General features: G+C 47.9%; 50 protein-coding genes and 2 pseudogenes (2 of these 52 running past the window's edge). 12 read left to right on the top strand and 40 right to left on the bottom strand.

Annotation, left to right across the window (positions count from 1 at the left end):
* Positions 1-991 carry the 3' portion of a Gfo/Idh/MocA family protein gene (locus tag HII30_RS04455; protein ID WP_169503807.1) on the top strand. The gene continues 59 nt to the left of window position 1, outside the view, so the window shows 991 of its 1,050 coding nt (coding positions 60-1,050); the start codon falls outside the window, past its left edge; the stop codon is at positions 989-991.
* An 83-nt stretch (positions 992-1,074) separates the two neighbouring features.
* Here the strand turns inward: HII30_RS04455 and HII30_RS04450 are convergent, their stop codons facing one another.
* The 15 genes from HII30_RS04450 to HII30_RS04380 form a co-directional block, all read right to left on the bottom strand.
* Positions 1,075-4,305: a pectinesterase gene (locus HII30_RS04450; protein WP_211184432.1), complete on the bottom strand. Its 3,231-nt coding sequence runs from the start codon at positions 4,303-4,305 to the stop codon at positions 1,075-1,077.
* A 349-nt stretch (positions 4,306-4,654) separates the two neighbouring features.
* Positions 4,655-6,361, bottom strand: a complete 1,707-nt coding sequence (locus HII30_RS04445) for a hypothetical protein (protein ID WP_169503806.1) — start codon at positions 6,359-6,361, stop codon at positions 4,655-4,657.
* Positions 6,362-6,603: 242 nt separating this feature from the next.
* Positions 6,604-9,090 (bottom strand): glycosyl hydrolase family 95 catalytic domain-containing protein, encoded by a 2,487-nt coding sequence (locus HII30_RS04440; RefSeq protein WP_169504084.1) that lies wholly within the window; start codon positions 9,088-9,090, stop codon positions 6,604-6,606.
* Between the two features lie 2 nt (positions 9,091-9,092).
* The gene (locus HII30_RS04435) at positions 9,093-10,250 is read right to left on the bottom strand and encodes a glycoside hydrolase family 88/105 protein (protein WP_169504083.1); all 1,158 of its coding nucleotides are present in this window, start codon (positions 10,248-10,250) and stop codon (positions 9,093-9,095) included.
* A 53-nt stretch (positions 10,251-10,303) separates the two neighbouring features.
* Entirely contained in the window at positions 10,304-11,512 is a 1,209-nt protein-coding gene (locus tag HII30_RS04430; RefSeq protein ID WP_169503805.1) for an oligogalacturonate lyase family protein, read from the bottom strand.
* 24 nt (positions 11,513-11,536) lie between these two features.
* Entirely contained in the window at positions 11,537-13,594 is a 2,058-nt protein-coding gene (locus HII30_RS04425) for a glycoside hydrolase family 65 (protein ID WP_169503804.1), read from the bottom strand.
* On the bottom strand, positions 13,557-15,980 hold the full coding sequence (locus HII30_RS04420; protein WP_169503803.1) for an AraC family transcriptional regulator: 2,424 nt from the start codon (positions 15,978-15,980) through the stop codon (positions 13,557-13,559). The genes HII30_RS04425 and HII30_RS04420 overlap by 38 nt, the downstream gene beginning before the upstream one ends.
* 116 nt (positions 15,981-16,096) lie before the next feature.
* Positions 16,097-18,421 (bottom strand): glycoside hydrolase family 88/105 protein, encoded by a 2,325-nt coding sequence (locus HII30_RS04415; RefSeq protein WP_343045064.1) that lies wholly within the window; start codon positions 18,419-18,421, stop codon positions 16,097-16,099.
* Positions 18,322-19,653: a Gfo/Idh/MocA family protein gene (locus HII30_RS04410; protein WP_169503802.1), complete on the bottom strand. Its 1,332-nt coding sequence runs from the start codon at positions 19,651-19,653 to the stop codon at positions 18,322-18,324. Before HII30_RS04410 ends, HII30_RS04415 begins: the two co-directional genes overlap by 100 nt.
* A 35-nt stretch (positions 19,654-19,688) precedes the next feature.
* The gene (locus HII30_RS04405; protein WP_169503801.1) at positions 19,689-21,245 is read right to left on the bottom strand and encodes an extracellular solute-binding protein; all 1,557 of its coding nucleotides are present in this window, start codon (positions 21,243-21,245) and stop codon (positions 19,689-19,691) included.
* Positions 21,246-21,517: 272 nt separating this feature from the next.
* On the bottom strand, positions 21,518-22,387 hold the full coding sequence (locus tag HII30_RS04400; RefSeq protein ID WP_169504081.1) for a carbohydrate ABC transporter permease: 870 nt from the start codon (positions 22,385-22,387) through the stop codon (positions 21,518-21,520).
* Between the two features lie 2 nt (positions 22,388-22,389).
* Positions 22,390-23,253 carry an ABC transporter permease gene (locus HII30_RS04395; protein ID WP_246246132.1) on the bottom strand — a complete coding sequence of 288 codons (864 nt, stop codon included), beginning with the start codon at positions 23,251-23,253 and terminating at the stop codon, positions 22,390-22,392.
* A 362-nt stretch (positions 23,254-23,615) separates the two neighbouring features.
* Positions 23,616-24,413 (bottom strand): AAA family ATPase, encoded by a 798-nt coding sequence (locus HII30_RS04390; protein WP_169503799.1) that lies wholly within the window; start codon positions 24,411-24,413, stop codon positions 23,616-23,618.
* Positions 24,410-25,594 (bottom strand): GTP-binding protein, encoded by a 1,185-nt coding sequence (locus HII30_RS04385; RefSeq protein WP_169503798.1) that lies wholly within the window; start codon positions 25,592-25,594, stop codon positions 24,410-24,412. Before HII30_RS04385 ends, HII30_RS04390 begins: the two co-directional genes overlap by 4 nt.
* Before the next feature lie 198 nt (positions 25,595-25,792).
* The gene (locus HII30_RS04380) at positions 25,793-26,374 is read right to left on the bottom strand and encodes a hypothetical protein (RefSeq protein ID WP_246246101.1); all 582 of its coding nucleotides are present in this window, start codon (positions 26,372-26,374) and stop codon (positions 25,793-25,795) included.
* A 371-nt stretch (positions 26,375-26,745) separates the two neighbouring features.
* On the opposite strand from HII30_RS04380, the gene HII30_RS04375 reads away from it, so the two are divergent.
* Together HII30_RS04375 and HII30_RS04370 are read left to right on the top strand one after the other, a co-directional pair.
* A complete protein-coding gene (locus tag HII30_RS04375; protein ID WP_281363426.1) occupies positions 26,746-27,630 on the top strand; it encodes a glycine betaine ABC transporter substrate-binding protein in 885 nt (294 codons plus the stop codon).
* Positions 27,631-27,853: 223 nt separating this feature from the next.
* Positions 27,854-28,033 carry a hypothetical protein gene (locus tag HII30_RS04370; protein ID WP_169503796.1) on the top strand — a complete coding sequence of 60 codons (180 nt, stop codon included), beginning with the start codon at positions 27,854-27,856 and terminating at the stop codon, positions 28,031-28,033.
* Here the strand turns inward: HII30_RS04370 and HII30_RS04365 are convergent.
* The 3 genes from HII30_RS04365 to HII30_RS04355 all read right to left on the bottom strand — a co-directional run bounded on the left by HII30_RS04365 (position 28,017) and on the right by HII30_RS04355 (position 31,359).
* On the bottom strand, positions 28,017-29,627 hold the full coding sequence (locus HII30_RS04365) for a copper amine oxidase N-terminal domain-containing protein (RefSeq protein ID WP_169503795.1): 1,611 nt from the start codon (positions 29,625-29,627) through the stop codon (positions 28,017-28,019). The two genes, HII30_RS04370 and HII30_RS04365, sit on opposite strands and share 17 nt — an antisense overlap.
* 197 nt (positions 29,628-29,824) lie before the next feature.
* Positions 29,825-30,340 (bottom strand): DUF4241 domain-containing protein, encoded by a 516-nt coding sequence (locus tag HII30_RS04360; protein ID WP_169503794.1) that lies wholly within the window; start codon positions 30,338-30,340, stop codon positions 29,825-29,827.
* A 128-nt stretch (positions 30,341-30,468) separates the two neighbouring features.
* The gene (locus HII30_RS04355) at positions 30,469-31,359 is read right to left on the bottom strand and encodes a pectinesterase family protein (RefSeq protein WP_169503793.1); all 891 of its coding nucleotides are present in this window, start codon (positions 31,357-31,359) and stop codon (positions 30,469-30,471) included.
* Positions 31,360-31,620: 261 nt separating this feature from the next.
* On the opposite strand from HII30_RS04355, the gene HII30_RS04350 reads away from it, so the two are divergent.
* The 4 genes from HII30_RS04350 to HII30_RS04335 all read left to right on the top strand — a co-directional run bounded on the left by HII30_RS04350 (position 31,621) and on the right by HII30_RS04335 (position 37,665).
* Positions 31,621-33,837: an AraC family transcriptional regulator gene (locus tag HII30_RS04350; protein WP_169503792.1), complete on the top strand. Its 2,217-nt coding sequence runs from the start codon at positions 31,621-31,623 to the stop codon at positions 33,835-33,837.
* A 319-nt stretch (positions 33,838-34,156) separates the two neighbouring features.
* A complete protein-coding gene (locus tag HII30_RS04345; protein WP_169503791.1) occupies positions 34,157-35,131 on the top strand; it encodes an ABC transporter permease in 975 nt (324 codons plus the stop codon).
* Positions 35,132-35,142: 11 nt separating this feature from the next.
* Positions 35,143-36,027 carry a carbohydrate ABC transporter permease gene (locus HII30_RS04340; protein WP_169503790.1) on the top strand — a complete coding sequence of 295 codons (885 nt, stop codon included), beginning with the start codon at positions 35,143-35,145 and terminating at the stop codon, positions 36,025-36,027.
* Between the two features lie 123 nt (positions 36,028-36,150).
* A complete protein-coding gene (locus HII30_RS04335) occupies positions 36,151-37,665 on the top strand; it encodes an ABC transporter substrate-binding protein (protein WP_169503789.1) in 1,515 nt (504 codons plus the stop codon).
* Positions 37,666-37,871: 206 nt separating this feature from the next.
* Here HII30_RS04335 and HII30_RS04330 read toward each other — a convergent pair whose 3' ends face one another.
* Both HII30_RS04330 and HII30_RS04325 read right to left on the bottom strand, forming a co-directional pair.
* Positions 37,872-39,320 carry a methyl-accepting chemotaxis protein gene (locus HII30_RS04330; protein WP_169503788.1) on the bottom strand — a complete coding sequence of 483 codons (1,449 nt, stop codon included), beginning with the start codon at positions 39,318-39,320 and terminating at the stop codon, positions 37,872-37,874.
* Between the two features lie 78 nt (positions 39,321-39,398).
* Positions 39,399-39,704 carry a hypothetical protein gene (locus tag HII30_RS04325; RefSeq protein WP_169503787.1) on the bottom strand — a complete coding sequence of 102 codons (306 nt, stop codon included), beginning with the start codon at positions 39,702-39,704 and terminating at the stop codon, positions 39,399-39,401.
* 195 nt (positions 39,705-39,899) lie between these two features.
* Between HII30_RS04325 and HII30_RS04320 the strand changes: the two are divergent.
* From HII30_RS04320 to HII30_RS21430, 4 genes and pseudogenes are all read left to right on the top strand, one after another.
* A pseudogene (locus HII30_RS04320) lies at positions 39,900-41,254 on the top strand (transposase).
* A gap of 400 nt (positions 41,255-41,654) precedes the next feature.
* Positions 41,655-41,945 (top strand): transposase, encoded by a 291-nt coding sequence (locus HII30_RS04315; protein ID WP_169503786.1) that lies wholly within the window; start codon positions 41,655-41,657, stop codon positions 41,943-41,945.
* Between the two features lie 68 nt (positions 41,946-42,013).
* Positions 42,014-42,406 (top strand): IS3 family transposase, encoded by a 393-nt coding sequence (locus HII30_RS21435; RefSeq protein WP_211184431.1) that lies wholly within the window; start codon positions 42,014-42,016, stop codon positions 42,404-42,406.
* On the top strand, positions 42,351-42,821 hold the full coding sequence (locus HII30_RS21430) for a DDE-type integrase/transposase/recombinase (protein ID WP_343045069.1): 471 nt from the start codon (positions 42,351-42,353) through the stop codon (positions 42,819-42,821). Before HII30_RS21435 ends, HII30_RS21430 begins: the two co-directional genes overlap by 56 nt.
* Here HII30_RS21430 and HII30_RS21550 read toward each other — a convergent pair.
* The 3 genes from HII30_RS21550 to HII30_RS04295 all read right to left on the bottom strand — a co-directional run bounded on the left by HII30_RS21550 (position 42,818) and on the right by HII30_RS04295 (position 44,928).
* Positions 42,818-43,471 (bottom strand): hypothetical protein, encoded by a 654-nt coding sequence (locus HII30_RS21550; protein ID WP_246246099.1) that lies wholly within the window; start codon positions 43,469-43,471, stop codon positions 42,818-42,820. The genes HII30_RS21430 and HII30_RS21550 overlap by 4 nt on opposite strands.
* A gap of 216 nt (positions 43,472-43,687) precedes the next feature.
* On the bottom strand, positions 43,688-43,915 hold the full coding sequence (locus HII30_RS04300; protein ID WP_211184430.1) for a hypothetical protein: 228 nt from the start codon (positions 43,913-43,915) through the stop codon (positions 43,688-43,690).
* Positions 43,916-43,923: 8 nt separating this feature from the next.
* Positions 43,924-44,928, bottom strand: coding sequence for a WXG100 family type VII secretion target (locus HII30_RS04295; RefSeq protein ID WP_169503784.1), 1,005 nt, complete (start codon positions 44,926-44,928; stop codon positions 43,924-43,926).
* 211 nt (positions 44,929-45,139) lie between these two features.
* Here HII30_RS04295 and HII30_RS04290 point away from each other — a divergent pair, with 211 nt between their 5' ends.
* Entirely contained in the window at positions 45,140-45,808 is a 669-nt protein-coding gene (locus tag HII30_RS04290) for a helix-turn-helix domain-containing protein (RefSeq protein WP_169503783.1), read from the top strand.
* 42 nt (positions 45,809-45,850) lie between these two features.
* On the opposite strand, the gene HII30_RS04285 is transcribed toward HII30_RS04290, so the two are convergent.
* The 17 genes and pseudogenes from HII30_RS04285 to HII30_RS04200 form a co-directional block, all read right to left on the bottom strand.
* On the bottom strand, positions 45,851-46,375 hold the full coding sequence (locus HII30_RS04285; protein ID WP_169503782.1) for an SMI1/KNR4 family protein: 525 nt from the start codon (positions 46,373-46,375) through the stop codon (positions 45,851-45,853).
* A 259-nt stretch (positions 46,376-46,634) separates the two neighbouring features.
* Entirely contained in the window at positions 46,635-46,925 is a 291-nt protein-coding gene (locus HII30_RS04275) for a hypothetical protein (RefSeq protein WP_169503780.1), read from the bottom strand.
* 318 nt (positions 46,926-47,243) lie between these two features.
* Positions 47,244-47,495 carry a hypothetical protein gene (locus tag HII30_RS04270; protein WP_169503779.1) on the bottom strand — a complete coding sequence of 84 codons (252 nt, stop codon included), beginning with the start codon at positions 47,493-47,495 and terminating at the stop codon, positions 47,244-47,246.
* A 62-nt stretch (positions 47,496-47,557) separates the two neighbouring features.
* Positions 47,558-47,677: pseudogene (locus HII30_RS04265) on the bottom strand (transposase); the annotation flags it as partial.
* Between the two features lie 89 nt (positions 47,678-47,766).
* Entirely contained in the window at positions 47,767-47,982 is a 216-nt protein-coding gene (locus tag HII30_RS04260; RefSeq protein WP_169503778.1) for a hypothetical protein, read from the bottom strand.
* Positions 47,983-48,197: 215 nt separating this feature from the next.
* The gene (locus HII30_RS04255) at positions 48,198-48,722 is read right to left on the bottom strand and encodes a hypothetical protein (RefSeq protein ID WP_343045063.1); all 525 of its coding nucleotides are present in this window, start codon (positions 48,720-48,722) and stop codon (positions 48,198-48,200) included.
* A 3-nt stretch (positions 48,723-48,725) separates the two neighbouring features.
* Positions 48,726-49,577 (bottom strand): EndoU domain-containing protein, encoded by an 852-nt coding sequence (locus HII30_RS21540; RefSeq protein WP_246246098.1) that lies wholly within the window; start codon positions 49,575-49,577, stop codon positions 48,726-48,728.
* 37 nt (positions 49,578-49,614) lie between these two features.
* Positions 49,615-49,779, bottom strand: a complete 165-nt coding sequence (locus HII30_RS04245) for a hypothetical protein (RefSeq protein ID WP_169503777.1) — start codon at positions 49,777-49,779, stop codon at positions 49,615-49,617.
* A 410-nt stretch (positions 49,780-50,189) separates the two neighbouring features.
* Entirely contained in the window at positions 50,190-50,789 is a 600-nt protein-coding gene (locus tag HII30_RS04240; protein ID WP_169503776.1) for a pentapeptide repeat-containing protein, read from the bottom strand.
* Positions 50,790-50,800: 11 nt separating this feature from the next.
* Positions 50,801-51,928: a hypothetical protein gene (locus HII30_RS04235; RefSeq protein WP_169503775.1), complete on the bottom strand. Its 1,128-nt coding sequence runs from the start codon at positions 51,926-51,928 to the stop codon at positions 50,801-50,803.
* 812 nt (positions 51,929-52,740) lie between these two features.
* Positions 52,741-53,283 carry an IS3 family transposase gene (locus HII30_RS04230; protein WP_169504078.1) on the bottom strand — a complete coding sequence of 181 codons (543 nt, stop codon included), beginning with the start codon at positions 53,281-53,283 and terminating at the stop codon, positions 52,741-52,743.
* A gap of 24 nt (positions 53,284-53,307) precedes the next feature.
* On the bottom strand, positions 53,308-53,694 hold the full coding sequence (locus HII30_RS04225) for an immunity 22 family protein (RefSeq protein WP_169503774.1): 387 nt from the start codon (positions 53,692-53,694) through the stop codon (positions 53,308-53,310).
* Between the two features lie 12 nt (positions 53,695-53,706).
* Entirely contained in the window at positions 53,707-54,834 is a 1,128-nt protein-coding gene (locus HII30_RS04220; RefSeq protein WP_169503773.1) for a WXG100 family type VII secretion target, read from the bottom strand.
* 377 nt (positions 54,835-55,211) lie between these two features.
* The gene (locus HII30_RS04215) at positions 55,212-55,562 is read right to left on the bottom strand and encodes a hypothetical protein (RefSeq protein WP_169503772.1); all 351 of its coding nucleotides are present in this window, start codon (positions 55,560-55,562) and stop codon (positions 55,212-55,214) included.
* 385 nt (positions 55,563-55,947) lie between these two features.
* Positions 55,948-56,223: a hypothetical protein gene (locus HII30_RS04210; protein WP_169503771.1), complete on the bottom strand. Its 276-nt coding sequence runs from the start codon at positions 56,221-56,223 to the stop codon at positions 55,948-55,950.
* Between the two features lie 11 nt (positions 56,224-56,234).
* On the bottom strand, positions 56,235-57,338 hold the full coding sequence (locus HII30_RS04205) for a WXG100 family type VII secretion target (protein ID WP_169503770.1): 1,104 nt from the start codon (positions 57,336-57,338) through the stop codon (positions 56,235-56,237).
* A gap of 143 nt (positions 57,339-57,481) precedes the next feature.
* Positions 57,482-57,671 (bottom strand): IS5 family transposase gene (locus HII30_RS04200; RefSeq protein ID WP_211184429.1) (it continues 571 nt past the right edge of the window). Within the gene, positions 57,482-57,671 belong to an annotated coding region that runs on past the window's edge; the region does not span the whole gene.

Here is a 57,671-nt window from a genome sequence, read left to right as displayed (position 1 = left end):
GGAGTACGCCCTCCAAAGACCGGACACGGCCATTGTCGGATTGGTGGATCTGCAGCCTCAGCAGGCAGCCAATCTCGCTGCCCGCCACGGGCTCGACTGCCCTGCTTTCACCGATATCAATGAAGCGATTGCTGACACAGGAGCCAATATCGTATTTGACGTGACCATTCCCGCTAGCCATTACGGGATAGCGATGGCAGGTCTTAAGCAGGGCTGCCATGTTTTTGGGGAGAAGCCTCTGGCCGAAACCTTCTCTGATTGCCGGGACATTGTCGCTCTCTCCCAAGAGACAGGGCGTATCCAGGCTGTCATGCAGAACCGCCGCTTTGATCCGCGTATTCGCGCCTTCCGCCAACTAATCGCGGACGACACGATCGGCAGAGTCGGATATGCTGGAGCAGACTTTTTCCTCGGGCCGCACTTTGGCGGCTTCCGTGAAATTATGGACAGTCCGCTGCTGCTGGATATGGCCATTCATACCTTCGATCAGGCCCGGTTCATTCTTGGTGCGGATCCCGTATCGGTCTACTGCCATGAATTCAACCCGCCCGGATCCTGGTTTAACGGCAATGCCATGGCACTATGCATCTTCGAAATGTCCGATGGATCGGTGTTCAGCTACCGCGGCTCCTGGTGTGCCGAAGGTGTACCCACATCCTGGGAAGCGTCCTGGCGCGTTACAGGAGAGCGTGGCACCGCCATCTGGGATGGACACAATGAAATTTACGCTGAAGCGGTCAACAAACCAAGCCTGGATGAGAGCGGTAAACCCAGCTTTATTCAACAGCAGAACCGCATTGAAGCTGAACTGCCTGTCATGGACAAAACAGGACATCACGGCTGCCTGGAGGATATGTTCTCCGCCCTGAAATCCGGCACGCTGCCGGAAACGTACTGCGGTGATAATCAGTACAGCATGGCGATGGTGCTCGCCTCTCTGGAAAGCGCCCGTACCGGGCAGAAGGTACTCATTGCAGATTTGATGGGATAGCAATACACGCAATACACAACATGTGCCCGTCCCCAAAAAATCAGGCCCGCTCAGCAGATCAAACTGCTGAGCGGGCCTGATTTTTATAACCCTTTTAAATAGCGGATCGCGGATAGAAACTCCTCTGCAAACCGGGCATCAATATGTTTGCCCGACTGGGCAGACAGCTGATTCTCCAAAGCATGTAAAGCTTGAACCCGCTGTTCTCCTTCTTCCTGCTGAGCACGCTCCACTTTGACGAGCAGACTGTGATAAATCCCTTCATTTCTAATCCTTCCCTTATCCTTCGCGCGAGCCATCGCTTCATCCAAATGCTCAAGCTTTATATGGACCACAACTTGATTAGAAGCGGCGGACTCCCCACTGGCGTTTCTTGCCGTAACATAATAGGTGTACACGACCCCTGGCTCAATCGATCGGTCATAGAAGGTATCCACCTTGGCGGTTCCCGCAAGCACCACAGGTTCACCGTCTCCTTCACGGTAAATGTCATACTGGACGGCGCTTCCATGAGAGGTCCAGATCAGCCCTACAAAACCGTCCCCCTTCAGTCCGGTAACCAATTCAGATGGCGGCTGAGGCACCGGCATAGCGATCGTAAGCGATGAAGAACGTGATGATTCACCTGCCTCATTGACGGCAGTGACCTCGTAGGTATATCCGTTCTGATTCGGGCTGACGCTCCGGTCTGTAAAGGCCGGTTCTGCCGCAGTTCCGATCCTCGAGTATCCCTGTTCTCCATCGGCTTTGCGGTAGATGGCATACTCTTCTGCATGAGCCGCGGGTTCCCAGCGAATCGAGAAGGAGGACGGTGTCACATCAGCTGATGAAAGCCCATCAGGTGTCCCCGGTTGACTTACCGGAGCTTTCGTCGTCAACGTGACAGCCGGAGACAGATCAGATTCACCGCCAGCACCCAAGGCGGATACTCTGTAAGTATATTCAATAGAAGGCTGGACAGCAGTGTCGGTAAAATTGTTCTTGAGTGTGGCTGCAATCCGCTTAGCCTCTCCTTCTCCTTCGCTCCGGTAAACGGCATAAAGGGAAGCCTCTTCCACAGCGGACCATGCCAGCGTGACGCTCCTGCTTCCAGCTTTACTTACATTCAGCTCAGCCGGGGATCCAGGCGGTGGCTGACTTTCATCATATAATGCTGCTTCTGCGATTTGGGAGTAGCCAGATTCCCCACCAGCATGGACAGCACTGACCCGATAGCGGTAGGTCATGCCCGGTTCCGCATCTTCATCCTTAAAGTGAAGAGACTGCGTCGTGCCAATCACATTAAACTCACTTTCTGTTTCAGCTTGTCGGTAAACCAGATAAACGCCGGCATCTTCAACCGCCTGCCACTGGAGATCCACCAAGCGCCCCTCTGCCGCAGCAGCTGTCAATCCGGACGGCTCTTGTACTGGCGGTTCAAGGTCAGGCCTTGATGGCTTTATGATGACGAAATAGTTCATACGCGACGTGCTCCCGTTCGGTCCCATCACCACAGACGATCCGGCAGGGTAATGCTTCTTATACAGCCGGAACGACACCGGCTGGCTGTCTTCGATGGTTAGTCCTGTATCTTCATAGGCAGATGCCAGCCATGACGGTTTAGGCGATATCCGCTGGTCGTGTGCAACATATACGTCCGCTTCAGCCGTCAAATAAAATGAGAGCAGCCGGTCGCTTGTCGCACTGCGGGAACCTACCGCCGTACGGATCCATTCCATTCCCTGAACTTCTTCCGGAATAGTCACGAATGTATACGGACTGCTTCCCGTCATTCGGTCGCCAGCAACATAATCTCCGATTTGAAGATGATTCTGAACCGACCAGTTCACAGCGTTCTGGCTGCCGCTGCCGCTGTTATCATCCACCCTGGCGCTCCGAATGACGTCCCCATTCATCGCAGTCAGAGGTTCGGGCTCAGGCTGCGGCTCTACCGGAGGCTGAGGCTCAAACGGGCTGCCTGACCATGCAGGCGGGATCATAGGATATTCGGAAGGAAAACCGGGCGCCGCAAGCTCATTCAAATACTGCTCCAGATTGGTGTAACCGTCCCCGTTTTGATCTTCGTTCCGATCCTCCGGATCATCCGGATTTAAGCCATGGGCCAGCTCCCAATCGTCCGGCATCCCGTCTCGGTCTCTGTCAGCCGGACCTTTCCCTGACTGCAGTTCCGGGAATCCTCCGGCATCATTTTCATGGCCGATAATAGCTCCCGTCTGATTGCGCACCTCCTCTGTCACCCGGATATCCACCGCATCCCGGATCAGTGAGGCACCCGCGTAATTCAGCACATACTCCAGTGCAGCTTCGAGGTTCTGGGTATGCACCGGCGGGTATTCAAAACGCTCCGGAACCAGGACACTTGGACGGTCGGCCTCCATCATGCCTGCACCGGTATCCGTGCCGTCCAGCATTCCATTTTTATTACTGTCTATTTTGTTACCATCCAGGTACAAGCTGTAGTTCTCATTGCCGCGTACGACCGCGTACTCTGGATCCGCTGAGTTCAAGCCGGCGATGAAATAATTGCCGACAACATTGCCATAGCCCTTGGTTCCGGACTCTCCTCCGGCCACATAGGGATAGCCACCCCAGTTATAGACCGTATTATTCACGAAATCAATCTGTCCCTTGGTCTTAGGGTTTCTGTCGTTATTATGCGCATACAGGTTATGGTGCATGGAGATGGTATTCATCTCAATGAGGCCGCCCATAGAATGGGTTAACAGCCCTTCGGAAATGATGGACCACTGAACAGTAATGTTTTTGGAGAGAGGTTTATCGTAGTTTTTACTCTTGATGGAGAGCACCTCGTCGGTTCCCCAGGAAAAGGAGGAGTGATCGATAATGACATTTTGGCAGTCTTCAAAATACATCGTGTCATCGTTAAAATCCTGTTTACCTAGACGAAAGCGAACATACCGGATGACGATATCACTGCAGTTGATGAACCGGATATTGTTGCCCCGGATTGTCACCCCGTCCCCGGCAGCGGTCTGCCCGGCAATCGTGATGTTCGACTTGTTCTTCACTACAATCTGAGGAATGGTGATTTCACCGGAAATCCCGAACACAATCGTTCTCGGTACAGAACCGGCGGTCATCAGTCCATCATGAAATGTACCCGGTCCCGTCAGCTCACGGCTGGTAACATAGTAGACCTCACCGCCCCGTCCTCCTGCTGCTGCATAGCCGAAGCCTTCTGCACCCGGAAACGCCGGCAGCTGATCATAAGCCGCCTCGGCCGGTGAAGATGATATTGGAAATAAGCCCAGGACTACGGCTAGGCAGAGAAACAGCATGCACCATCTTTTCATTTTGACACCTCCCAATCATTTCTCAAGCTCTTTCACCGCCATTAAAGGGATATTTAAAGGCGTTCTTTGTATCCTTCAACTCCCCCCTTTTCCTTGAGTTCAGCGTTAGCGTAAAAGAACAACAGGTAGAGGGCAACCCTCCATTCATGCAGATCATACACAATTCTGTGATTGGACGGGCCGGGGCAGAAAAAGCAGTTACGTGGAATAATTGTGTGGTCTCGGATGCGGGGCGTGGGCTTGAAAATAAAAAAAGGGCGTTTTTAAAGTAGATGATCTACTTCAAAAACGCCCCTCTGTTTATTAACTTGTTTTTCAAAATTAAAAGAGTCTGCTGTATGCAGCCAATTTAGTCGGCTAAAGGTATCGTATAGAACTTACGCTGTCCATGTTCATTGGTGTACCATACTACCTGGTTATCTATAACTGCCGGGTCCGTCTCCGACAAGACAAAATGCTCCTTCGTCTGAACGCTCCCCTGCGCCGTTCCCTCTCCATTTATAAACACATACTTGAGGTTTTCCCGTGTCCCCTCCATATCAAATTCCTGCCACAGTACCATCATTCGTTGATCAGAGAGTTTTACGATTTTTGGAATGGAACCTATCGCTTGGCTTCCGGTATACTTCGCCAAGGTAATATGCCTTACGGCACTATTGTTCAAATTGTTTTTAGGTACAGCACTTATAATGATATCCCTTTGATCCTTTTTAAGACCTACCATCTCAAAGGAGGTATAAGCTCTGACCAGGGAATGGTCGACTGTATTCATAGCGGTTAAATAATGGCTTGAGGATTGTTTAAATCCGCCGATCGAAACCCCTGTCATATTGGCGCCTATGCTCCCCGGAATTTGATAAAGTTCCACCTCGGTATATCGGCTGCCGTTTTCTTTTTGCAGGACAACCGATCGAGGAAAGGCATCCCCATGGTCCAGGAGTACATGCTGGCTGCCGTCAAACAGAACATATTGGTCGAACGAATGACCGACATGATTGGTCTGAAATTGCCCGAGATCGTTGACAACGGTCATCGTTGGCGTGTTTACAATCAAAGTAAGCTGGGACTGATGATTAAGTCCGTCCGCTGTCGTGTATCTGAGACGGGAAGTATGAAATACAAGCTTATCACCGTGCTCTTCCATCCGTCCGGCCGCGAATTGGAACGGAGTTATGGTAAAGCTCTCTCCACCCGTAACGGAAACACTATTCAGCCTATTAAATTCTTTATCGTAGCGCACAATCCGAATGACTTCCTTCTGATTGTTCTCCTCTTTGTTCTCCTGGCCAAAAGCAATATAATTGTATGTCTCCCCGCTGTAGAACCCGCCAAAAATCGGAAGCTCAAAAGGTAAAGAGCGATGAGATATCAAAGTGTACTGTTTATCGTAGGTTTCAATTGTGACTTTCTCCCCCGCTTCAATGACGCTGATGGTTTGATCCTTATTCTGCACTAGATTGGTTTGAACGGTCTCCTTCCATCTTGGAAAATAAGATGATACCGCATTGTCCTGCAGCTGGTACTTAAAATCTGCCCGGTATGAATGTTCAACCGGTTTGCTGAGCACTAAAATCTGACCTGCGTTTTGATCATATGCGACCTTAAATGACAGCTTTTGGGCCAAGTCTCTTAATTGAAAATAATTGCTGCCATCTATATTGTATGCCTTCAGCAGCTGCAGTTCTCCATCAATCAGAACTTTTGAATCTGTAAAACGGGCTTTATAATTCTGATTCTTGCTGTAATACATGCTTGCCGGCTTGGATTCAAAAGCGTAGCTGCGCCCTGTCAGAATCTCCACCGCGTTCTTGCTTTTATTAAAAGTGACATTAAACTGGCTGGTAGAACCGGATAGATTCTCGGCAATATCACGAAGCTTGTAATAGTTGCTGCCCCCAATATTAAATCCATCCAATACCTGGCTTTCTCCATCAAAAGATATCCAGGTAGCTGCAGCTCTCGCGATAGCGGCTTTTTCCGCGAAAACTGGTTTTGGCGTCAGTGCTGACAAAGCCAGCAAACATAGCACCAAGATAAAGCTCATCATCTTTCTCATGTTTCATCCCCCGTTATGTATTCAAATTTAGTTCTATAAGTCCATTAAAGTTCTTTAGACCTATTTTTAACATTCCTGATTTTACCATAGAAAATATGCCCAACACAGTGTTTTTCTTATCATGCGGGTGCAGATGAGAAAAGCCTATCCTAAGTTTAGAAAAATCCAACTTAAGATAGGCTTTGAATGCTTTGAAGAAAAGCTTACACAGCTGCAATCTATATTTGTATAAATCCTGAGCCTTATGCCCATCGTTGTTCCACAGTCATAACTGCCCCGGTCACCAGCCGGACCCGGTAACGGCCATAAGCCTCAGCATTGGGCGCAATCCTCTCCCCGTCCACATGAAAGGAGAGTTCCTCATTGAATGAGTTCTCCTTATTGAAAGTGCTCTCTGTATCAACAGAGGCCTTCGCAAAGAGAGGCGTTCCATTCTCGAGCGTACTGCCTCCTGTAGTGACTCCTGCAGGAAGCTGCAGCGCGATATCTGTATCGCGCTCCGCGTGAAGCTCCGCTTTGAAGAAATGGCGCTCCCTATCCCACTCCATGGACAAATGCCCGGTGCAGAACCTCCACCGCTTCACCTGTCCGCTCTTCCAGCCGGAGGGCAGAGCGGGAAGAAGCTTCACCAATCCCGGAGAGACATAGAGCAGCATCTCCTGCACTGCATTCACCCAGCCGAGCGCGGCGTCGAGCTGCACGGGCGCGGTGGGCATATCCATGCATATGCCCATGCCGCGCCAGTCGTTATGGAGGGTGAACAGATTGGGCAGCAGGCAGGACCGGGACAGGTGGCCGAGACAGTCGAGTGCCCGGTTCCCGTCGCCAAGACGGGCATACACCGAGGCCATGTGCGCTAGCGACCATCCGCTTTGGGCGCCCAGCTTCCGGAGTCTGACCGCGGCTTCAAAAGCCGCAAACAGCTCCGGCTGCTCCTCCCGCTCTACCTCCTGTCCCGGAAACATCGGGTACAGGTGAGAGAGGTGACGATGCTCATAGCGGTCCGCAAATGTCTCATCCAGCCATTCACGCACGGCTCCATCGCCATTCACGGTATATGGCGGAAGAGCCTTCAGCAGCTCCTCCCACCGCTCCACCTCTCCTGGCTCACAGTCCACGACATCAGCAGCTTCCAGCATCGAAGAGAGCAGTTCCTTCATCAGTGCAATGTCCATGGTCGAGTTGACGGCGGTTGGCATCGGGTGGGCGAGCTGCACGCCGTCCGGCGGCATAAAGTTCAGCGGGGTATTTTCAGGGGAAACCGAAGGATAGATCTTGATCTGGCCGCTCTCATGTTCTATCGTCAGAAAATCCTCGTAAAACCGCAGAGCTTCCCGCATAAACGGCCAGGCTGTCTCCTTCAGAAAGGTCTCATCCCCGGTAAAACAGTAATGCTTGTAATAATGGCTTGCCAGCCATGCCGCTGCACCCGTCCAGTTTAGAATGACGGGAACGATCTGATTTGGCACGCCGCTGCCGGGAGTGGTTCCGGCGGGAATGTAGATCCCCTGGCAGCCGTACAGCTTGAGCGCATTATTACGAAAATCATCCATAAGCCCGCCGTAATAGCGGTACAGCGATCCTGTCAGCTCTCCCAGTCCGCCTACATGAGCATGCCAGTACATCATCTGAATATTCTCATTGGCCATGTTGTGGCACCAGACCAGCCGGTAGTCTCCGCCCCAAAGACCGTAAAGCCCGAAGGGCTGGTCTTTCCTCCCGGTGCCGGAGATAAAGAGGTACCTGCCATAGGCCCACATCCGCTGAACCAGCTCTTCAGGAGCTTCTCCCTGATAAGCATCCAGCAGCAGCCGCTCGTTGGACACATGGGCATCAGAACGAATCCCGTCTCCCAAAGTGAACGAAGCGGACTCAAACAGGGGACGGTGGAGGGATACATGCCGTTCCAACAGCTGATCATAGCTCAACGTCCTGCCGGCCAGCTCCTTCTTAAGCTTATTCCATTCCGCCTCACGGTCATGGGCGCCAGCAAATACACGCACCACAGCGGTTATACTGTGGGCACCCTGAAATTTAAGCTGATCGCCCTCCTGAATGATTTGTCCACCTTCCGGGATCAACTGCATGACCGCCCCAAAGTCCAGTCCGTCGTCATTGCGGCCGGCATAGCAGACAACAGAAGGTTGGATCATGACACTCACAGACTCCTGCAGCTCCTTATAACGCGGGTCATCCTGCCATCGGTCGCTGGGATGCAGCTGAAGAGTGATACCGCCATCCAGACAAGCTTCCGGCCGGTCACCATGAATTCGGTACACAACACAATCATCCGCGCGGGAAACAAATAAATCCCGAGTCCAGCGGGTGACTCCGTCATTCCAGCTCACACTGACCTCTCCCGTGCTCATTTCCAAAGCGCGTTCATATCGGGTGAAGGCTTCCTGCTGCGGCATATTCAGCTGTATCGCAGCCACAGGAAAGCGGGAGGCCAGTGCCGAAGCATATCCACTTTCCTTCAGCGCGTTTGCCAGTGTCCAGCTTGCCTCCATATAGTTTCCTTCATCCATATGCCTTCGGGTCTGCTCAAGCGTATCGGACACATCAGGCAGTGGATCCCTGCGCCCCCAATGCCATAGATCTGCATGGTTAAGCAGGATCGTCTCCTGCTGGACACCGCCGAACACGGAAGCACCAATCTCGCCATTGCCCGACGGAAGCGCTTCGCGCCACATGTTCTTCCACCAGGAGGCCGGAGATTCAAGCCGCATCCTCAAATACTCTCCACCTCCCTGTCATTTGCTTCATTCAGCTTTTCCATCTCGATGCTGGCGAGGAGAAAAGGCGCTACCCCCATCAGCGCATCACTGACCACTTCCTCACTCAAATAGTAGGCATAGGATCCATCCCGGTAAAATCCGTTTCCTCCGAGTCCAGCACCATGGCAAATGCCGTGAAGATGCACGCCTTCGCTGTCTTCCGTCACGAATCGGTCCAGTATACCCTGATAAGCCCGCTGCACAACCTGTGGATTCAGTTCCGAAACATATCCCTTGCGGATCCCTTTAGCCAAAGCATAGGTCAGCATGCAGGAGGCTGAAGCCTCCAAATAATTGCCTTCCCGGCCATTCTGATCCATAACCTGGTACCATAGGCCGCTCTCCTGATCCTGAACATGCTTGAGCGCATGAGCCATGCGGTGAAAAATACCCATGATCTGTCCCCGCTTCGGATGGTCCTCCGGAAAATGATCCAGCGCGTCCACCACTGCCATGGCATACCAGCCCATGGCGCGTCCCCAGACATGCAGCGAGCGTCCGGTCGTCCGGTCGCACCATTGCTGCTCCCTGCTCTCGTCCCATGCATGGCACAGCAGACCGGTTTCAGGGATGCGCGTTCTGCTCTCAATCAGCAGAATCTGGAGTGCGACCTCATCGAAGAAACGATCTCCTCCGAATCGCCGTGCGTATTCGGCAAGAAACGGGGAAGACATATAAACGCCGTCGAGCCACATCTGGTAAGGGTAGATTTTTTTATGCCAAAAACCGCCCTCACTTGTTCTCGGCTGACCGATGAGCTGCTTCACGAGAAGCGAGATCGCCTTCTCATATTTGGCATCGCCGGTCTTCTCATGCATCAGGAACAGATTCTTGCCCTGATTAATGTGATCGAGATTGTAATCGTTCAGCCGGTAAGTACGGATACCGCCGTCCTCTGTGATGAACAGCTCCATGTGATGCTGCAGAACGTCCATGAACCGGGGTTCCCCTGCATGCTCAGACAGCCTGCCCAGCGCCATCAGTGCCATGCCGGACACGTAGCCCCACTTGTTGGCCATCTTCGGGTGATCTCTCTGCTCGCAAGCGCTCAGAATGGCCTCTCCGATTCGAACGGACCAGGCCGGCCGGGTCTTCGTCTCGGTCTCTGTCATCATGATTCTCCTCCTTGTTATCAGGAAAGCTTAGAAAACTCGGTACCCTGATGTTATGCGTTTAAGATCTTAGTGTCCGGATGCTTAGTATTCGCGCGCGTTGTTCCTGTAAGCTTTATTTCCGCAAGCTCCAATTCCGGAAGCTCCTCGAAGTTCAGCGGGAGCTGTACCTCATACAAGTTGGCATATCCGTTCTTGTCGCTGGTGAACAGCAGGCGGCTTCCATCTGCACTGAATCTGGGGTGGGCATGAACCTTCTGTGAATGAAAGCTGCATCTCAGCTCGCACAGCACCCGGGGGCCCTGCCATTTGCCATCTGTCTTTCGCCATACGCACAGATTCTTGACCGGCCCCTTGCCGTCCACCACCGCCTGCCCGAGACCATCCGCATGAGAATGCCAGGTATCAAAGGCAAAATCGGTTTCCTCCATGCCTGAATTATCATACTTGATCCTTCCATGAAAGTTCGTCCCGTCTTCACGGAAGCCATGGTAGCCAATCGTTTCTCCGTCGGGGTAAAAAAACTCATGCCCCACCTTCTCCCGCGGCTCCAGACGCTCACGGATTTTCCAAGCGCTTCCCGTCCTCAGGTCCAATCCCCAGATCCGGTGATCCACCAGGTGCCAGGGCCCCTCGTGGCAGTAGGTGATCAGCCATGGCAGAACCGGTGAAGCATTGATATGGGTTATAAAAGCGTGTTCCTCATGGATGGTTTCCGCTGTACCGGATCCGGCCTCCACGGCAATAATCCGGCTGAGCGGCGATGCCTCCATCAGTTCCCTGTGACCGACATAACCATTACCGAGATCCAGGCGGATGCGCCGGGACAGATCCTCCTGAATACAGGTCATGACATACTTACCGTCTGCCGTGCAGCTGAGATTGCCAATGTTGAAGCCTTCCGGCGCTGTATACAGCAGCTCTTCTTCGAGCGTTTCCAGGTTCAGCCGGGTGATTCCCCGTCCGAACTTGAAGAACGCTTCCTTCTTTACAGGGTTCAGGCAGGCATCCATGTAATCATTGTCTTTCAGGTCTGTCAGCTGCAGGATCTCCCCGCTGTCCCGGTCCAGGCTGTACAGATTCGTGCTGTTTCCGCGGTCTGACATCAACAGCAGTCTACGATCCCCGTCATACCAGCCGCCCTCAGTAAAATACAGATGATAGCTGTGCGTCTTGTAATTCGTCAGCTGGCGCACTTCAATGCCGGTGATCCGGTCACTATAGGTGCTCCATTCGGCAGGCCATATTGTTCCTTTGCCCATGGTCATCCTCCTCATTGATAGAGATTACAGCAGCGGCAGCAGCCCTTCCCACTGCACGGACCAGCTTCCATCCTGCGGGAAGCCCGGAAGTTCCTTGTTATCGGCACCATCCCAGCCGCATGCCATCATGGCGACAGCAGTCAGCAGGCCGCCGTTGCCTGGAAGGTAGACGCTTAATCCCGGACGCTGATAGTTGTGTCCGTTCGGCAGATATCTATTTTTCGTTGCTTCCATCAGCAGAAAGTCAACAGCCAGCTCCCGCTCACCGAGCCTTGCTGCGGTCATGGCGCACATCGGAAAATCCCAGCCCCAGGCGGACTCCCATATCCAGTCCTTCTGAACCCGCTTCAAGGTATTTCTCATCACTTCAGGGTCGACAAGCGATCCCGGAAGCATGCCAAGGGCTCCCACCATGGATGGGTGATCGTGGTTCTTCTCCGTAAAGGTGTCCGGACAATGCTCATGTGCCAAATACACCCCGTCCTGCTGGGGCGGACGCGCCATCGCCCCCGCCACCCTCATCCAGTCCGGATTAGCCGGACGTCCCAGGCGCTCAGCCCAGCGCTGAGCCACTTCCAGACCGTATTTCCAATATTCCAGCTCATACGGCGGATTCATACTGCCCTGCATCGGATGGCACTCCTGTGCCGGAATGAGCGGCGGGCCGAGATCATAAGCGTTCCTTTCCGGATTTAAATGTGCATACGACACCATGAAATCCGCGGCTTCAAATACAATGTCCGCATAGCGATCCAGTGTCTGAGTGCCGGGTTCAGCCCGATAGATCAGCTCTGCCAGTGTCATTGGATGCGGCTGCTGCCAGATCAGCCCCACGGCTACGGCGGACGGGCTCTGCAGTCCATCAAAGCCGACCATCTTCGGCCACCGGGCACCGGCATAACCCTGCGAGACTGCCAGCTCCTTGGCCAGCGGCAGAATGCGGAGATACCAGTCCATGCTGTTCTTCAGCAGGGATACCCGGCCCCACAGCGGAAAATGAACCGCATGCCACCAATGCATCTCCAGATGAGCTTTGCCGAACCAGCTGTTGTACATGAGGCCCGTTTCCTGCGGCGGAAGCTCTCCGCTGCTATGAATGGCGGTTAGATACTGGGACAATACAACTCGCCGCTCCAGCTCGCCCGCCCGTTCATCCACAGATCCCGAGAAATCCACTGCACCTCCGCTTTTCCAGAACGACTGCCAGCCTGCCCGGCTGGAATTCTCCACCTGCTGTAAGGTGGTACGGACGGGATCAGCAGAGGCAAAGGTCAGCGTACATTCCAGACGGTCTGTTCCATCCGAGCCGTGCAGCATCAGCTCATGGACCCCGGTGCGCTCAAGCTTTCCTGCACTCCACGTCCACCGGATCTCATAACGGTCTTCATCCATACTCCGGCTCAGCAGCGCCTCACCCGGCTCCTGCCCGGTCACTTCCGTCTGGTGGCGTTCATCCTGATCCCATCCCGGAAATACCGCCTTCGACCAGCTGGTATGGGTCATATCCGGAGCTGGAAAACGTGTAAACAGCTGAAGGCGCCCCTCCTGAATCAGCGGTGAGGATATGGAAATCCCTAAAGCATCCACCTCCTGATGGCAGCTCGTCACCACCGTAACGGGCTGGCCATCCACACTGAACCGGCTGGTGATAATGCCGCTCCATAAATCCAGCTCCTGCCGGATATCTTCCAGCTCATGCAGCTGGACCTCCTGTCCGCCGCGATGCTTAAGCTTCAGGCCGATCTGTCCCAGCTGCAGACGATGCGGATTCTGGCGGAGCCAGTGATATGCCTCTGTCCGGTCTTCCGGCTTCATCGGATAAGGCACCTTGCGGCCATACGTTTCGAATTCCTGATAGACAATTTCCTCTGCCGTACAGCGCCCCGGTCCTCCGGTATAATGCCAGCCCCAGTTCGACTGCGTGCCAAGCGGGGTTTCGTAATCCTCATAAAAGGTCTGCAAGCCCGTCACATCGACGCTGAAGCCAAACTCCCCGTTACCGATGGACAGGGGAGCGAGCGTCTCTGCCTTCGTCAGGACCGGGTTATGGCGCGATACGATTTGCTTTCGGTTCAATTTCATGTGGTTTAGCATCATTCATCTCCTTCCATTCCGTAATTCCTATGTGTTCTTGTGATTCCTGATCGGGACCGCTGCGGTATTTCATCATTTCACGGTATTTGCCTGGTGTAATGTTCTTATATTTTCGGAACACGCGGATAAAGCTGTTCTCGTGCACATAACCGACCCTGCCGGCGATGTCCGAGATCCGGTCATCACTATCTACCAGCAGCTCCTCCGCACGGTCCATCCGCAACTTTGTAAAATATCCGTAAATCGTGTCATTGATCTCCTGCTTGAACAGCTGGCTTGCCAGACTGACACTGATGCCTGCACTGTCCGCAATCTCCTGAATACCGACAGGTTCGGCCAGATGCTGTTTCATAAATTCAATCATCTTCCGGCACTGCACAAACTCTTTGCTCTCCATCAGACTGTTGAAACGCCGGGCCAGCTGCACCGCTTCATGGCTGAAGTCCTTCAGAATATCCTCCAGAGTAAGGGTATGCAGTTCCTCAAGCGGCTCTTCTTCCCGTTCCAGTTCCACTGCTTCCCGCAATCCGATCCGGTGGAGCCGTTCCTGAATGGGCCTTAGCTTCAGAATCACTCTCGATGGATAGTCATTCTCCGTCCGCAGCTCCTCCCCGAGATCCACGACAAGATTCAGCACTCGGGTTTCATCGCCGCTTTCGACCGCAGCAGCAAGTTCTCCCGCCCAATCCGCTTCCGTGCCTTCGGACTTTTCCCCAGGCTCATGATCTGCCACCTCGCGGAAAAAGACAATGCTGCCCTTTCCCCGGTACAGCCGGTATCCCAGTGCATTATCTGCTTCCAGCATGGCCTGCTTCAGCTCCCCGGCATCCGCATGGACAGCGCTGATCCCCATGCTGATGCTGAATCCCAGCATCCGATCTACCACATCCGCCGCTTTTTGCAGGTATGGTTCACCCGGCTCATCACCCGATTTCAGCTGGAGCACGATGCCCAGCTTATCCTTGCCAAAATCGGAACATTCCGAACGCCAGGCCGGAGAAAGAACCTCGGTAATGATGTTAGCCAGAGCAAACTTTAGCAGAGAACGGTCAGTTCCAGAGTACCGTCGTGACCAGCACTCAAACTGATCGATGGAGACCACGGCAATCAGAACAGGCTCACTGCTCCAGTCCTGAAAGCAGCTGCTCCACTTATCCCGGATGCTGCGGATTCCAGAGCGGTTTCCCACGTAAATGTCATACAAAAATTTGGAGGAAACCTCCGGCATCGTCTGCCGGATCAGCTGCGAGAGCTGGGCGTGATCGCTGAGAAGCTCGGTGGTCAGGCGCTCCAGATGATGAAGGTCCGTGCCCGGCAGCTCGCTTTCGTTCTTGCGGAACAGCTGCTGAATCCGGCGGATCGGCCTGAATGTGAGCGTCTGGATATACATGATCGCCAATACGCCGACCAGAAGGGCTGCTGCGGAAATGGACAGCACGGCATTGCGAATGCTTTTGGATTGGGCCAGCAGGCTCTCCTGGGATACAGCAGATATGTATTTCCAGCCGGTCAGCGGTGAATCCAGCCGGTTTACCAGAAAGGAACGATCCTGATACAGGAAATCGCCGGGTTCACTGCCGTACTCATTTCCATGGCTGCCAGGCTCACTCATAACTGCCAGTTCCGCCATGGCCTGGATTCCCTCTCCATCCAGCCCACCACCCGGCACGGTGTACAGAATGCCGCCGTCTGTATCGACAATAAACCGTGTCCGGTCCAGCCCTGTCCGCTGGGGCGGATGCAGCTTGGCGAAGATCTCCTCTTCCTTCAGATTGATGGCCACAATTCCCTTAAACTGGCCTTGGATGAGAATTTTTCGAAACAGCGTAATTTCAGATCCATTGCCCCGAAAGCCTGAACCGGAGGGAACCGACCGGTCGCGGACTAACATCTTGCGGTCACCGAACTCTTCTGCGACACCAATCCAGGCAGAGTCTGCAAAAGTAAGGCTGCTGGCGCTGTATCCCTGGGGCATGGAAACGAAGCTGCCGCGCTCAAGGTCATGTACATAAATGCTTTCGATATAAGATGTATTTTCGATCAGGGTAGACATAAAGGTATAAATTTCAGAAATATTACGGTAGGAGCTCTGATTCTCGGCCGTCAAAAAATTGTAAATGTTCGGATGCAGCGAGACGGCGATGGCAATCTGGTTGCTTTTATCGATATACTCATCAATAAAATTCATGCTGATCTGGAGCAGCTGCTGCTGCGGCTCGCTCAGCTCTTTCTGGAGAACCGATTTGGAGGAAAAATAGGATGTCAGGCTCACCGTCAGAATAAGGACGCATACGGACACGGTCAGGAACAGGACGAGCCGGGTTTGCGTATTGGTAAGCGTATAGCCAAGCCACTTCGTAAACGATTGCCACATGCGCATGACCACCTTTCACAGTATTTGTCTATTATACTGCGAACCCATCCCTTGCTCGAAACCGCTTACAAGATGCACAGCTGTCCCCTATCCCCTGCAAGCTTTGCAGCACACCCCTAGCCTGCCGAATGCTCCAGCTTTTGTTTTATTTCACTGTCCAGCAGCATCGCTCTGGTTTCCATTCCAGCCAGCATTACAATGCCGATGCCATGCGTATCATTCAAACGCCATCCCAGCTCGTGCTTGTAATAGTGGTTGGTGAACGAATAGCTGGAACCCCGGCAGACTCCGTACAGGTTACCATGCTTATCTATGGCAGTCCGGCACAGCCCCTCCCATGCGGATATGGCCGCCTGCTTATAGCGGTCGCCATCTTCCAGCCAGCCGCAGCGCACACCGCGGGCAAAGCCGAACATAAACATCGAGGTGCAGGAGGCTTCCGGGTAAGACTCATGATCAGTCAGCACCTGGTGCCACATGCCTTCTTCGTCTTGAAGAGCGAGATAACCCTCGGCCAGTTCTCTGTAAAAGACCAATATATCCTCATATGATGGGTGCTTCTCCGGCAGAACAGCGAGCAGCTCGGTCAGGGAGAAGAAGACCCAGCCATTGCCCCGTCCCCAAGGTGTCAGCGTCGGCTTGCCCTGTGCGACATCATACACATGGGACATGATCTGACGGTCCTGCATATATAAGTATTTCTTGTACAGGAGCAGTTGATCGGCTGCTTCCGACAGATACAGCGGATTGCCGGACAGCTCGGCATAGCGGCACAAGAATGGCACACTCATGTACATATCGTCGCACCACATCGTATTGTTCATGCTGACGGACACGCCCACCCGGCGGTACAGCGCTCCATCCGGCAGGCGGTCCTGCCGGCTCAAAATATACTGTGCAATATGCTCCGCAGCTACCTTGGCACCCTTCAGCGGACCAAGCCGGTCTGCAAGAATGGCGAGTGCGCCGAACGAGCCGCAGTCATCGAGGCTGTCGATATGGGACAGCTGGTTGTTAAGTCCGGCTGCGCCGAACGTTTCCCGGTCCCATAATGAATATTCATAGGCCGAGGTTGCGAACTCCACATGGCGCCTCACATAGTCGGTATAGTCCGGGCGGGAGAGTCCCTGTCCTGTCGTCAGCAGGCCGTACAGCGTGACGCCGAGCGGATAATTCCAGCGGCCGAACAGCTCGTTCTCCAGAAAAGGACGGGCATAACCTTCCGGCTGGGCCGTCCGCCAGGTCAGGGGGCTGTCGCCTTCCGGATCCTTCACCAGATCTTCGACAGCGTACAACAGAGGATCATGCTCCAGGCTTCCGGACAACGGACCCAGATACAGCCATGGTTCCCTTGCTCCCAGGACGTTCCTGGGTGACTGAAGCTGAAGCTGGGCCGTAAGCGGCGTTTCCTCCAGCGAGAAGCCCCAGCCGTCTGCTCCGTATTCACTATAGATGAACAGATCACCTGCAGCCTTGCCTTCCGAGAACTCTACAGTCACATGAAATGCGCCCGGCTCGTCTTGGCGGTACACCTCTTCCCCATTCAAGAGGACACGGATCGGACTGTATGCCGTTCCCGTCAGCACGCCGCCCGCAGTACCGGCAGCGGTGCTGACTTTGGTCCAGGCATACGCGCCCGCTCCCTCATGATGGCCGTACAGCTGCAGCATCTGTCCGCCCGGAGCCCTGCCCCCTGATGTTTCATCCTCTGCAGTACTGTCCAGCGCAGCTGCATCTTCCGGCAGCCACTTCATCCCTGTGGCGGCTTCCGGCACCGAGGTGTCCGGAAGCCATGGAAGCACTTTATCCGTCGGCCTGGTATACAGCCACCCTTCTTCACCCTCCCGCTCTAAGGAGGGAGCGAGGAAATGATAAGGAAAGTTCTTACGGTTGCTGGTTCCAAACACCGCACCCTGTCCGCGGCCCAGCTCCAGCACCATATGATTCCAGCCCTTTGTCAGCGAAAGCTTCAGCTTCAGCTGCCGGCCATCTTCCTCTTCAGAAGAGGATCCGAACACTTGAATTCCGTTGTGATGCAATTTGACTGGCCCGAGGCAGGAAAGCGTAAAGATAAAGCTCTGGGCTTCTTCGATCCACAGCTTTCCCCAAGCGTATACATGCTGACCCGCATCATCCTCAGGAAACAAGTCCTCACCGGGAAATATATACCGGTGATCCTCTCCCTTTCGGATCGGCTGTTTCCGGGTCACGCGGTAGACAGGACCATGCATCGGATGGCTTCCGATATACCGCTGGGCCATCACGGTGAGTACATGCTCGATCCCCGGGCTGGCTGTATGCCTCGCAATGCTTTCTTCCTGATCAAAATAACGCTGCTGCATCATACGCCCCCCTTCCTGTTCACGGCGAGCTCCTGCTGCGGGGAGCTGCCCAGCATCTCGGACAATCTCACCGGACGGTTTTCCTGAGCCGAACGCCACACACCTTCTCCAGTGGCTACCGCATAAGCACCGTCCTCCGCTCCGGATAAGATGCGGAACGGCCTGCTGCTGTCCTCTCCCATGAATAAGTCCTCCAGCAGCAGCGGGTCTCCGCCGCCATGTCTGCCTTCCCGCTGAACAACATGGATCGTCTCTTTGGATCCGAACAGCGGGAAATAGTCAATCGTCTGAACCGGTGTCGGAAATGGAATCCGGGAGGGAATATGATATTCCACGGTCTCCAGCCGGCCTTTGGTTCCATTGATGGCAAGGCGGTAACCTTCATAAGGAAGTGAGAAATTCACCGAATAGCTCATCATGGCACCGCCATCGTAACGGACGACCGCGGCGTAAGTGTCCTCAATTTCAATATCCGAGTCGAAAACGCAGCGGTCCGGACGGTAGCCTGTATATGGAAAGGCACCCTGCTGCCCGCCCAGTGAACCCAGATGGTCATCCTGGACGGCGAGCTTTTTACTTCTTGCATTCCATCTGGAGTAGTAGGCACACTGACTGCTGACATCGCAGGTGCCGCAATGACGGCCATCCTCTCGCTCCGGGTTCCATTCACTATCCGCTCCGTAGTAATTCAGAGCGCCGTACGCAAATACCTCAGCCGGCTTCTGTCCAATCCACCAGCTGGCCAGATCGAAGTGATGTGTGCTTTTGTGGATCGACAGCCCGCCGGACAAAGCCCGCTCACGGTTCCAGCGCTTGAAGTAGCTGGAACCGTGATACGTATCCAGGTACCAGTTCAAGTCTACGGAGGTGATCCGTCCAAGCCGGCCTTCCGAGACCATTTCCTTGATCTTCGTATGGATGGGAGCATATCGGTAGTTAAAGGTCACGGTTACCGTGCCTTTGCTCCTGCTTTCTGCTTCTAGAATCTGGCGGCTGTCCTCTCCGGTGGTGGCCATCGGTTTCTCGCTAATGACATCCAGATCCATCTGAAGCGCCGACAAAATATATCGTGCATGCGTATCATCCCGCCCTGCGGCAATAATGCAGTCCGGACGGGTCTCCTCCACCATCCGGACAAATTCATCCTCACCGTAGGCCGGAATATCGGCCTGCTCCGGAAATCTGGAGCGGAACACTTCAAACCGGGCAAGATCGGGATCGAGCAGACCCACCAGCTCACTGCCGCCAGCAAAAGTGGTCAGGATCGGCTTCGCGAATTGGCCCAGGGCCCGGCCGCTTAGACCGCATATGGCATATCGTCTTCTTTTCATGGAATCCCCTTTCTGCGATAGGATTGTGATATGGATTACTGCTGCTGATTGGTTTTGGCATACCATTCCTGGACGCGTTTCGTTACTTCTTCGCCTCCGGACTGATACCAGCGCTCTTTGAACTCATCAAATTTCTCGATCGGCCATTCGCCGATAATGATCTTGGTGGAATACTCCTGGAACAGCTTGTGTGACTGGATATCCGGGAAGCCCTCGTACACCGTGCTCGGCAGCCCATCGCCCGCAATTCTTCTCGCATCTGCCGTACTCACTTCAAACATATCCCTTACCATCTGCTGCATATCTTCCGGAATCGTCTGTTCGATTCGGACGTCCATGTCCTCTTTCGTCGTCAGGTTGCGCATGCCCAGCGGAATCGGTCTGTCATCGCTTGGCGGAAGAAGTACTTTCTTGCCGTCCACGACCTCATGCTGCGCGCCTTCGATGCCAAAACGCACGAATTCCTCATGCTGCTTGTCATAGAAGAAATCCAGCAGCTTCAGCGCATCCGGAGCCTTTCCTTCCGATGCTTTCGGAATGACCCATTCCGGTTCACCCATGCTCTTCTGGGTCACATAACCTTCAAACCCTTCCACTTTGGGGAGCGGCATACCTGCAATGTAAGCATCGGGCGCTCCCTGACGCATCGCAGTCAGACGGTCGCGAATATTGGCAGGAAGATGATACCAGCTGCCGACGAGGTTGTTGTTGATTTTGGCTGTCCATACATCGCCTTTGTTCAGGAAAGTCTCATTATCAAGCAGCTTCTCCTCGTACAGCTCGCGGGCGAAAAGGATGGAGGCCTTCATATTCTCGGTAATCCCGGCATACTGAATTTCACCGTCGTAAGTATCCCACTCCGGGTATCCTTCCCACATGGCTACACCATACATGGCAAACAGATGATCCATCCAGCGTCCGAATTCCCGGCCGCTTGTAGGCAGCTCATCGGCTTTGCCGTTGCCGTTCGGATCCTTATCCCGGAAGGCCCGCAGCACATCCTTGTACTCTTCCACGGTCGCCGGCATCTCCATTCCGACTGCCTCGAGCCAGTCCTTGCGGATCATCGGCGCGCGCTCTGGCACAAGAAACACTTTTGGCACGTAATAGATTTTGCCGTCTTCTGAAGCAGACCGTACAATGTCCCAGGCCTCCTGAGGGATGTTCTTCCATACATTCGGAGCATATTCTGGCAGCAGTTCATCCAGCGCCAGCGCCCCGCCCTGTTGTATCAGCGTCTGCTCAATCCCGCCGATCGGACGGAGAATGTCCGGAAGGTCATCCGAGGCAATCATTAAGTTGATATACTCGGAGGGCTCGGAGCCCGGGGGTGTCGTAATCAGCTTATACTCCACCCCGGTTTGCTCTGCTACATATTTAACATGCGGATCATCACTGCCCGGAATTTTACCGATACCAATATGGCTTTTGAATACTTTAATGGGCACCGGCCCCTCGCTTCCGGCTCCTGGATCTTGATTATTTTCAGCTGTATTGCCCGATCCGCCTCCACCGCAGCCCGCAATCATCGTACACGCCAGGATGGCAGCCATGGCCTGCTTGGCCGGCCGGTTTCTGAACCACTTGAACATAAATCCCTCTCCCTTCATCTATGAACAAATTCCTGCTGTATTCACTGAAGTTATAAATCACACCGGTCCACTTCGATTGAGAACCATCTTCCGATCGCTGTTATCCCCGAATTTTTTTCGATTTTATTACACCTCAAGCGGGAAAATTCAGTGATAGCGTATGCTTCCGATGCTAGCTTTCCTTCGGAAAGCTTTGAGCGACCGCTCCGCTTCTCCAGATTGGTTCTCACTCTACGTTAGACATGTGAATTTATTCTCAGTCTATACAGCTGCTATTCTTTCAAGGATCCCAGGAGGGAGCCCTTGACGAAGTATTTCTGCAGGTACGGATATACCATAATGATTGGAAGCGTCGCGAAGATGATCGTCGCTGCTTTCAGCGTCGTCGTGTTGAAATTGTAATCACCCAGGAACATGTTCACAGCTGCCAGCTCCTCCGGTGAGGTTAGATAGGCGCGAAGCTTCATTTGCAGCGGCCACTTCTCCGGATCACGGATAAACAGCACCGCACGCTGGAATGTGTTCCAGTATCCCACCGCATAGAACAGGCCGACCGTGGCCAGCACAGGTTTAGACAGCGGGAGATAAATCTGGAACAGTAGCCGGAACTCGTGGCAGCCGTCGATTCGGGCCGAATCATCCAGCTCTTTGGGAATGCCCATAAAAAACGTCCGGATGATAATCATGTTAAAGGTCCCGATCACACCGGGGATAATCAGCGCCCACAAGGAGTTCATCATGCCCAGCTCACGGACTGTCAGGAAAAACGGGATCATCGGCGCATTGAAGATCATCGTAATGACGATGCCCAGCATGACCGGCCTGCGCAACCAGAAATCTTTCCGTGAAAGTGGAAACGCTGTCATGATTGAAAATAGCATACTAATAAGGGTACCGGCTACTGTAATGAACAGCGTAATGCCGAATGAGCGCCAGAGCTCTCCGTTTTGCAAGATCTGCTCCCAAGAGGCGGTCGTAAAGTCGACCGGGAACAGAAACACCTGCTTCGAATCCGCCGCGATCGGGGAACTGAAGGACATCGCCAGCAGATGGAGCAGCGGAGTGATCATCGTTGCCGCAGCCGCAGCCAGCACCATATAGTTAATCCATTGAAACGCCTTTTCTCCTGTTGATTGTCTCATCATTACCATAACCCCTGTTCCGACTTGCGTGCCAGACGGTTAAAAATATAGAGCAGCACAAACCCGATGACCGACTGGAACAGTCCGATCGCCGTGGTGACGCTGTACTGTCCCTGCAGTACGCCCGCCCGGTATACATAAGTCTCGATAATATCGCCGACCGAATAGGTCATTGGCGTCAGCAGGTTGTAGATCTGGTCAAAGCCCAGCTCCAGAAAGTTGCCGATGTTCAGCAGGAAGAGCACCAGAATCGTAGGCGCCATGGATGGAATGGTGATATACATGATCTGCTTCCACCGGTTCGCCCCGTCCATAACTGCGGCTTCATACAAATTGGGATTGATGCCGGCAATCGCTGCGAGATAAATAATCGTGCCCCAGCCGACTTCCTTCCAAATGCCCGACACCACCACGATGGAGCGGAAAAAGCCTTCCTGCTGCATGAACAGAATGGGTTCCAGACCGAACAGTCCCCGCAGCTGGTTCACCATCCCTTGGGACGACAGCAATTCGAAGACGATACCGCCGACGACGACCCATGAGAGGAAATGCGGCAGGTAAAACAGGCTCTGGAGCGTACGTTTCGCCAGCATCAGCCTGACTTCATTGAACAGCAGCGCCAATATGATCGGTGCCGGAAATCCGAATACCAGCTGATACAAGGCGATCAGGGCGGTGTTACGCAGGACGATGTAAAAGTCCGGGTATGTGAACAGATAGATGAAATTATCGAACCCTACCCATGGACTTCCCTGAATCCCGTTAAAAATCTGATAGTTCTGAAATGCAATCATGCTCCCTGCCAGCGGTACGTATTTGAACACAATATAGTACACGATACCTGGAGCAATCATCAGATACAGCATCCACTGCTTCCGCAAATGGGATAGTATCCGGTTCTTCGTCTGACGTTCCGTGCGGGCTTCCGTATGAGCGGGTTGCCCCTGTTCCGCTGGAACCGGTGCTGTGGACATGGCTGCCTAGCCTCCCTTCCTTGTTGTCACCGACATCGTACCCTTCAGCGTCCAGCCTGCACAATCATTACATCTTCCAAGGAATGCGCAAATCTGTGAATCCGCGGTATAACAGCGTTTATGGCACATTGGACAGAAATGGGATGGAAGGATGGTTAGGTACCTGGAAGAATGGTGTGTGCTAAAATCAAAGACCCCTGACCGGAAAATAAGGTCAGAGGTTTATTTGGAATACAGTTTCAGGTTGGCGGAAATCAAGGCTTGTACTCCTCGATCGCACCCTGGACATGCTTAAGCCGGAGGGTTTCCCGTTCGATGACAGCTTTTCGCTTGGCTTTCAGGATCATCTGCTCAATATCAGCAAAGCTGCAGGCTGCCAGCTGTTCACTGGCCCACGAAATGACCTCTGGATCACAAGGGAATTCCCCAATCAAGAGTCCGATATAGCTCATACGTTCTGCCTGCTTGGGCAATGGGTATACAAGTCTGGTATCAAACCGGCGCCAGATTGCCTGGTCCAGGTCCTTTTCTAAATTCGTAGCCGCCATAATCACGCTTCGATCACCGAAGTCATCCAGGCATTGAAGCAGAGTATTGACCGCGCGCGCCATTTCTTTAACCTCATCATTGTTATCTCTTGTACGGGCAATGGCATCGAATTCGTCAAGGAACAAAACACAGGGAAATGTTCTGGCATAATCAAATATTTTACGGATGCTGCTCCCGGTTTCACCCAGATGGCTGTGGATAATGGCATCCAGGCGAACCAGAACGAGCGGAAGGTCCAGCGATTTAGCCATGTAGAACGCCGTTAAGGTTTTGCCGGTGCCCGGCGGGCCGTACATGACGATTTTATTAGGAATCGGAACGCCATGGTTCTCAAATTCCTCCCGCATGCCCAGGATCTCAATAAACTCATCCACGATTCGTTGGTTGACCTCAGGCAGGATTAAATGTCTGACCTTCTTGGAACATTCTTTGGGCAAATATACGTCCGCCATATCCATGCCTTTCGCGCGTGGAAGGCGCTGGGCTGTGCTGTTTTTACTCATTGCCATGGCAGCGGGTTCTCGAACTGCTCCCAATCCATCGACATTTCTTCATCGGTGAGCAGACAGCGGTCGAGTACAGCTTCCGTATCTTCTTGCTTCAGGTCTATACCGATCAGCACCAATTCGGTTTGCCGATCTCCCCATTGCGGATCCCATTTTGTCCGAACATCGTCTTCGGCAGCCAAAATTTCTTCCCGCTCTGCTTCAGGCAGTGCGGCTACCCACAATCCTGCGGGGCCAAATTGTATCGAGGGTCCGGCCTGGCTTAAGCTTGCCGCGGCATCTCCAGCTGCCGCAAGCCATATTAACCCCTTAGCCCGAACGACCTGCTCCGGCCAATCGCCCATATATTCTGCCAGTCTTGCCGGATGAAACGGTCTTCGGCGTCGGTACACGAAGGAGCTGATGCCGTATTCTTCGGTCTCCGGTGTATGTGACTCCTTCTGCAGCTCCTGAATCCAGCCGGCTGACATGCTTACACGCTCCAGATCAAACAAGTCGGTATTCAGTATCTCAGCCGGATCAATCTCTCCATGACGGGTACGGATGAGCTTGGCACCAGGCTGCAGCTTCCGAAGGACAGCCTCCAGCTTGTTCAGCTCGTCTTCCTCCACAAGATCACATTTATTCAGAAGCAGGACATCACAGGTTTCGATCTGGTCTATTAACAGATCGACAACATCGCGGGTGTCGTCTTCCCTTGCGCTTTGATTGCGGTCAAGCAAACTTTGCCCTGAGGCGAAATCGTGCCAGAACCGGTTGGCATCCACTACAGTGACTAAGCAATCAAGCCTTGCCAGATGCGTTAAGTCTATGCCTGTTTCTTCATCCGCATAGGTAAAAGTCTGCGCTACCGGAATCGGCTCGCTGATCCCCGTGGATTCAATCAATATGTAGTCAAATCTCCCCTCGTTCACCAGCTTTTCGATTTCCTGCATTAAGTCATCACGCAGTGTGCAGCATATGCAGCCATTGGTCATCTCGACCAGCTTCTCCTCGGTCCGCGACAAGCTTGCCTCTCCTTTGACCAGCGCAGCATCGATATTAATCTCACTCATGTCATTTACAATGACAGCCACCTTCAAGCCTTGGCGGTTATTTAGTACATGATTGAGCACGGTCGTTTTACCTGAGCCCAGATAGCCGCTGAGCACCGTGACGGGAATTTTATTTTGGGTCATGATTGATCTGCTCCGTTATATATCCTTTTTTATGTTTTATTCGTAATATTTACGATTTACATTGATTAATATAATTTGTATTGTTCATTCTGTCAAACGAGAACATAAAAAAACCGATGAAGACTCAGGAGATCATCCTGCGCTTCTATCGGTTTTTGCAGTGTAGAAGGGTGAAGTGACCGACGGAGAACGTCCCCGTTAGAACTCTACCAGCTTAAGGATCCAGCTCATTTTGATTTCGTCTTTTTCAGCATCACTTATCGCTGCAGGCATCTCCAGAAACTGTTCATGCTCCGGCAGTTTAGGCAGCTGCCTCCTCACGATCTGGTCTGCATTGGCATCCTCCCAGTATTGCGGGAAAAGATAATCTATGCCGTCCAAGGACCTGTGCACATAAAATGAAAACTCTATTCCCTTGACCACAGCGTAGGCATGCCCCCGAATTCTCGGTTCACAAAAGACATGGCATCCTTTTAATCGCTGCAGCGAATACTGGAAGCCATTGATTTGAGATTCGGTGAGGTGGTAGTCATCCAAATAATACTTGTCCGAGATCCGGTTAAAGTTGGTGTCGATGGTACGGTAGTTCAGAATAACCTCGGCGCCTTTATGAAGTACAGGGTCAAAATAATCCTTTTGCAAGCCGCCCTTATTCTTGGCCAAGCGGTCTTGAACCAGCGCATGGATGTTGCTGTGATCCAGATTGTGGCCGAATGTGAGCAGCAATGTTCTCCTCTTTTCCATTTTATACAGCACCTCACTTCCTATGATAGGGTTCATTTCTTCCTAAATTCAGCTGCCTGATCCTGTGATTAATCCCTCATTTAATTGGAACATATTTCAATATTAAGACTGTTGAAAGGAGTGAATATGAAAAAAACTTTAATTTTTTTCTGTAAGGATGAAAGACAAGCATACGGGATTATGAAAGAGAACTAGCAAGCATATTAGCGTTTATTAAATTCAGTTTTCTCTGTATGTTCGCTATAAACTTTGTTTTTATTTGAGATCGATTTCATTCTTTGTTATCATGTCGATGTTGTCGAAATAACAAAACGACTGTCGAATTTCGTCAAGTAGTGTCTACATTTCTGCAGAATGTGAGCCGGAATCTAAACGACTATCTAGAGGGGAAACGAAAAATGAAGAAAATGAAAATATGGTTGGTTTTTGCAAGTTTAGCAGCATTACTAGTATTAGGAGCATGTTCTTCCAGCCCTGCTGAGGGTGATGAAATATCCGTAGGAGAGCAGGTTGATTATACGATCACTGGAACTGATCCGGGCTCTGGTCTTATGAGACTTTCAGCTCAGGCTATGGAAGATTATAACTTATCTGAGTGGACTTTAACAGAAGGCTCGGCCGCTGGCATGACAGCTCAGCTCGACAAGGCTTATAAAAATAAGGAGCCTATTGTCTTTGTGGCCTGGTCTCCACACTGGATGTTCAACAAATATGATTTGAAATATTTAGATGACCCGAAACTGACTTACGGTGAACCAGAAGAAATTCACACCATTGCTCGACTGGGACTGCAGGATGATCATCCGGTGGCTTATGAGTTTCTGGACCGCTTTAACTGGGCATCTGATGACATGGGAGAAGTCATGGTCGATATCCAGAATGGCATGGAACCGGAAGAAGCTGCCGCTAAATGGGTCAATGAAAATACAGATAAGGTGCAGGAATGGATTGATGGTCTGGAGCCCGTAGACGGTGATCCTTTTGCACTTAGTTATGTAGCATGGGATTCCGAGCTTGCAAGCACCAATGTGGTTCGCTATGTGCTGGAAGAGAAGCTGGGTTACGAAGCAAAAGCACTGCAGGTAGAGATTGGCCCCATGTGGCTCGGTGTCGCCAACGGTGATGTGGATGCCATTGTAGCAGCCTGGCTGCCTATCACTCATTCCGATTATTGGAAAGAGTACGGAGAGCAGCTCGATGATCTGGGAGCTAATATGGTTAATGTAAAATCCGGTTTGGCTGTCCCTGCTTATATGGAAGATGTGAATTCAATCGAGGATCTGCAATCTTGACCGAAGGCTAAAGAAAAGGTGTCTCTGACTGTTCAGGGACACCTTTTCTTATACAGCAATCTGCCTTCAATGAGCCTGATCCCTTTCATACGCCGTCTCCTTTTGCAGCTTTTATCACAGCATACAAAACGCTGTCCTTTCAACTGCAGCAATTCTTTGTCAAAGGGCATGAGCAGAAAGAAAACAGGCAGGACAAGGTGAATCCTTGTCCTGCCTGACTCATATGGGTTGTTGGATCGGCAGACCCGGATTTTCGATGTACCGGCCTGCCGAATATGATAAAACAAGGTGTGAGGTATGGGTTTGTTGGTATCTGATTGGTCGTGTTGTATGTGGTATCTGGTATCTTCCGATTGCTGAAACAGATTACGGTATCCAGCTGTTTGTTATCGGGTCAGTGTAACTCCATGCGTATTCTTATCATAGCTTACTTTCCAGTCCAGCAATTCCGCCATAAAGCGAAGCGGTACCTGAACACGTCCGTCACGGATCATAACATCCTTACCAATGTTCAGCTTTTGTTCATTCAGCTCAACGTAATCGACGCCTGGCCAGAATGCGGCCTTATCTTCCCCGATCATCACCCAAGCCGTCTTGGTCTTGTTGTTCCAGCTGATGTCGGCTTGAATCGCTTCACTCAAGAAACGAAGCGGTACATAGGTTGTGCCTTTGTCTACAAACGGTGTTACATCCATCTTGATCTGCTTGTCATCGACTTTGATGATATGATCATTAATGCCGAGCCAAATCTTCATCGGACCCATAGGCTCCGGTGTCACGGTACCGCCAAATTTCTCTGGCATTTGCGTCACGATAGCTCCGGACAGAGCCTCACCAATGTCAAACATACGCCCATGGCCTTCCTCAAAAGCTTGATATGCTTGTGCATACTGCTTGTTCTTGAAGTTGTTCACTACATTAATAACATCCTGCTCATGTGCCATAAGCACATTGGTTGCAGTGGCAGCCGGAAGATTATTTTCTGTTGCTGCTGCCAGGAAACCGCCAAGCTCCATCGGGAAATCCTTCAGGACATTGTCCTGTGCTTGCTGAATGTCATTCATGTTACCACTGCGGATAGCTTCACCAATACTGGTGCTGTCTTTGTACTGACTGGAGAAGATTTTCGCGAACTGGTCTGCACCCGCCTTACCGTACAGCGACTGGATGGCCGGCACCATTTCATTCGCATTGGCTTCCAGCATGTCTGCTGCCACGCCTGCATCCGCAGCCTGTTGATACTGCTTCAGTGAAGTCATAACCTGATAATTAAAGTGTGCACCGAGAAGCTGACTGAACGTCGCACGCAAATCGGCAGCCGGTGTATCGACCTTCGTATGATCAAACTTCTCCGGCATCTGCTTCACGATGGCACCGGATAAAGCTTCACCGATGACGAACATGCGCTTGTAGCCTTCATCATATGCTTGATACGCTTCTTCATAGTTACCGTTGATATAGTTGTAGAAGACGTCCTGCACATCCTTCTCATGCGCCATCAAGACTTGGGTCGCCGTGCCGGCCGGCAGGTTTCCACCTGTAGCGGTACTCAGGAAGCCGCCCAGTTCTGATGGGAAGTCTTGGAGGAGCTCATCCTTCACTCTGTTCTCTTCATTCATATTTTTGCTGCGAACAGCCATTCCGAGACCTGCACTGTCTTCATATTGGGATGAGAAAATTTCTTCGAATTGCTTCGCGCCTTCCGCTCCGTACAGAGACTGTACCGCTTTGACCATTTCCTCTGCGTTAGCCTCCAGCATGTCCTGGGCCAGATCAGCGTCTTCCGCGTTCTGGTATTCCTTGAGCGTCGTCATCACCTGGTATTCAAAGTGCGCCGCCAGCAGTTCGCTGAACGTCATCCGCAAATCCGCCGCGGGTGTCTTTACCGTAGGTGTAACCGATGCTGCAGACGCGCTTGGTGCAGGAGCAGCCATCGCCATCGAGGGAACCAGCAGCACCGCTGCCATGCATGTACCTAATACTTTTTTCAGCTTCATCTTGTTCTCATCTCCTTAGTGTGTGGTGATCTTGTCCTAACTTACGAAGGGTTTTGAAGTTTGGATCACCTTAAGGAGAAAAAACTTTATTTTTGTCGGAGTATCTGCTGTCCAAGATCCGTTTCCTGGGCCAATTGAGTTGAAATTTCAATTCCTTTTGTTGAGTTAATTTCATTCTCATTCGAACAATCAACAGCTCAACTTTTAATAAACACAATTTTTACACCGATGATCTGGCTTTGGTCGTTCACTGCCTTGTACACACCATAGGCTCCATCACCAATTCCGGTTCGTGATACCGCGCCACCGTCCAGGACCCCCGCTTCTTCTCCGCTTTCGGTAATATCACAGCAGATATCGTACCAATTCGTATCTCCGGCAGGGTTGTCCTGTGGCGCAGCTGCATCCGCAATCCGGTATTTGGACACATCGAAAACTCCGGCCTGCCCGCTGTCCACACCGGCGATAAAAGGACACTTGATCCAAGCCAACGTTTCTTTTTGTGCTGCTGCAGATTCGTGATATACCGTTAACTTGGCGTTTGCTTCGCCCCAGTCAGGGAGCTCTATTTTCTCAACCTCAGAAGCCCACGTTCCATTTAAGGCAGGCTCCAACACACCCATAATGATGCTGTTTGTGTCCAAGTCATTACAAGGGTCCGCTGCAACCAGCTGTCCAGAGCTTACTTCGAAATTACCTAATGAAATGATCAATGAGAATTCCTCCTGTTGTAAAAAATGTTCAGTTACATTCTACAATACCCTGCCTCTCGCTCACATGGTTCATGAATATGGGTGGAGCGCCGCTCGTATCCTTTTTGTCCCAGCAGCTAATCATAATGTCAATATCCTTCAGGATGCCAGCCACCCAGTATGTTAAATACCCGGTATTCTGAAGCCTCCTTAGCAGTCAGCTGCCGGGACCAGGCTGCCCGAGACTGTGGATTGGCACCAGGGCCGGTGCTTTCAAATTCTTCGTATCGACTGGTGCGTTCTCTGTCCGGCTGCCCCCAATTATGCCAACCTTCAGGAATGATAGAGTTGTCCATAACGGTTCGGATAAAGGCAGTATGGGCATAAGACCGCCATGGACGCCCAAGATAGACCTCTCCTACACCTTCTCCGCTGGTAATCTCACAGTCCAAGAATACGTATCCGAACGATGTACCCTCCGGTGTCGAGGCAGCTGTAATGTAACCTCGTGACCGCTTAGTATGTATTTGGCAATGATCAAAGACCGCGGTAGCTGCGCCGAAAATATAGTCTACATCGCCTTCAATATAGCATTCATTATAATATTGTTTTCCCTGTCCAGTATAAAGCGTATCCTGATCTCCAAGCAGTCTAACCCTGCGAAAAACAGCATAACCCGCATTCACAAACGCAGCTACCGCCTGTCCGGTCCCCGGTCCAGAGGCATTGCGAATGGTCAAATTTTCCGCCGTAAACCGCTCTGCAAACACATTCAGGGTGCCTGAACGGAACGTACCAAGCGGCTCCCCATCCGGACCCAGTGTATGGGCGTTATCCGACCAGCTCAGTATAGTGGACTGCGGATCTTCACCCAACAGAAGAATCGGCGGGGCACCTGAGGCAACCGTCACTTTCTCTTCGTATACTCCGGGCTTGATTCGTATCGTGACCACAATATCATGCTCTTCCGGTATGTTGTCTAGTGCCTCCTGCAGAGTAAGGCAGTCGCCCGTTCCGTCTTTTGCAACTGTAATCAGCATATTAATAAACCCCTTCCTGTTCATCCAATTTAATTTTATTAGGTGCGATCTCTCCTGCTGTCTATACTGCTGAAATGCGGCAATTAAGCATCCCCCATTATATCCCTTCTGATTTCCTTATTCCTCTACTTTTGATGTTTTTATATATCTTTTTAATACTTTTTTGCTTTATAGTAAGTTTATGCATCCATACCCATTGTCAATCGTTAACCACCCCCATTAGAATGGGTGTATTAGCATTAAAGTAAAGGGGCGACCATCATGCGGAAGAAGAAGCTGTTCACACGGTTTTTTATGAGCCTGACCTTAATTTCCGTATGCTGCATTCTAGTGCTGGCCATAGCTATTTTTTACTGGTACCGAAATCTTACAATCCATAATGTAGATAAGGCTAATCAGAGTGTGCTGCTGAATACTGAAACCGTTTTTATGAACTATAAAGAGATTGTACAGAACTACACGATGGACTTCTATGCCAACCCCAATATCCATGCACTAATGATGAGTGGTGATACAGAATGGAGCGACCAGCTCTACAGCGCACTAAGTCAAATTCGCGGTGCACTCGTCGTAAATACGTTTCTCGAGAATGCTTACATATTCGGAGTTGAAGCACCTGTTACGGTATTTGAGAATATGCCCCTAAGCCCGGAATCCAAGCAGGAACTGTTCGATCGGATTCGAGAGAGCCGCATCGAAGAGTCGCCGTTTCTGTGGCAGGCTGTACTAAACAATGGGGTCCCTGTAACGTTCTTAACTGTTTTTTATAATGACCGCGCTTTCACAGACAGTGCTTATTATGGTGCTGTGGCCATAACCGTTAATTTGAGCAAGCTGCAGAACCATCTGTTCTCTCAGCGGGATGATGAGAAAACACGCTATGCCGTACTTGACGATACCGGAGCAGTATTGATGCACAATCAAGGCACGGGCAGGGATTTTGAGACAGAAATGATTCAGCGTATTTCTGCCTCGGACACAGAGAGGGGTTCTTTCGTCTGGAAGGGCAGCACCGAGCCGCTGCTCATCACCTACGTGCATTCGCCGAAGGATAATTTATGGTTCGTATCAGAGACTTCCTATAAAGATAGCATTCGAGACATTTCCAACGCCCGCAATCTCATCATCGTCTTATGTCTCACTCTCATTGCCGCTGCAGCTACCAGCTCCTATTTGATTTCCCGGCGGATGTATCAGCCGATCGGCCGCTTGTTCGGCAACATTGTGCATATTTCCGGCAATCAAGAGGTTCTGAAGACAGGTGACGACTTTCATGCCGCATTCCGGGAACTGGAGACCATCGGAACCAGACTGGAACAGCTGCGGAAAGAGAATGACGACAGCGCCCTGCTTCGCTGGCTGCTAGCCCCCCAAGGAGGTCCTGACCAAAGTGATGCATGTATACATTTGACCTTACCTGACAGCGCCTATTTCGTATGTGTATTGTATATTCATGAAAATGATGAGGCCGAGAGTTTGAAGGCTGCCTGTGAACATGTTGTGAGCCAGATTCAAAGCGCCTTTGGCCAGTGGGCTGAGATTCGCACGTTCCGCCCCCATGAGCATACTGCTGTGCTGATTATCAGTGAGCTGGCAGAAGGCACCTTTGAAGATGAATCGAATTTACGCTGCCAGTGGGAAGTGCTGGCGTCCCATGCCGGTGATTTTCATTACTCGCTTGGAATCAGCACTCTAACGAGTGATACCCGCCTACTCAAGCAGAAATACGAGGAAGCTTCCGAGTGCCTGCAGATCGTTAAATTCCATGAACATCGATCCATGTTTTTCGCTAAAGACACGGTCCAACTGGATAGTAATGCCATCCCAGACAGTTCATTAGAACCGGTGCTTCAAGAGGTACGTCAGGATGGTCAACCGGAATGCATCCTTCAAAAGTTAGAGTGTTTGCTTGCTGTGGCTTCCGGTTACCGTCCCGTATCCGCCACCGCTGCCTTAGCTAAATTGGCCCTGGAACTGAGCCGCACAGCCGAGCTCAAAGCAGATTGCCGCGACACTGGTTTTCTCGATTATTACCAGCATATCTGGCGAATGGAGAGCTATTATGAACTGCGGAACTGGTTTGAGGAATGCTGCCGCTCCGCAGCTGAACGCATTCGCAGCATGGCCGCTGTCCAAACACGAAATCTCGCTGGCGAAGCAATCCAATATATTGAAGAACATTTTGACGACCCGAAACTTTCTTTAAATGTTCTCGCTGAGAAGCTGTCCATCAGTTCAGCATATCTCGGCCGGCTTATTGCAGAGGAAACAGAAAGCAGTTTTCCTGATCTGGTGAATATGCACCGACTGGAACAAGCACAGGTGCTCCTTATCTCCCAGCCTGATCTTGATATTCGCAAAATTGCGGAACAGGTCGGTTACAACAGCGGTACTTACTTTACAACTCTTTTCAAGAAACGCTATGGTGTTACACCATCCAAGTGGAGAATGAACCACATTTTGAATCAGCAGGATTAATATTTTCATTCCATAGGACGCTCTGGTGCCTTTCGCGGCTGGAGGTCCTTTTTTATATTTATGCAGCCTCCTCCCTTAAAAAAGCCTTCTTATACTGTTCTTATACTGTTCTTATACTGTTCTTTTACTGTTCTTTTACAGAATAATTGTGTTTTTTTCGTTTTTTTAAGCCCAGAATTCTCATTTATTTAAACTTTACGACTTAATTTTGATAGCGTTTTCAAGGTTGTAGTTTTATGATTTTGCATGTAAACGTTATCACGTTCTTCTGAACGAAACTTGATCAAGAAGACATCTTAAAGGAGTGGGAGGCATCATGATGCAAAAGGCACCACCGGCGAGGGAAGGCAGCGTGTCTGGAAAGCCCCGTCTGAAGATTCACAACATTATAAAGTCTCTGAAAAATGACGGTTCGCTTTATCTGCTCGCTCTGCCGGGTATCATCGTTCTAATAATGTTCGCGTACCTGCCGATGAGCGGTTTGATTCTCGTCTTCAAGAATTACAACTTTAATGACGGCATATTTGGCAGTCCATGGGCGGGTTTCTCAAACTTTGAGTTCTTTTTCTCCAGCATGGATGATGCGCTGAGAGCAACACGCAATACGGTCATGCTGAACGTGCTGTACATGATTACGGGTACATTCTTTTCCGTAGCTATTGCCATCATTCTAAACGAGCTTCGCAGCAAGTGGTTCATCAAAGTTACCCAAAGCATCATGTTCTTTCCCTATTTCATCTCTTGGATTATTATTGGTGCTATTCTTTTTTCACTGCTCGACTACGATAAGGGACTCATGAATCAGCTGCTGACTGCATTTGGCATCACACAGATCGATTGGTATTCCAGTCCCTGGCTGTTTGTCATTGTACTGGTACTGGCTAACATCTGGAAGGCTACAGGTTACGGTGCCATCATTTATTATGCGGTACTGCAAGGAGTCGACACTTCCTATTACGAAGCTGCGCGAATTGATGGAGCATCACGCTGGCAGACGATTACGAAAATTACGTTACCTCTGCTCATACCATCCATTATTTTAATGACATTGCTCAGTATTGGAGGCATGCTCAAAGGCGACCTCAGTATGATTATGGGTGTCACCTTTCTTAATCCGCTGCTGCTGCCAACCACTGACATCATTGATGTGTACGTCTATCGAACCGCTATCCGTTCCGGCGAATTCGGGTTCGCTTCTGCGATTACACTCTATCAATCCATCTTTGGCTTAGTGTTAGTGCTGGTTGCGAACAAGCTGGCCGGCTGGTACGACAAAGACAGCAAACTATTTTAGGAGACGATCATATGCCCATCACCGAAAATAAAGGATTACTTGTATTCTTCTATGTCATTATTGCCTTGTTCTCTGCGGTTTGTCTTATCCCGTTTATACTAGCCGTCTCCGGCTCGCTGTCGACGGAATCACGTATTGCTGCGGAAGGTTATTCCTTCTGGCCCCGTGGCTTTACACTGGAGACCTACCAGTTCCTGTTCGGCTCCAAGGCGAAGGAGATTATTCAAGCTTATTCGGTATCGGTCATCGTTACCGTACTGGGCACCGTCTCTGCAGTGCTGGTGACTACTGCCTATGCCTATGTGATTTCCGTAAAAAGCTTCCGTTACAGAAACGTGCTCTCCTTCTTTGCTTACTTCACCATGCTGTTCAGTGGCGGAACGCTCCCTTGGTTCCTGCTCAGCACAAAATATTACCATCTTAGTGATACATTGGCCGGCTTGTTCGTTCCATATTTACTGAGCGTCTTCCTGATGTTTCTTATGACCAACTACTTTCGGAGCATTCCGCATGAGATTGTGGAATCCGCCCAGATTGATGGTGCGGGCCATATGCGAATCTTCATCAGTATTATGCTTCCTCTTGGCCGTGTGGGACTCGTAACGATCTCTCTGTTCTATGCCCTGCAGTTCTGGAATGATTTCTTCTTGCCACTCATGCTGGTATCGGACCAGGGTCTCTATACCATTCAATTCCTTATGTACAATATGATGGCCAATATCCAGTTTCTCGCTTCCGGCAATGCCGCTCAGATCGGAGGAATTCCGGTTGCCCCACCGCTGGAGACAGCCAAGATGGCAATGACTTGTCTAACCGTCCTTCCTATTGCCATACTATATCCGTTTCTTCAGCGTTTTTTTGTCAAAGGTATCGTCGTTGGGTCAGTTAAAGGCTGATCCCTCTCTCATTAACCTTAATCAGGTTGCAACAAGTCAAGCTCCCTTTCCCCATCATGATTATAATAACTTCAAAGGGAGCGAGGCTTGCAATAAATATATTCCAATTTAGGAGGGTTTATTATGACAAAAAGAAAAAGCTGGTTCTGCCTGCTCTTAGCGGCTTTAATGCTGCTGAGCGCTTGTTCATCCAGCAAAAATGAGAGCGCTGCCCCTGGAAGCAATGAGAACAGCTCTGGTGAATCAAGCAGCGGTCTGGCCCCTGCCAAGCTTAAGATCGTTCTCTATGGAGACGAGTCCAGCCGGATGAAAGAACTGGCCCGGACAGAATTTTACGATGTGATCAAGAAGGAAATTAACGCCGAAGTCGAGTTTCAATTCCTGCCCTATACCGAATACGGCGGGGGCAAAACAGACCTGATGCTGTCTACAGGCGAGGACTTCGCCACCTATACAGACTCCAACTATACAATTAAATCAGTGGCCAAAGGACTGTATACGGACTTAACTCCTTACATGGATGCCCTTACGGATCTAAAGAAACATGTGGATGAAGCTTCATTCCGGGATTTTCAGCTTGGAGGCAAGCAATACGCGATTCCGGTCGGCAATAAAGCGAACTCTGCATCATTTTACAGCGTTCTGGTCCGGCAGGATCTATTGGAAGAGGTCGGCATGACAGAAATCACTTCGCTTGAAGAGCTGGAGAAGTTCTATGATGAGGTGCATAAGATCCATCCTGAGCTGGTCGGTTATCCTGGCGCAGATGCCCGCCGTATACTTCTCTATGATTACACCGATATGAATCTATACTGGCAAAATGAATTTATTGCATTGGACGAATCCGCTGAAGACGATCAAATCATCAGCTGGTTTGAAACCGAGGAGTTTAAGGATTACGCTAATCTGATGCGCGGCTGGTACGAGAAAGGAATCATCCCTAAATATGCAGCCACCAATGTCCCTCAGCTGCAATCCGACTGGAATTCTGGTAAAGGGATGTTCTGGTCCGGCACCGCCTCGAGGCCATTCGAAGGGGCAGCTTCCATTTCTAAAGCCGTACCCGACGCCAAGCTGGTCAACTATTTCCTCGGCACCGGTCGTCCGAAGATCAGCCGCGGCAGCTATAACACCGCCTTCTTTGTCTCCGCGGGTGCCAAGGATCCGGAGCGTTACATGATGTTCTTTAACATGCTGCAAAAGAATCAGGAGCTGTACGATCTGTTTGCTTACGGTATTGAAGGGACCGATTACACCATTGATGCAAATGACCGGCTGACCCGGCTGACAACAGATTCATTAATCCCGGATTGGCTGTTAATGAACAACAGCTTCATGCGCTTTGACACTACTGTTCCAGATGATATTATTGAGAGCTTCAAGACCTGGGATGAAGGATCGATTCTCTCCAAGGGAGCCGGATTCAACTTCGACAACACTTCAGTGAAGAATGAAGAGACGAAGCTGAACGGAGTATTAACTGAATATATGGCACCGATTGGCAGTGGATTCAGTGATTATGATACAGCCTATCCTAAAGCACTAGAGAGACTTAAAGCAGCTGGTATCGATAAATATATCGCTGAATATCAGAAGCAGTTCTCGGCGTGGTATGCCGAGCAGAATAAAGATAAATAAACGCGGCATCATCTTTTAAAATATTTAATCCTACCATACGATAACTGCATTCTACTAGAATACTGCTTCATCTAAACGCTGTTAGTTAACAGAAGTGCGCCCCTCACCGGGGCGTACTTCTTTATCTGTATAATGTAGGCGATCTTTAAGTGCTAAAAGAACGATTGCATGCGCTCCATGGCTATGACGCTAGTGCTAACGACTTTTCATTGATTAGACAAGCTTTTCAGCCTGTTAACGATTTGTTCAAGACTGCCGAAGCTGTTCATCACCTCATCACTAAGCTGCTTCTGTTCTTCTATACTGGACAATATCTCCTGAACCGCAGCGGTGGACTGCTCTGTCACGCTTGAAACAGAAGTCACTTCTTGAACAACCTTTTCGGAAGACTGCTGCAGCAACTTCATTCTGCTTTCCACCTCAGAGGCCTGAATCTGTACATTGCTAACATTATTAGTGCTTTCATTTAACAGCTCTGCCGATCGGGATACTGAATCTTGACTTGAAAGGATAGCTTCATTCCCTTGGGACACTTGTTCTGCCAGCTGTTGCGTCTTATTCCGAATGGTTTCAAGAATCCCAGATATCTCGGAAGAAGAATGTAGAGATTTTGTCGCCAGCTTTCTGACCTCTTGAGAAACTACAGCAAAACCTTTCCCATGTTCACCGGCTCTAGCCGCTTCAATCGCCGCATTTAACGCCAACAATTTGGTCTGGTTTGCCATTTCGGCGATCGTTTCAGAAATATTGGAAACTTGTTCATTTTGTTTATTTAATTCTGTCATGGATGTCACAATTGAAGCCATAATCTGATTTACAGATTTCACCTGTACGGTCAAGTCTTGGACATGGTCATTTCCCGAGGAGGTTATCTCCATAGTATGACCCGACAATCGATTCATTGACCTGGTGCTCTGTGCAGCTTCGTAAATATCCTGATACGAGGCTTTCATGGTTTCCGAAATATCCGAAACGCTCATCGCCTGAGATTCAATACCCTTTGCCACCTCAGAAAAAGCGCCAGCAAGCTCATTCATTAGTCGGCTCGATTGCGCGACATTGTCTTTAAGATTGCCATAAAACTCATTAAGATGACCGATCGAGTCTTTAATGTCATTCAGTAAATGATCCACTTGATCCTTGGCCTGCTTCACTTCTTGATTCCTTGTCTCGGCACTTACAAACAAATTTTCACTCAGCCTCGCTACCCAGACAGCAATAGCAGTAAACAGTGTGATCATTAGAAGGAGAGTTGCTGCAGTATCGAGGGTTAGTTGACTGAATGAAATATTAGTGATAATAGAAATAATGGTCATAAGCCCGTACGCCAGGACAGGCCTATAACTTGGATATATAAGAAAGAGGGCTATTGTTAAGTAATACTTCTCTCCAGTCAAACTCGAATCCCCCCAGCTGCTGACAAACAAAATCAACACAAAAACAGCTGCAATAAGGTATGGAATTTGTTTAACAAGCAGCTGCATCCGGTTCACTATAACTAATGCGGCAGCAAAAATCAGACCGATCCCAATTGTAATAAGTGATTGATATGATTCCATAACCATTGCAAATACTACAAATATAGAAAGCATGACTAATATTAAATTCGTAATCATCTTGTTTCTACTCAGATATACTTTATCTATTTCCTGCAATGAAAACCCCTCCAGTAAATGCTGTTAAACTTGTCTACATTTATTATCGTCAACAAATAGCAAGTGATTTATTGAAAATCAGTATAATTTTCCCCTCAACTTTCGCAGCTTGAATTTGGCAGATAAACATGGCCAACACTGGTAGTTCTTAGTTACAAATACAACTGTTTGTTTAGCATTCCTGAGCTCTGCAGCTAGTTTATCGGCTTTTTTATGCAGATCTTTTAGGTGCTTTTCCATTTTGTCCTGAACTGACTTGATGGTCATTGCATTTCGCTGCCGCCCCCGCGTAAGATCCACCACATACTCGAGTGAAACGATTTTTTGTGTAGTAATGATGCATTTATCAATCTCCTTCCACATACCCTCATTTGGTATAGTCATAGGAATATAAAAAAGATTCTTCTTAATTTAGAAGAACCTTCTGTGATCTCTTGAATTATTTTCTTGTTTGAATCAATTTCATAATTCCAATGTCCTGAGCTAATTGACTTTTTAAGCATAGAAAAAGGAGAACCTCCCCAAATCTCGAAAGTGTTAAGTACCACCAAAACACAGAGATAAAAAGGAGGAACTCCCATGCCATATATTCGACACGAGAGCTTGTTTTCCCTTCAAGAGTTATACGAAATGGAGCAAAAAGATCGTTTTAAAGCCATATTCTCTGCGGTGGATATCACCCCTGCTCTACGTGCAGTTCGTAAAAAGTCTCTTTATGGGGCCCCGGTTGAAGCGAATTACCAGGCTGTGGTCTATTCATTAATCGCCAGGATCGTAGAACGAATCCCAACGATCAAAGATTTAATCAAACGGCTTCGTGAAGATATCCTATTCCGATTAGACTGCGGGTTTACTCTCGCCGAGAAGATTCCTTCTGCGGCTTCGTACTCAAGATTAATCAAAAAAATCAGTCAGAGTGAAGCTCTCGAACAGATGCAGGAACAAGTGGTTCAGCAAGCGATGACCGAGGGTTTCATTTCAGACGATACGATTGCCATCGACGGCACCCATATCGAAGCCCTCGATCAGGCACCGGCAAAACCAGAGCAGGAAGAAAAACCGAAGCCTAAGAAGCGTGGACGAAAGTCCAAAGCAGAGCGCGGAGTTTGGTTAAAGCAAAAACAAGAAGAAGAGGAACAAAAACCCGTCTATGAAAAGGAGATTGCTGCTCAACTCCATCTATCTTACGATACGTTACGAAATGAAATGCCGCTGGCTCCTTAGTGGGGCGTCAAGAAAAGCAGCGAAGGCAAGAACGTATTTTGGTATGGCTACAAAGGTCATTTAGCGGTCGGAACCCGGAGCCAGTACATCCTGGGAGCCTTGCTCTCTTCAGGAAACTTGAACGATGGGAAGGCTGCCATTCCTTTAATGAAGGGAATTACGGCTCAGTTCAAATCTTACTCCTACAAATATGCAGCCATGGATGCCGGTTACGATTATGAACCCATTTACAAGCAAGTTCGTTCATCTGAAGCTCATGCTGTGATTGCGTACAACCGACGACGAGAGCCTGAGCTTGTAGGGTTTGACGAACATTTTGCGCCGACTTGTGTCAGAGAACATGCCTATCGCTACGACAGCTATGATCCTAAGTACGAGACGCTAAAGTACGTCCGGCCGAAAGAGTGTCAAAGTTGCCCCTTGGCACAGGATTCGCTATGCCAGAAGGTATACAAGATGAAGATAACAACAGATTTACGAAAGTATTCTGCTCCTGCACGAGGGACCAAGTCATGGAAAGAAGTGGCCAAGAAGCGATCTGCCGTCGAGCGTGTGAATGCATACTTGAAAGAATATTTTCAATTAAACAATGTGCGGCATCAGCAGGACAAAAGGCCAAAGCGCACTTCAACTTGGTTACGTTAACGTACAACGCCATGAAACTTGCTAACGACCGATTAAACCAACAGCACCAAGAGCAGGCTGCTTAGAATTTCAAAAACCTGATTATAGATTTTCGGTTAATGCAAACATGGATGGCAATGCTTTATGAAATTAATTCGTTTGTAAGTTTTAAGGTAGAAGTTGCTGCCCCTCCTTCATCAGAAACGGTAATCTTACGAGTAATAGGAGTTTTGTCTGCTAAACCAGTGATTCATCCAGCTCCACTAATAAGATAAATCGTGTTGTTCCATTAGGATCGCACAAATACCGTAGAATCAACAGGTATATCAGACACCTTGACTGATGTACCCACACATATGCCAATATTTAAACAGATCAATCATGGTGGTATCTGACCATAATCGACCTGGAGTGCTACGATAAAAATGCAGTCGATAAACACCCTCGTATGAAATAAAATGAAAACAAACGAGGGGACGAGTGACAATGAATCGGTACGATAAAGCATTCCAAGAAAAAGCAGTAAGATTAAGTGATGAGATTGGATCAAAGAAAGCTGCCGAGCAGTTAGGCGTATCCTACTATACCTTGCAGGAATGGAGAAAGCGAAGAACCTTGCACGGTGACGGAGCGCATATTGGGAGCGGACGTGCTTATGCGTCGGCCGATAAAACTGCACGTGAAGTTGAACTAGAAAGAGAAATTGGCGAGCTACGCCGAGCAAATGAAATTCTAAAGGATGCACTCGGTTTTTTCGCAAAAGACCGGAAGCGGTAAAGGCACGTCAGCTCTATGCTTACATCCGTGCACGACGGGATCGATGGACCGTCAAGGAGATGTGCGACGTGCTTGCTGTCAGCGAATCGGGCTACTATCGTAGCTTGAAGCCTGGACCCAAACAGGAGCGACAGCAACGCCTTCTGGTCAAAATTAAAGAAATCATTGGAGAACATGAAGACAACAGCAATTACGGTGTCCAGCGTATTCTGCTGAGGCTGTCACAAATAGGTGTCACGACCAGCTACAGTACCGTCTATCGCATCATGAAAAAGCACGGACTGCTGAAAAAAGTGAAGCGTCATCCAAACGGCATGACACGTGAGGATGCTGCAGCTCAAAAGAGCGAGAACCTAATTCAGAGAGACTTCAGATCCTCAGCACCCAACCAAAAGTGGCTATCGGATATCACCCTGTTCAGACGGGAAGCTATATCTGTCCGCGGTACTGGATTGCTTTAACGGAGAGATCGTCGGGGTTGCGATGGACGACAATATGCGCAAGGAGCTCTGCATCCAAGCCTTTGAGAATGCCTGTAAAGCAAAAAACGCTCGCGGGATGATTTATCACAGTGATAGAGGCAGCCAGTTCACAAGCCATGCTTTCCGAAAGAGCCTGGCTAAACGTAATGCCATTCAAAGCATGAGTGGTACGGGACGTTGTTATGACAATGCAAGGATGGAGAGCTTTTTTGCTACGCTAAAGAAAGAAAAGCTGTACAAGATCAAAACGGAGCACTATCCGATGGTCTATATTAAATCGATCATCTTCAGATACATCATGGTCTACTACAACAGGCGGCGGATCTACACCTCCAATCCAGGAGGGTGGCCGCCAGCAATTTATCGTGAAAGAATGCTGTCACAAGCAGCTTAATAACGGGATTTCTGTATGAGGGGTGTTTTCAAACTGCACTTTTGTTGACAACTCCATATCCTACTATTGGCAGATAACTTCCCTGTAGCACTTGAAGGAAAAACGTCGTTATTAATTTTAAGAACAGTATCAAAAATCAATCCAGTCGGAGAAGTATCATTAGCACCAGCTATACGTATGTTCTCTTTTGGCATACCTATTTTTTCTGCATAATCTGTGAGATTTTTTATTTGAGATTCTGTCAAAGGTAGCTCGTTTCTTAAACCATTCGTATCTTTTATTTGTCTAATATTATTCTGAGTTCCCTCCATTTTCTTAACTTTGTTTGAACTCGCGCTTTCACCAGGCAATTTAGGGCTGTTCTTTACCCCAACCCGACGAAGAGCAAGACCACCTGCAATCATCGCGCTCTGCTGTCCAATAAATTGGCTGGTTCCTCCTGCAGCATTAACGCTCTCCTCAAATTTCTCCCGGGTATCCCCCACATCAAAAGCCATCTTGGTTCCCCAGACCGTAGTGTCAATGACTTCCTCTACCGTTCCGATCGTGGCATTGTACGCCATGTCTCCTATGGTTCCAATTGGATCTTCAATGAGAGCTTCTCCCGTATCCACTATGGAATTCGCTATGTTTTTGCCGCCTGTCTTCACACCTTCCCACACATCCTCTGCGTGATTCTGCCAGTTTTTTGGCTCGGGGGGCGCTCCAGATCTACCACTTGAAGCAATTTTTGAAGATACTTCCTCATCAAGGAGACGGAACTTATCAATATTCTTATAGGCAGTATTGACATAATTTTTAGCAATCAGACTTCAGCCACTTAGTGTAGCGAGGAAGCAGTAAAATATATTAAGATCCTCACAACATTAGATTTCTATGAGTTCCCAAATATCGTAGATTGACTTCCCATCAATTCGACCTTCCCTAAACAATTCCTCTGTTGTCGCAAATGATTGCGTGTAGCTGTCCTTCCCTCTTGTTAAATAGTACCCTTCCTTATTAAGACTAATCCAGTACTCTTCATCTTTATAGTAGAACTGGAACTCTTCGCCCCACCCTACCCGTTGAACTAATTCAGCATAATTCAATTTCATTGCCTCCCTCACTTACTTCTATCTGGATTGTCATTTTCATCATAAGTCCATATATGTTCGTGCGGTGCTTCAGGATGAGTTTTAGGGTTCTTATGATGAGTATAATCTACATCCCTTGTAGCCCTACCATCAGGACCATACCATCTTCTTGTTAATATTTCTCTTTTGTTAGAGTCTACGATATCTATACTTGAGTTAGGTTGACCATCCTTAGGCCCGGGATTATTTGTTACTGTAGTATGGTTTGCACTCGGGGTAACATCAAGAACATTCCCTTTATTCGATGTAACCGTTTGTCTCGGGATATTTCCATTGCTCTCGACCCCCTTGGAGTCATCACCGCCCTCCCCACCTGAATCGTGGCGGCGATTCTTAAGGCCGACTCTACCAAAAATCAAATTGCTGGCAATTATCGCGCCTTGCTGCCCCATATATTGATCTCTTCCACCCGCCTCATCTACACTCTCTTCAAACTTATCGCGGGTATCCCCTAAATCCAGAGCCATCTTAGCTCCCCAGACCGAAGTGTCAATGACTTCCTCAACCGTGCCGATCGTGGCATTATACGCCATGTCTCCTATGGTTCCAAGGGGATCTTCAATGAGAGCTTCTCCCGTATCCACGATGGAATTCGCTATGTTTTTGCCGCCTGTCTTCACACCTTCCCATAGATCCTCTGCGTGATCCTGCCAGGTTTTTGGCTCGGGGGGCGGCTCAGATCTACCACTTGAGGCAATTTTTGAAGACACTTCCTCATCCAGGAGACGGAACTTGATCGATATCCCCTTTAACTCTACACTCACTGACTCCATAAGTTCAATAACCCGTTTTAGATCCAGTCGAGCTCTGTCATAATCCGCATAAAATCGCTGCCGTGTCGTTCCTTCCCATAACAGCATCGTGTCCATTTGGTAATTCAGCTGGTTCACAGTCCACTCAAATTGCAGGGAAGCCTGGTGAAACTGTTGGGAAACTTGGATCAGCACTTCTGGCGGCACAAGTATTTTGGTCATATGCTACCTCTCCGTTTGCTTCGCTTATCCTATTGTACAGGGATTCAAATATATGGAAAAGGTTCCAGAGTCCTTAATTCACCCCAAAAAGCACCTCCACTCAAACTAGGTAAGTGGGGTGCTTTCATCTTCAGCCAACTATTTATTATAAACATAGTATGAGAGTCGTCCTGATTTGTTTCTCTTTCGGCCGAAACAGCCGCATTCTATTATGAAGGTAGGGACCGGCATGCTGCGGCAGCGGCAGACGCATCTGCATTTTGATCTGATCTTCGAGGAAGACAGTCCGGATGTGAAAATTTCGTTCAAACCGCTGGAGGAGATTTCCGAGGAGGAAATGGTGTGGTTCCGCGAAGATGTCCTGGATAACAATGCATTCAAAATCGCAAGCCACCTCCGGCTTCGAAACCCTGTCATTATCGAGAAGATGCTGTTTGAGATCATTAACGAATTCCAAATGAAGCTGCCTTATTATGAGACCAATGTGAAGGGGATGTTCATTCAGCTGTTTATCCATCTCCTGCGCGAGAATTATTGGAACCAGAATCCGCATCTCGTGACCAACATGGATGAATTGGTCAAGATTCGCAGCTACCTGAAGCATCATATCGATCAGAAAGTGACCGTGGACGAGCTTGTTCACATCTCCGGGATCAGCAAGTTCTATCTCATTCATCTGTTCAAGAAAACATTCGGCATGAGCCCGATCCAATATCACCAGATGCTGCGCATTGAGAAAGCGAAAGAGACCATTCAATTCACGACGGAATCCCTAACAGCCATTGCCGAAAAGTTTGGATATTCCGATATTCAGTCATTCAGCAAAGCGTTCAAGAAAATTGATGGTGTTAAACCGTCGTTTTACCGGAAGAATAAATAACCGTCAGGCAGGCCTGACGGTTTGTGGGGGATTGGTGTGAGTTCAAACCCACTCCCAATATTTCTGCCCTTGGCATACAATAAATCTGTCTAACCAAGATTCAAAGCTACAATTAAGGCTTTTCATATACTCTAACGGAGCTGACGAGTCTAGTACGTACATGTAGTTATCTTTACCATCCTTAACATCTTGCAAATTAATGACAATATAGTCGTGGAGTATATACGAAACTCCCAATAGATCAGGCGTTTCATATGCAGATTCAAAGATATCCCTATGCTCCTCAAGTTCTTTGAGATTAAACAATTGATTCTCAGAACCATCTTCAACATGGTTGAACAACCAACAACCATTTGTAGTTTGCAGAAAATCCAAGTAATCATCAGGTAACTTGCGCTTGATTTTTTGCTGAAAATTGCCTAAGTCGTGGTCATTCACGGGATCATTAAAGATGAATGTTGTGGTTTCAAAATTGCCTTCAATATGCTGAATAATCATTTCTTTATTTTCATTATGGTATCGATTTATTAAGTTCTTTAGACATTTATTATGCTGCTTCTCCAACATCACTTGTCACCTCCAGTATTCGTGTTATGGACAGAATGTTGAAATTCAAACTTTAGGATTCAAATGTCATTTTATTAGGAAATACACCGCCCTCCTTAACTAAATATTTGGCCATTCTTTGAGCCGCTCGATCGAAGTAAAATTGATTTGAATGATTTGGGCTGTTAATCGGTTCTAATTCTGAGAACATTCTAGTTTCTTCGAAGTCTTTCAAGAGTAAAACAAAAGCTCCCATTATAATCACCTCTAATCTTTTTAGCTAAGGATTTATTTTTTTGAAATTTGGAATATGCGAAGTGACTTCTGATGGGGCGCCAAAGGGTATGATTTTTGCTTGTATAGGTATATCAACTCTTGAAATATGTATTCCTTCTAAACAATCATTACACCATATCAAAAAATACCCTGCATTTTTCTGACGATCTCCAATGAATTCATATTTAACACGATGACCGCTGCACTTAGGACAAATTAAAGTCGGACTGTCCGGGACTTTTGTTATGACAGTTTCTGCAAGCTGGAGCCATTTTTTAAAATCATGATTTATCATCTTCATTTTCTCCGTCAATTCAAATATATTTTTGAGCCTTTTTTAATGTTCACTGTATTTACATTCCCCTTTATATTTATCGCTATAAGAGGACGATTAGATATCGAGAACGAAACACTAATATCATTAATTTCAAATTGAGAACTCGCACCATCTTCTTCCATGATCGTTATTTTCGAGCCCCTCATTTTGCTGAATAAAGTAAGATCATCTGTTTCATTTACAGTTATGACAAGTACTAATCCTCGATTTGGCGTATCTATAATATCTTCGATTATTATCTCTTCCAATGATCCACACCTGCCTATTTTCTTGCTACTATTCTAATAGATGAGCTTCAATAGCCTCATCTAGAGTCATTGCTTTTTCCAGATCATCATCAACCAGTATAAGCAAAGGACCTTCCATAACGTGCCCTTCTGATGTTATAACCTCAAATGTAGCGGACCAATATTTATGTGAGATTCTAGACACTTCTACATTAGTCAGTGCTAAGTAGAAGTGGTTGCTTCTATCTTTATTTACAAAATCGATAGCTATTTGCTGGGCCTTTTCTCTAGTTAGCTTCATTATTCAATTCCCCCTTTAATCGACAGCTGTTTATCGCATACCGAAAATGCCGTGAATCGAAGCGTCATATTCAATACCGTTTGCGGCGTGTATTGATGTCGATACATTATCTCAATAAGGCCATCAATCTCCGACATCGTCACACCCTTCTGGAACATGTGAATGACGAAGGTCTCTAGCGTTCCCATAATCTTCATAAGTTCTCCTCTGTTCATATCCAACAAAAAAAGCCAATCATGGTGCTACCTGACCATAATCGACCTATTGTTTATTACTTTTTCTGCTTCACTACAAATTGATTTATACCAGAAAAAATCAAGTCTTTCATTAACTCCGTGTAATTGTTGTATCCCTCTTCTTTTTCAATGATTATGTCTAACATATCTTTTAATTTGCCATCTATCATGATCGTTATACCTTCGACTTGCTCACCAGTCTTTTCGTTCTCAAACTTTTCAGATAATATGCTTACTTTATTTTCACTCATTGTTCTCCCCCATTGCTCTCAAAATTCAATATATCTTATTTTCTATACCCTTAACTTCTTCAATTAACTTCTTTGATACTAAAAGCTTCAACTACAGCATCTACTACCTGTTGCGGTGACCAGTATTTTTTGGGGAGGAATGTTGATTTAACTTTTTTTTGCACTCCGCTAACTTTTCATTTACGGCATTGTGTAGCCCCCATAACGACGGTTGCTCAAAACAATTTTCTCAATGAAACAATCTTATCAATTTCATATTGGTAATTACACTTTTCTCCAAAATAACCCTCCATACTTTTGAAAAATTCGTTCGCTCCGTCCAATAGTGTTTCAATTAGTTCATTTTTTGGAATCGAGATCTTAAAATGGTCATTAGCCTCTATCTCATATAGCACTGTATCCTTAGATACTGATTTTAAACGTATCTTGACAGGTTGATCAGGAAAGTAAGTCTCTGCTTCTCCTGTATTTAAGAGCTCCTCTATAGCATTCAAAATGTACGACCATAATTGGTCAACTAAATCCCATAAGGAAACATCAAGTAAAGATTGTTCGAAATACTTTAAAGTAATTGCTCCATTCAAATAATCAAAATCTAATGAATCTTTGAGATTCAAAATTTCACGTACGTCTTTAATCTGAACAAAATATTCTTCAATATTAGATTCCAATAGTGATAGGTCGTTAATTTTTCTGTCTGGTCTACTAATAAAGGTATTTACATAAAACAATTTACTCACCTACTATTCAGGATAAAATTGACCAACTCTGCCTTTGTTAAAACCAACTACATATTCCACTCCATGATACGTTCCCTTTATTTGATAACTGAAATTCGTACCATTTTCCAATAAGGTATCCCGATTTTGCTTCATAATAGATTCTATCGCATCTGCCACCTCATTTATTGTCATATCTTTATTCAAAAAGGTCTGTTTTGCTTTTATTGAGCCATCCCAATAATCGGGATGATGTCTTTCAAGAATATGCTTCATACCTCGTTTGTCGATCAAGAAGCTTTGATCTCCAAATGTAAAATTTCGGCTCTGAAAATTATCGAGAGCGTTTACTACATCGCTTGGTTCAGCTTTACCTGTTCTCTCAGCACCCTGTAAGTCATCACCGCCCTCCGCACCTGAATCGTGGCGGCGATTCTTAAGGCCGACCCTGCCAAAAATTAAATTACTGGCAATCATCGCACCCTGTTGTCCGATAAATTGGCTGGTTCCTCCCGCTTCATTAACACCCTCTTCAAACTGATCACGGGTATCCCCTAAATCCAGAGCCATCTTAGTTCCCCAGACCGTAGTGTCAATGACTTCCTCTACCGTTCCGATCGTGGCATTGTACGCCATATCTCCTATGGTTCCAACAGGATCTTTCACTAGAGCTTCCCCCGTACTCACAAGGGAATCTGCTATGAGTTTGCCGCCTGTTTTTACACCTTCCCAAACATCCTCTGCGTGATCCTGCCAGGTTTTAGGCTCGGGGGGCGCTTCAGATCTACCACTTGAAGCAATTTTTGAAGATACTTCCTCATCAAGGAGACGGAACTTAATCGAGATTCCTTTTAACTCTACACTTACAGACTCCATAAGTTCAATAACCCGTTTTAGATCCAGTCGTGCTCTGTCATAATCCGCATAAAAACGCTGCCGCGTCGTCCCTTCCCATAACAGCATCGTGTCCATTTGGTAATTCCAGCTGGTTCACAGTCCACTCAAATTGCAGGGAAGCCTGGTGAAACTGCTGGGATACCTGGATCAGCACTTCCGGCGGCACAAGTATTTTGGTCATATGCTACCTCTCCGTTTTCTTCGCTTACCCTATTGTACAGGGATTCAAATATATGGAAAAGGTTCCAGAGTCCTTCATCGATTGCTTGAAATGTAGTTGTTATCTGACTTTTTGCGTTTAATCAGATTCAGTAGATGAGTTCAGTGCATTTTGCTGATCCATGAGTTCTCCGTATTCACAAACAAGCATAGATTTATTTAAATCTTGAATATGCTTGACTTTGTTTCTCCTGACCGCTCAACGAATGGAAAGAAGTAGCCAAGAAGCGATCTGCGGGCGAGCGCGTGAATGCATACTTGAATGAATATTCTGCCTAGAAATGAAAATTTGATTATAGGTTTTCGGTTAGAGAAACATGGGCGGCTATGCATTATGAAGTTGATTCAAATGTCTCTACTGATGTAAAGGGACTACTTATTATCTTTTAACCATTTTCTAGCTTCTTCACCTACTAGAATATTTGGTTGCTCTGACGTCCCAACATTGATGCTTTTTATAAAGGCCTCTTCTAGCCCCCGAACCCCAGTTAACTTAGCACCTTTTATCAATACTCTTTCAAATGTAGCTAACCGTACATCAGCATTGAACAATATTGCATTGCGAAAATCAGTTTCATCAAAAAGACCAGCCACTAAATTAGCATCTGATAAATCAGCTTGAACAAACACCGTCTCAATACATTCACTATCAGCAAGTCTAGCGGCTTTTACATTGGCATTTGTGAAGTCCACATACGATATATTAGATTTACAAAAGTCTGTACCTTCTAAATTTGTAGATATAAACGTCGATGAACTTAATAAGGATGAAGAGAAGTCTTTGTTATTTAAGTTCATGCCATCAAAGATACAAGCTGTTATATATGCTTGGTCTAATGGATATTGTGACAAATCCACATTTCGCAAATCAATTTCATCTATACTTAGTTTTTCGCCTTGTTCTCCGATAGTATCAATCCAAAGACGGTGTGATTCTAATCGAGTTATAATTTCTTTGATATCTGTTGTCATACCTAACCCTCCTATGGATACCAAATAATCCTATCTAATAACCCAGCTTTTTTAATTGCCTCTTTTAACTGTTCAACATGTTCAGGAACCATGTCTCTTTTATCCACAATTACATTGTAATTTTTATCTAGTTCTTTATTAATTGCCTTCATCCCGTTGTTTACTGTGAAAGCGCCTTTTCTGGGTGAAGTATGACCATTTGGATAAGACACAAAACTTTTAACGTCCCATTTAACGTTATTTGTTGTATCAATAAATTCAGCTCCTCCGTTTCCTTGGGGGTCGCGTACTATCTTCCCTAGTTTTCCTTGTTGTTCCAAATCCAGCCCGACCTCTCTTTCTTTCAAACCTTGATTCCTAATTTTACCGCTATGTGAAGGATCACCTGCTAAATCATCCAGTTCCTTTTGAGTTCTTCCCCCAGTGTAACCTGCATGAGCTTTTGGCGTCCCCTCAGTCCCCTTGGAACTACCACCACCGCTTGAACCTTCGTGGTCCTTGAGCCCAAGACGGCGAAGGAACAAATCACTTGCAATCCTGACTCCCTGCTGCCCAATATATTGGTCTCTTCCTCCCGCCTCTTCTACACTCTCTTCAAACTTCTCACGGGTATCTCCTACATCCAGCGCCATCTTGGCTCCCCAGACCGTAGTGTCAATGACTTCCTCTACCGTTCCGATCGTCGCATTGTACGCCATATCTCCTATGGTTCCAATTGGATCTTCCACTAGAGCTTCTCCCGTACTCACAATGGAATCTGCTATGTTTTTACCGCCTGTCTTTACACCTTCCCATAGACCCTCTGCGTGATCCTGCCAGGTTTTGGGCTCAGGTGGCGTTTCAGATCTACCACTTGAGGCAATTTGTGAGGATACTTCTTCATCGAGAAGACGGAACTTAATCGAGATTCCTTTTAACTCTACACTTACAGACTCCATAAGTTCAATAACCCGTTTTAGATCCAATCGAGCTCTATCATAATCCGCATAAAATCGCTGCCGTGTCGTCCCTTCCCATAACAGCATCGTGTCCATTTGGTGATTCAGATTGTTCACGGTCCACTCAAATTGCAGAGAAGCTTGGTGAAACTGCTGGGACACCTGGATCAGCACTTCTGGCGGCACAAGTATTTTGGTCATATGCAACCTCTCCGTTTTTTTCGCTTACCCTATTGTACAGGGATTCAAATATATGGAAAAGGTTCCAGGGTCCTTCATGCAGCGCTTGAAATATAGTTGTTATCTGATTTTTGGGTACTGCGTCACCACTACTGGTCATGATTAACTCATGCCCTCCGCAATTCTTTCTACAATTTCTTTATCCCAATCATCAAGATCAGCCATTAATTCTTCATACTTGTTTATCGATTCAGGAGTACCAATAACCAAAAGAGTCGCTATACTGTAGTGTCCTATAGTGTCAATCCCGAAGAGTTTATTAACATTCGGATCTCTGAATTTGCTGATACAAGAAAGTTTAGAAATAATCTCTTCATTACAGAGTTTTTTGCTGACAATTTGACTTATCGCACTAACTAAAACCTGATTATGATGAATATCTAGACACTGGATAATTTCAAGATCGTTTAATTTGCCCTCTCTTATTTCCTTCGATAAACTTAAAGCCTTTACTTCCTATCACCTCTCCATTATTCATTCTACAGGGCCAAAGTTATCTATTGGATATTGCCGTTCCCATAAATCTTCATAAGTTCTTCTCTGTTCATATCCAACAAAAAAAGCCAATCATGGTGCTATCTGACCATAATCGACCTATTGTTTATTACTTCTTATGCTTCACTACAAATTGATTTATACCAGAAAAAATCAAGTCTTTCATTAACTCCGTGTAATTGTTGTATCCCTCTTCTTTTTCAATGATTATGTCTAACATATTGGAGTTGTCAACAAAAGTGCAGTTTGAAAACACCCCTCATACAGAAATCCCGTGATTAAGCTGCTTGTGACAGCATTCTTTCACGATAAATAGCTGGCGACCACCCTCCTGGATTGGAGGTGTAGATCCGCCGCCTGTTGTAGTAGACCAAGATGTATCTGAAGATGATCGATTTAATATAGACCATCGGATAGCGCTCCGTTTTGATCTTGTACAGCTTTTCTTTCTTGAGCGTAGCAAAAAAGCTCTCCATCCTTGCATTGTCATAACAACGTCCCGTACCACTCATGCTTTGAATGGCATCACGTTTAGCTAGGCTCTCCCGGAAAGCATGGCTTGTGAACTGGCTACCCCTGTCGCTGTGATATATCATTCCGCGAGCTTTCTTTGCTTTACAGGCATTCTCAAAAGCTTGGATGCAGGGCTCCTTGCGCATATTGTCGTCCATCGCAACCCCAACGATCTCTCCGTTAAAGCAATCCAGTACCGCGGACAGATATAGCTTCCCGTCTGAACAAGGGACTTCGGTGATATCCGATAGCCACTTTTGGTTGGGTGGAGGGTGTTTTTCGACTGCATTTTTATCGTAGCACTCCAGTTTGGTCGATCCTGGGTAGCCTCATTATTTATATTCTACTGTACCTAAGAATCTCAGATAATTGGATTGAATTGTAGCTTCTACAATTTCCCCAGTATACTTAAAGTTATAAAGCAACACTACTGTATTAATATCATCTGGCAGCTCTTCCTGCACTAGCTTATTATAGCTTGGTACAATTTTATCATCATAAGAAAATCCTTCCAGTAATTGATTCAGGTCATTACTTGCTTCTTCATAGTACTCTGCTTCTCTTACAGCATCATCATATCTATGAATCTCAAAATGTTTAGCAAATATAGATGGAATAAAATCTCCTTCATCTGAATAAGAAACAACAAGTATTCTATCCAGTTCCTCGGAAGATTGAACATCACCTACCCACAGAGATACGAATCCTTCCTTTTCCATGTTAAGCCTCCTCTAAGGTTTTAATCCATCTGGCAGAGCGTCTACCCCGCCTTCAAATCTATAATTCGCCCAGCTCTGTAATCTTCTCTTAAACATATCATAATCAGTTGACGAATCAATAATTTCTAAAAGTTCATTATGTGCTTTTGTTGAACCTTTCCCACCATGTTTTCCAGTGGGATTTACAAACTTGGTCTCGCTTATAAGTGTCCGCATATCGGCAATTTGTTCACTAGTTACTCCCCATCTTTTGAAAACATCTGCTCTTGATACCAAATGCCACTCATGTAGTCCACCAGGATGTCTGAGTCGGTCTTTTATGTTATCTCTTAAGTTAGGGTCTGACCATACTTTATCAAATTCATCAGGAGTCAAAGAATTAAACCATTTATTGAACTCTCCATTTCTTACTGACGGGACAGTATTAAGAACTTTCCCCGACCCCTCAGCCACCTTGGAGTCATCACCGTCCTCCGCACCTGAATCGTGGCGGCGATTCTTAAGGCCGGCTCTGCCAAAAATTAAATTGCTTGCAATCATCGCGCCCTGCTGTCCAATAAATTGGCTGGTTCCTCCTGCAGCATTAACGCTCTCTTCAAACTTATCGCGGGTATCCCCTAAATCCAGAGCCATCTTAGCTCCCCAGACCGAAGTGTCAATGACTTCCTCAACCGTGCCGATCGTGGCATTGTACGCCATGTCTCCTATGGTTCCAAGGGGATCTTCAATGAGAGCTTCTCCCGTATCCACGATGGAATCTGCTATGTTTTTACCGCCTGTTTTTACACCTTCCCACACATCTTCTGCGTGATCCTGCCAGGTTTTGGGCTCGGGGGGCGGTTCAGACCTACCACTTGAGGCAATTTTTGAAGACACTTCCTCATCCAGGAGACGGAACTTAATCGAGATTCCTTTTAACTCTACACTTACAGACTCCATAAGTTCAATAACCCGCTTCAGATCCAGTCGAGCTCTGTCATAATCCGCATAAAATCGCTGCCGTGTCGTTCCTTCCCATAGCAGCATCGTGTCCATTTGGTAATTCAGCTGGTTCACAGTCCACTCAAATTGCAGAGAAGCCTGGTGAAACTGCTGGGACACCTGGATCAGCACTTCCGGCGGCACAAGTATTTTGGTCATATGCAACCTCTCCGTTTTCTTCGCTTACCCTATTGTACAGGGATTCAAATATATGGAAAAGGTTCCAGAGTCCTCCATGCAGTGCTTGGAATGTAGTTGTTATCTGACTTTTGGGTAAAACGTCCTAGATGAACACAAATAGATGCTTTGCTTTAAGTTTTAAAAACAGAATGGTATGGTTTAAAAGGCAGTTGGAGTTCTATGGACAACTGGAGTAAGTGCTCGTCCGTTCTTTTAATCAGATTTAGTAGATGAGTTGAGTGCATTTTGCTGATCCATGAGTTCCCCATATTCACAAACAAGCATCTCCTGACCGCTCAATGTGCGGTGCGCGAATGGCGGTCAACGACTCTTAGCAGCACCACCACAGGTTATAATTAACCCATGCCCTCTGCAATTCTTTCTACAATTTCTTTGTCCCAATCATCAAGATCAGCCATTAATTCTTCATACTTGTTTATCGATTCAGGATTACCAATAACCAAAAGAGCCGCTATACTGTAGTGTCCTATAGTGTCAATCCCGAAGAGTTTATTAACATTCGGGTCTCTAAATGTGCTGATACAAGAAAGTTTAGAAATAATCTCTTCATTACAGAGTTTTTTGCTGACAATTTGACTTATCGCACTAACTAAAACCTGATTATGATGAATATCTAGACACTGGATAATTTCAAGATCGTTTAATTTGCCCTCTTTTATTTCCTTCGATAAACTTAAAGGCTTCACTTCCTATCACCTCTCCATTGTTCATTCTACAGGGCCAAAGTTATCTATTGGATATTGCCGTTCCCCTAAATCTTCACAAATTCTTCTCTGTTCAATATCCAACAAAAAAAGGCCAATCATAGTGCTATCTGACCATAATCGACCTATTGTTTATTACTTCTTATGCTTCACTACAAATTGATTTATACCAGAAAAAATCAACTCTTTCACTAACTCCGTGTAATTGTTGTATCCCTCTTCTTTTTCAATGATTATGTCTAACATATCTTTTAATTTGCCATCTATCATAATCGTTATACCTTCGACTTGCTCACCAGTCTTTTCGTTCTCGGCGTCTGCAGTGATACTAGAGTGGTCTTCATGAGGCTTCAAAGTTAAAAAAATTTCACTCTTGCAAAGGAACTAATACTCTTCCTATCATATCCTCAGGTGTATAGTTCGTACCGTCGAATGCAAGGTAGAGATAATCCTTCGCACGCTTTACATTAGGACCATCCACAAACATTGGTCCTTTGAGGAAAAAGCATTTATCTTTGTGTTCCTTATCAACAAAAACTGTCTTTATCAACGGACTGTCGATGCTACCTAACAGTCTAGCTTCGACTGTTATGAGATTCACTTCTTTTAATGAATCAGCCTTAATAATTTCTAACTCAAACAATTGAATTCGCCTCACTCTTCACTAAGTAATATTCTATAATCCCTAAGTGCTTGAATTGTCTGTCTCGTTTCATTATTTGGAATACCATATGCTTTCCTATACCGAATAAGTTTTTCCTGCGCTTCAATTTCCATCTGCAACCAATTGTCACCGGTAGCTCTACCAGTTCGATTTTGAGTTGAGTGAATGAATTCCTCAAACACAGCAGATGTCGTTGGATTCTCCCTATGCATGATAATGTCAGGCCCGATATTAGAGGCTTCTGCTTGATACTTGTCGAGTCGAGCAGTAACCTCAGGACCTTGCATGATAATTCCACCTTGCCACTCAAACTGTGCTTTCATGCGATCAAATTTTACAGAGTCAATTGCTACTCTTTCAGAGTTACTGCCAGTACGGAAAAGTGGATTAACTTCACTTGTCCCTTTAACCCCTTTAGAGCTGCCTCTAACACTTACTGAATCGCTGCGATTCTTCACACCCACTCGACGTAAAGCAAGGCCTCCAGCAATCATCGCGCTCTGCTGTCCGATAAATTGACTGGTTCCGCCTGCAGCATTAACGCTCTCTTCAAACTTCTCCCGGGTATCCCCCACATCAAAAGCCATCTTAGCTCCCCAGACCGAAGTGTCAATGACTTCCTCAACCGTGCCGATCGTGGCATTATACGCCATGTCTCCTATGGTTCCAACAGGATCTTCCACTAGAGCTTCCCCCGTACTCACAAGGGAATCTGCTATGATTTTCCCGCCTGTTTTTACGCCTTCCCACAGACCCTCTGCATGATCCTGCCAGGTTTTGGGCTCGGGGGGCGCTTCAGATCTACCACTTGAGGCAATTTTTGAAGACACTTCCTCATCCAGAAGACGGAACTTGATCGATATCCCCTTTAACTCTACACTCACTGACTCCATAAGTTCAATAACCCGTTTTAGATCCAGTCGAGCTCTATCATAGTCCGCATAAAATCGCTGCCGTGTCGTTCCTTCCCATAACAGCATCGTGTCCATTTGGTAATTAAGCTGGTTCACAGTCCACTCAAATTGCAGAGAAGCCTGGTGAAACTGCTGGGACACCTGGATCAGCACTTCTGGCGGCACAAGTATTTTGGTCATATGCTACCTCTCCGTTTTCTTCGCTTACCCTATTGTACAAGGATTCAAATATATGGAAAAGGTTCCAGAGTCCTTCATGCAGTGCTTGGAATGTAGTTGTTATCTGACTTTTGGGTAAAACATCCTAGGGCGTGTCTTCAAACCTAAGCAAGCCAAACTAAGCTAGATGCCAAGGATAAAAATGCCGCAAACGTACAGGCCAGCTTCTCATAGCGAGTGGCCAAGCGACGGTACTTCAGTTTATTAACAAAGCATTCGACTAAGTGAGGTTCTTTGTACAGCCACCAGTCGCATTTTCGCTGCTTTACACGGTTCTTCTTGGGTGGAATAACC

Source organism: Paenibacillus lemnae (assembly GCF_012933385.1).
GTDB lineage: Bacteria > Bacillota > Bacilli > Paenibacillales > Paenibacillaceae > Paenibacillus_AQ > Paenibacillus_AQ lemnae.
Note: the sequence above shows the minus strand (reverse complement) of the source record. Positions and strands in the feature narration are given on the sequence as shown.

Coding starts and splice junctions, on each gene's coding strand:
- HII30_RS04220 (WP_169503773.1), bottom strand. CDS start 54,834: ATGACCAAAATACTTGTGCCGCCGGAAGTGCTGATCCAGGTGTCCCAG.
- HII30_RS04380 (WP_246246101.1), bottom strand. CDS start 26,374: ATGAACCCTATCATAGGAAGTGAGGTGCTGTATAAAATGGAAAAGAGG.
- HII30_RS04225 (WP_169503774.1), bottom strand. CDS start 53,694: ATGGAAAAGGAAGGATTCGTATCTCTGTGGGTAGGTGATGTTCAATCT.
- HII30_RS04430 (WP_169503805.1), bottom strand. CDS start 11,512: ATGGGCAAAGGAACAATATGGCCTGCCGAATGGAGCACCTATAGTGAC.
- HII30_RS04275 (WP_169503780.1), bottom strand. CDS start 46,925: ATGATAAATCATGATTTTAAAAAATGGCTCCAGCTTGCAGAAACTGTC.
- HII30_RS04440 (WP_169504084.1), bottom strand. CDS start 9,090: ATGCGGCTTGAATCTCCGGCCTCCTGGTGGAAGAACATGTGGCGCGAA.
- HII30_RS04245 (WP_169503777.1), bottom strand. CDS start 49,779: ATGACCAAAATACTTGTGCCGCCGGAAGTGCTGATCCAGGTATCCCAG.
- HII30_RS04375 (WP_281363426.1), top strand. CDS start 26,746: ATGAAAATATGGTTGGTTTTTGCAAGTTTAGCAGCATTACTAGTATTA.
- HII30_RS04335 (WP_169503789.1), top strand. CDS start 36,151: ATGACAAAAAGAAAAAGCTGGTTCTGCCTGCTCTTAGCGGCTTTAATG.
- HII30_RS04450 (WP_211184432.1), bottom strand. CDS start 4,305: ATGAAAAGATGGTGCATGCTGTTTCTCTGCCTAGCCGTAGTCCTGGGC.
- HII30_RS04395 (WP_246246132.1), bottom strand. CDS start 23,253: ATGCTGTATCTGATGATTGCTCCAGGTATCGTGTACTATATTGTGTTC.
- HII30_RS04260 (WP_169503778.1), bottom strand. CDS start 47,982: ATGAGTGAAAATAAAGTAAGCATATTATCTGAAAAGTTTGAGAACGAA.
- HII30_RS04435 (WP_169504083.1), bottom strand. CDS start 10,250: ATGACAGAGACCGAGACGAAGACCCGGCCGGCCTGGTCCGTTCGAATC.
- HII30_RS04445 (WP_169503806.1), bottom strand. CDS start 6,361: ATGAGAAAGATGATGAGCTTTATCTTGGTGCTATGTTTGCTGGCTTTG.
- HII30_RS04410 (WP_169503802.1), bottom strand. CDS start 19,653: ATGAAAAGAAGACGATATGCCATATGCGGTCTAAGCGGCCGGGCCCTG.
- HII30_RS04315 (WP_169503786.1), top strand. CDS start 41,655: ATGAATCGGTACGATAAAGCATTCCAAGAAAAAGCAGTAAGATTAAGT.
- HII30_RS04325 (WP_169503787.1), bottom strand. CDS start 39,704: ATGACTATACCAAATGAGGGTATGTGGAAGGAGATTGATAAATGCATC.
- HII30_RS04355 (WP_169503793.1), bottom strand. CDS start 31,359: ATGCTGATTACAGTTGCAAAAGACGGAACGGGCGACTGCCTTACTCTG.
- HII30_RS21540 (WP_246246098.1), bottom strand. CDS start 49,577: ATGGAGTCTGTAAGTGTAGAGTTAAAAGGAATCTCGATTAAGTTCCGT.
- HII30_RS04400 (WP_169504081.1), bottom strand. CDS start 22,387: ATGAGACAATCAACAGGAGAAAAGGCGTTTCAATGGATTAACTATATG.
- HII30_RS04285 (WP_169503782.1), bottom strand. CDS start 46,375: ATGTTGGAGAAGCAGCATAATAAATGTCTAAAGAACTTAATAAATCGA.
- HII30_RS04425 (WP_169503804.1), bottom strand. CDS start 13,594: ATGAAATTGAACCGAAAGCAAATCGTATCGCGCCATAACCCGGTCCTG.
- HII30_RS04295 (WP_169503784.1), bottom strand. CDS start 44,928: ATGACCAAAATACTTGTGCCGCCAGAAGTGCTGATCCAAGTTTCCCAA.
- HII30_RS04235 (WP_169503775.1), bottom strand. CDS start 51,928: ATGACCAAAATACTTGTGCCGCCAGAAGTGCTGATCCAGGTGTCCCAG.
- HII30_RS04365 (WP_169503795.1), bottom strand. CDS start 29,627: ATGAAGCTGAAAAAAGTATTAGGTACATGCATGGCAGCGGTGCTGCTG.
- HII30_RS04350 (WP_169503792.1), top strand. CDS start 31,621: ATGCGGAAGAAGAAGCTGTTCACACGGTTTTTTATGAGCCTGACCTTA.
- HII30_RS04370 (WP_169503796.1), top strand. CDS start 27,854: ATGGGTTGTTGGATCGGCAGACCCGGATTTTCGATGTACCGGCCTGCC.
- HII30_RS04270 (WP_169503779.1), bottom strand. CDS start 47,495: ATGAAGCTAACTAGAGAAAAGGCCCAGCAAATAGCTATCGATTTTGTA.
- HII30_RS04420 (WP_169503803.1), bottom strand. CDS start 15,980: ATGTGGCAATCGTTTACGAAGTGGCTTGGCTATACGCTTACCAATACG.
- HII30_RS04340 (WP_169503790.1), top strand. CDS start 35,143: ATGCCCATCACCGAAAATAAAGGATTACTTGTATTCTTCTATGTCATT.
- HII30_RS04385 (WP_169503798.1), bottom strand. CDS start 25,594: ATGACCCAAAATAAAATTCCCGTCACGGTGCTCAGCGGCTATCTGGGC.
- HII30_RS04300 (WP_211184430.1), bottom strand. CDS start 43,915: ATGAAATTGAATTATGCTGAATTAGTTCAACGGGTAGGGTGGGGCGAA.
- HII30_RS04290 (WP_169503783.1), top strand. CDS start 45,140: ATGAAGGTAGGGACCGGCATGCTGCGGCAGCGGCAGACGCATCTGCAT.
- HII30_RS04345 (WP_169503791.1), top strand. CDS start 34,157: ATGCAAAAGGCACCACCGGCGAGGGAAGGCAGCGTGTCTGGAAAGCCC.
- HII30_RS04405 (WP_169503801.1), bottom strand. CDS start 21,245: ATGTTCAAGTGGTTCAGAAACCGGCCGGCCAAGCAGGCCATGGCTGCC.
- HII30_RS04390 (WP_169503799.1), bottom strand. CDS start 24,413: ATGAGTAAAAACAGCACAGCCCAGCGCCTTCCACGCGCGAAAGGCATG.
- HII30_RS04240 (WP_169503776.1), bottom strand. CDS start 50,789: ATGACAACAGATATCAAAGAAATTATAACTCGATTAGAATCACACCGT.
- HII30_RS04205 (WP_169503770.1), bottom strand. CDS start 57,338: ATGACCAAAATACTTGTGCCGCCAGAAGTGCTGATCCAGGTGTCCCAG.